General features: G+C 29.3%; 60 protein-coding genes (1 of these 60 running past the window's edge). 27 read left to right on the forward strand and 33 right to left on the reverse strand.

What is annotated here, in order from left to right; genetic code table 11:
- Positions 1-141 precede the first annotated feature (141 nt).
- Both ACY2RX_RS03225 and ACY2RX_RS03230 read left to right on the forward strand, forming a co-directional pair.
- On the forward strand, positions 142-393 hold the full coding sequence (locus ACY2RX_RS03225) for a type II toxin-antitoxin system ParD family antitoxin (RefSeq protein WP_490102527.1): 252 nt from the start codon (positions 142-144) through the stop codon (positions 391-393).
- Positions 386-685, forward strand: a complete 300-nt coding sequence (locus tag ACY2RX_RS03230) for a type II toxin-antitoxin system RelE/ParE family toxin (RefSeq protein WP_490102528.1) — start codon at positions 386-388, stop codon at positions 683-685. The genes ACY2RX_RS03225 and ACY2RX_RS03230 overlap by 8 nt, the downstream gene beginning before the upstream one ends.
- 19 nt (positions 686-704) lie before the next feature.
- Here the strand turns inward: ACY2RX_RS03230 and ACY2RX_RS03235 are convergent, their stop codons facing one another.
- The 3 genes from ACY2RX_RS03235 to ACY2RX_RS03245 all read right to left on the reverse strand — a co-directional run bounded on the left by ACY2RX_RS03235 (position 705) and on the right by ACY2RX_RS03245 (position 2,549).
- Positions 705-1,733, reverse strand: coding sequence for a recombinase family protein (locus ACY2RX_RS03235; RefSeq protein WP_490102529.1), 1,029 nt, complete (start codon positions 1,731-1,733; stop codon positions 705-707).
- Between the two features lies 1 nt (position 1,734).
- Positions 1,735-2,151 carry a recombinase family protein gene (locus tag ACY2RX_RS03240; protein WP_490102530.1) on the reverse strand — a complete coding sequence of 139 codons (417 nt, stop codon included), beginning with the start codon at positions 2,149-2,151 and terminating at the stop codon, positions 1,735-1,737.
- Between the two features lie 149 nt (positions 2,152-2,300).
- Positions 2,301-2,549, reverse strand: a complete 249-nt coding sequence (locus ACY2RX_RS03245; protein ID WP_490102531.1) for a helix-turn-helix domain-containing protein — start codon at positions 2,547-2,549, stop codon at positions 2,301-2,303.
- A gap of 116 nt (positions 2,550-2,665) precedes the next feature.
- Between ACY2RX_RS03245 and ACY2RX_RS03250 the strand changes: the two genes are divergently transcribed.
- The gene (locus ACY2RX_RS03250; RefSeq protein ID WP_490102532.1) at positions 2,666-3,412 is read left to right on the forward strand and encodes a hypothetical protein; all 747 of its coding nucleotides are present in this window, start codon (positions 2,666-2,668) and stop codon (positions 3,410-3,412) included.
- A 1-nt stretch (position 3,413) separates the two neighbouring features.
- Positions 3,414-3,647 carry a DUF8108 domain-containing protein gene (locus tag ACY2RX_RS03255; protein ID WP_490102533.1) on the forward strand — a complete coding sequence of 78 codons (234 nt, stop codon included), beginning with the start codon at positions 3,414-3,416 and terminating at the stop codon, positions 3,645-3,647.
- Positions 3,648-3,883: 236 nt separating this feature from the next.
- On the opposite strand, the gene ACY2RX_RS03260 is transcribed toward ACY2RX_RS03255, so the two are convergent.
- From ACY2RX_RS03260 to ACY2RX_RS03290, 7 genes are all read right to left on the reverse strand, one after another.
- On the reverse strand, positions 3,884-4,705 hold the full coding sequence (locus ACY2RX_RS03260; RefSeq protein WP_490102534.1) for a hypothetical protein: 822 nt from the start codon (positions 4,703-4,705) through the stop codon (positions 3,884-3,886).
- Between the two features lie 8 nt (positions 4,706-4,713).
- Positions 4,714-5,883 (reverse strand): hypothetical protein, encoded by a 1,170-nt coding sequence (locus ACY2RX_RS03265; protein ID WP_490102535.1) that lies wholly within the window; start codon positions 5,881-5,883, stop codon positions 4,714-4,716.
- 35 nt (positions 5,884-5,918) lie between these two features.
- Positions 5,919-6,527 carry a hypothetical protein gene (locus ACY2RX_RS03270; RefSeq protein ID WP_490102536.1) on the reverse strand — a complete coding sequence of 203 codons (609 nt, stop codon included), beginning with the start codon at positions 6,525-6,527 and terminating at the stop codon, positions 5,919-5,921.
- Positions 6,528-6,897: 370 nt separating this feature from the next.
- Positions 6,898-7,389, reverse strand: a complete 492-nt coding sequence (locus ACY2RX_RS03275; protein WP_490102537.1) for a hypothetical protein — start codon at positions 7,387-7,389, stop codon at positions 6,898-6,900.
- The gene (locus ACY2RX_RS03280) at positions 7,379-7,732 is read right to left on the reverse strand and encodes a helix-turn-helix domain-containing protein (RefSeq protein WP_490102538.1); all 354 of its coding nucleotides are present in this window, start codon (positions 7,730-7,732) and stop codon (positions 7,379-7,381) included. The genes ACY2RX_RS03275 and ACY2RX_RS03280 overlap by 11 nt, the downstream gene beginning before the upstream one ends.
- 157 nt (positions 7,733-7,889) lie before the next feature.
- On the reverse strand, positions 7,890-8,357 hold the full coding sequence (locus ACY2RX_RS03285; RefSeq protein ID WP_490102539.1) for a replication protein: 468 nt from the start codon (positions 8,355-8,357) through the stop codon (positions 7,890-7,892).
- A gap of 60 nt (positions 8,358-8,417) precedes the next feature.
- A complete protein-coding gene (locus tag ACY2RX_RS03290; protein ID WP_490102540.1) occupies positions 8,418-8,825 on the reverse strand; it encodes a hypothetical protein in 408 nt (135 codons plus the stop codon).
- Positions 8,826-9,203: 378 nt separating this feature from the next.
- Here ACY2RX_RS03290 and ACY2RX_RS03295 point away from each other — a divergent pair, with 378 nt between their 5' ends.
- A complete protein-coding gene (locus tag ACY2RX_RS03295) occupies positions 9,204-10,808 on the forward strand; it encodes a recombinase family protein (protein ID WP_490102541.1) in 1,605 nt (534 codons plus the stop codon).
- 97 nt (positions 10,809-10,905) lie between these two features.
- Positions 10,906-12,087: a type IV secretory system conjugative DNA transfer family protein gene (locus ACY2RX_RS03300; protein ID WP_490102542.1), complete on the forward strand. Its 1,182-nt coding sequence runs from the start codon at positions 10,906-10,908 to the stop codon at positions 12,085-12,087.
- A 53-nt stretch (positions 12,088-12,140) separates the two neighbouring features.
- Here the strand turns inward: ACY2RX_RS03300 and ACY2RX_RS03305 are convergent, their stop codons facing one another.
- Positions 12,141-13,241, reverse strand: coding sequence for a hypothetical protein (locus ACY2RX_RS03305; protein ID WP_490102543.1), 1,101 nt, complete (start codon positions 13,239-13,241; stop codon positions 12,141-12,143).
- Between the two features lie 289 nt (positions 13,242-13,530).
- Between ACY2RX_RS03305 and ACY2RX_RS03310 the strand changes: the two genes are divergently transcribed.
- The 9 genes from ACY2RX_RS03310 (at position 13,531) to ACY2RX_RS03350 (ending at position 19,476) form a co-directional block, all read left to right on the forward strand.
- Positions 13,531-13,917, forward strand: coding sequence for a JAB domain-containing protein (locus ACY2RX_RS03310; RefSeq protein WP_490102544.1), 387 nt, complete (start codon positions 13,531-13,533; stop codon positions 13,915-13,917).
- Between the two features lie 93 nt (positions 13,918-14,010).
- Positions 14,011-14,808, forward strand: coding sequence for a DNA adenine methylase (locus tag ACY2RX_RS03315; RefSeq protein ID WP_490102545.1), 798 nt, complete (start codon positions 14,011-14,013; stop codon positions 14,806-14,808).
- Between the two features lies 1 nt (position 14,809).
- Positions 14,810-15,472 carry a DNA cytosine methyltransferase gene (locus ACY2RX_RS03320; protein ID WP_490102546.1) on the forward strand — a complete coding sequence of 221 codons (663 nt, stop codon included), beginning with the start codon at positions 14,810-14,812 and terminating at the stop codon, positions 15,470-15,472.
- A gap of 188 nt (positions 15,473-15,660) precedes the next feature.
- Positions 15,661-16,116 carry a DNA cytosine methyltransferase gene (locus ACY2RX_RS03325; protein ID WP_490102547.1) on the forward strand — a complete coding sequence of 152 codons (456 nt, stop codon included), beginning with the start codon at positions 15,661-15,663 and terminating at the stop codon, positions 16,114-16,116.
- A gap of 20 nt (positions 16,117-16,136) precedes the next feature.
- Positions 16,137-16,358 (forward strand): hypothetical protein, encoded by a 222-nt coding sequence (locus ACY2RX_RS03330; protein WP_490102548.1) that lies wholly within the window; start codon positions 16,137-16,139, stop codon positions 16,356-16,358.
- Complete coding sequence (locus ACY2RX_RS03335) at positions 16,348-16,944, forward strand: hypothetical protein (protein ID WP_490102549.1); 597 nt, start codon at positions 16,348-16,350, stop codon at positions 16,942-16,944. Before ACY2RX_RS03330 ends, ACY2RX_RS03335 begins: the two co-directional genes overlap by 11 nt.
- A 68-nt stretch (positions 16,945-17,012) precedes the next feature.
- Positions 17,013-17,606, forward strand: a complete 594-nt coding sequence (locus ACY2RX_RS03340; protein ID WP_490102550.1) for a hypothetical protein — start codon at positions 17,013-17,015, stop codon at positions 17,604-17,606.
- Positions 17,593-18,027: a hypothetical protein gene (locus ACY2RX_RS03345; protein WP_490102551.1), complete on the forward strand. Its 435-nt coding sequence runs from the start codon at positions 17,593-17,595 to the stop codon at positions 18,025-18,027. The genes ACY2RX_RS03340 and ACY2RX_RS03345 overlap by 14 nt, the downstream gene beginning before the upstream one ends.
- Before the next feature lie 159 nt (positions 18,028-18,186).
- Positions 18,187-19,476 (forward strand): transposase family protein, encoded by a 1,290-nt coding sequence (locus tag ACY2RX_RS03350; RefSeq protein ID WP_490102552.1) that lies wholly within the window; start codon positions 18,187-18,189, stop codon positions 19,474-19,476.
- A 421-nt stretch (positions 19,477-19,897) separates the two neighbouring features.
- Here ACY2RX_RS03350 and ACY2RX_RS03355 read toward each other — a convergent pair whose 3' ends face one another.
- The 16 genes from ACY2RX_RS03355 to ACY2RX_RS03430 form a co-directional block, all read right to left on the reverse strand.
- The gene (locus tag ACY2RX_RS03355) at positions 19,898-20,530 is read right to left on the reverse strand and encodes a DUF4412 domain-containing protein (RefSeq protein ID WP_490102553.1); all 633 of its coding nucleotides are present in this window, start codon (positions 20,528-20,530) and stop codon (positions 19,898-19,900) included.
- Positions 20,531-20,554: 24 nt separating this feature from the next.
- Positions 20,555-21,511 carry a hypothetical protein gene (locus ACY2RX_RS03360; RefSeq protein WP_490102554.1) on the reverse strand — a complete coding sequence of 319 codons (957 nt, stop codon included), beginning with the start codon at positions 21,509-21,511 and terminating at the stop codon, positions 20,555-20,557.
- A 4-nt stretch (positions 21,512-21,515) separates the two neighbouring features.
- Positions 21,516-25,337, reverse strand: a complete 3,822-nt coding sequence (locus ACY2RX_RS03365; RefSeq protein ID WP_490102555.1) for a DUF6443 domain-containing protein — start codon at positions 25,335-25,337, stop codon at positions 21,516-21,518.
- A 5-nt stretch (positions 25,338-25,342) separates the two neighbouring features.
- Positions 25,343-28,768, reverse strand: a complete 3,426-nt coding sequence (locus ACY2RX_RS03370; RefSeq protein ID WP_490102556.1) for a hypothetical protein — start codon at positions 28,766-28,768, stop codon at positions 25,343-25,345.
- Positions 28,769-29,158: 390 nt separating this feature from the next.
- Positions 29,159-30,286 (reverse strand): type II secretion system F family protein, encoded by a 1,128-nt coding sequence (locus ACY2RX_RS03375; protein WP_490102557.1) that lies wholly within the window; start codon positions 30,284-30,286, stop codon positions 29,159-29,161.
- Between the two features lie 68 nt (positions 30,287-30,354).
- Positions 30,355-30,816 carry a PulJ/GspJ family protein gene (locus ACY2RX_RS03380; protein ID WP_490102558.1) on the reverse strand — a complete coding sequence of 154 codons (462 nt, stop codon included), beginning with the start codon at positions 30,814-30,816 and terminating at the stop codon, positions 30,355-30,357.
- The gene (locus ACY2RX_RS03385; RefSeq protein ID WP_490102559.1) at positions 30,803-31,159 is read right to left on the reverse strand and encodes a hypothetical protein; all 357 of its coding nucleotides are present in this window, start codon (positions 31,157-31,159) and stop codon (positions 30,803-30,805) included. Before ACY2RX_RS03385 ends, ACY2RX_RS03380 begins: the two co-directional genes overlap by 14 nt.
- Positions 31,147-32,430: a hypothetical protein gene (locus ACY2RX_RS03390; RefSeq protein WP_490102560.1), complete on the reverse strand. Its 1,284-nt coding sequence runs from the start codon at positions 32,428-32,430 to the stop codon at positions 31,147-31,149. Before ACY2RX_RS03390 ends, ACY2RX_RS03385 begins: the two co-directional genes overlap by 13 nt.
- Positions 32,427-32,888, reverse strand: coding sequence for a hypothetical protein (locus tag ACY2RX_RS03395; protein WP_490102561.1), 462 nt, complete (start codon positions 32,886-32,888; stop codon positions 32,427-32,429). Before ACY2RX_RS03395 ends, ACY2RX_RS03390 begins: the two co-directional genes overlap by 4 nt.
- The gene (locus ACY2RX_RS03400) at positions 32,881-33,795 is read right to left on the reverse strand and encodes a hypothetical protein (RefSeq protein WP_490102562.1); all 915 of its coding nucleotides are present in this window, start codon (positions 33,793-33,795) and stop codon (positions 32,881-32,883) included. Before ACY2RX_RS03400 ends, ACY2RX_RS03395 begins: the two co-directional genes overlap by 8 nt.
- A 12-nt stretch (positions 33,796-33,807) precedes the next feature.
- Positions 33,808-35,217 carry a GspE/PulE family protein gene (locus ACY2RX_RS03405; RefSeq protein ID WP_490102563.1) on the reverse strand — a complete coding sequence of 470 codons (1,410 nt, stop codon included), beginning with the start codon at positions 35,215-35,217 and terminating at the stop codon, positions 33,808-33,810.
- Complete coding sequence (locus tag ACY2RX_RS03410) at positions 35,217-35,699, reverse strand: prepilin peptidase (RefSeq protein ID WP_490102564.1); 483 nt, start codon at positions 35,697-35,699, stop codon at positions 35,217-35,219. Before ACY2RX_RS03410 ends, ACY2RX_RS03405 begins: the two co-directional genes overlap by 1 nt.
- 28 nt (positions 35,700-35,727) lie before the next feature.
- Positions 35,728-36,273: a hypothetical protein gene (locus tag ACY2RX_RS03415; protein WP_490102565.1), complete on the reverse strand. Its 546-nt coding sequence runs from the start codon at positions 36,271-36,273 to the stop codon at positions 35,728-35,730.
- The gene (locus tag ACY2RX_RS03420) at positions 36,266-37,438 is read right to left on the reverse strand and encodes a PilN domain-containing protein (protein WP_490102566.1); all 1,173 of its coding nucleotides are present in this window, start codon (positions 37,436-37,438) and stop codon (positions 36,266-36,268) included. The genes ACY2RX_RS03415 and ACY2RX_RS03420 overlap by 8 nt, the downstream gene beginning before the upstream one ends.
- Positions 37,438-39,555 carry a type II secretion system protein GspD gene (locus ACY2RX_RS03425; RefSeq protein WP_490102567.1) on the reverse strand — a complete coding sequence of 706 codons (2,118 nt, stop codon included), beginning with the start codon at positions 39,553-39,555 and terminating at the stop codon, positions 37,438-37,440. The genes ACY2RX_RS03420 and ACY2RX_RS03425 overlap by 1 nt, the downstream gene beginning before the upstream one ends.
- Positions 39,556-39,564: 9 nt before the next feature.
- On the reverse strand, positions 39,565-39,918 hold the full coding sequence (locus ACY2RX_RS03430) for a hypothetical protein (protein ID WP_490102568.1): 354 nt from the start codon (positions 39,916-39,918) through the stop codon (positions 39,565-39,567).
- 87 nt (positions 39,919-40,005) lie between these two features.
- Between ACY2RX_RS03430 and ACY2RX_RS03435 the strand changes: the two genes are divergently transcribed.
- Positions 40,006-40,425 (forward strand): prepilin-type N-terminal cleavage/methylation domain-containing protein, encoded by a 420-nt coding sequence (locus tag ACY2RX_RS03435; RefSeq protein WP_490102569.1) that lies wholly within the window; start codon positions 40,006-40,008, stop codon positions 40,423-40,425.
- Positions 40,426-40,437: 12 nt separating this feature from the next.
- Here ACY2RX_RS03435 and ACY2RX_RS03440 read toward each other — a convergent pair whose 3' ends face one another.
- A complete protein-coding gene (locus ACY2RX_RS03440; protein WP_490102570.1) occupies positions 40,438-44,190 on the reverse strand; it encodes an NACHT domain-containing protein in 3,753 nt (1,250 codons plus the stop codon).
- A gap of 257 nt (positions 44,191-44,447) precedes the next feature.
- On the opposite strand from ACY2RX_RS03440, the gene ACY2RX_RS03445 reads away from it, so the two are divergent.
- A complete protein-coding gene (locus ACY2RX_RS03445; RefSeq protein WP_490102571.1) occupies positions 44,448-44,573 on the forward strand; it encodes a hypothetical protein in 126 nt (41 codons plus the stop codon).
- Positions 44,574-44,614: 41 nt separating this feature from the next.
- Here the strand turns inward: ACY2RX_RS03445 and ACY2RX_RS03450 are convergent, their stop codons facing one another.
- Both ACY2RX_RS03450 and ACY2RX_RS03455 read right to left on the reverse strand, forming a co-directional pair.
- Positions 44,615-45,286: a response regulator transcription factor gene (locus ACY2RX_RS03450; protein ID WP_490102572.1), complete on the reverse strand. Its 672-nt coding sequence runs from the start codon at positions 45,284-45,286 to the stop codon at positions 44,615-44,617.
- Positions 45,283-47,301 (reverse strand): tetratricopeptide repeat-containing sensor histidine kinase, encoded by a 2,019-nt coding sequence (locus tag ACY2RX_RS03455; protein WP_490102573.1) that lies wholly within the window; start codon positions 47,299-47,301, stop codon positions 45,283-45,285. Before ACY2RX_RS03455 ends, ACY2RX_RS03450 begins: the two co-directional genes overlap by 4 nt.
- Positions 47,302-47,423: 122 nt before the next feature.
- Between ACY2RX_RS03455 and ACY2RX_RS03460 the strand changes: the two genes are divergently transcribed.
- From ACY2RX_RS03460 to ACY2RX_RS03475, 4 genes are read left to right on the forward strand one after another with little or no spacing between them, the layout of a single operon-like run.
- Positions 47,424-48,398 (forward strand): TauD/TfdA family dioxygenase, encoded by a 975-nt coding sequence (locus ACY2RX_RS03460; protein ID WP_490102574.1) that lies wholly within the window; start codon positions 47,424-47,426, stop codon positions 48,396-48,398.
- Positions 48,395-49,303 (forward strand): alanyl-tRNA editing protein, encoded by a 909-nt coding sequence (locus ACY2RX_RS03465; protein WP_490102575.1) that lies wholly within the window; start codon positions 48,395-48,397, stop codon positions 49,301-49,303. Before ACY2RX_RS03460 ends, ACY2RX_RS03465 begins: the two co-directional genes overlap by 4 nt.
- A 21-nt stretch (positions 49,304-49,324) precedes the next feature.
- Positions 49,325-49,909 carry a hypothetical protein gene (locus ACY2RX_RS03470; protein ID WP_490102576.1) on the forward strand — a complete coding sequence of 195 codons (585 nt, stop codon included), beginning with the start codon at positions 49,325-49,327 and terminating at the stop codon, positions 49,907-49,909.
- Positions 49,910-49,913: 4 nt separating this feature from the next.
- Positions 49,914-52,973, forward strand: a complete 3,060-nt coding sequence (locus ACY2RX_RS03475; RefSeq protein ID WP_490102577.1) for a type IV secretory system conjugative DNA transfer family protein — start codon at positions 49,914-49,916, stop codon at positions 52,971-52,973.
- Here the strand turns inward: ACY2RX_RS03475 and ACY2RX_RS03480 are convergent.
- Positions 52,948-53,409, reverse strand: coding sequence for a helix-turn-helix domain-containing protein (locus ACY2RX_RS03480; RefSeq protein WP_490102578.1), 462 nt, complete (start codon positions 53,407-53,409; stop codon positions 52,948-52,950). The genes ACY2RX_RS03475 and ACY2RX_RS03480 overlap by 26 nt on opposite strands.
- A 135-nt stretch (positions 53,410-53,544) precedes the next feature.
- On the opposite strand from ACY2RX_RS03480, the gene ACY2RX_RS03485 reads away from it, so the two are divergent.
- From ACY2RX_RS03485 to ACY2RX_RS03510, 6 genes are all read left to right on the forward strand, one after another.
- Complete coding sequence (locus ACY2RX_RS03485) at positions 53,545-54,054, forward strand: hypothetical protein (protein ID WP_490102579.1); 510 nt, start codon at positions 53,545-53,547, stop codon at positions 54,052-54,054.
- Positions 54,055-54,268: 214 nt separating this feature from the next.
- Positions 54,269-54,517, forward strand: coding sequence for a hypothetical protein (locus ACY2RX_RS03490; protein WP_490102580.1), 249 nt, complete (start codon positions 54,269-54,271; stop codon positions 54,515-54,517).
- 186 nt (positions 54,518-54,703) lie between these two features.
- Positions 54,704-55,060 (forward strand): transposase, encoded by a 357-nt coding sequence (locus ACY2RX_RS03495; protein ID WP_490102581.1) that lies wholly within the window; start codon positions 54,704-54,706, stop codon positions 55,058-55,060.
- Positions 55,035-55,562 carry a DDE-type integrase/transposase/recombinase gene (locus tag ACY2RX_RS03500; RefSeq protein ID WP_490102582.1) on the forward strand — a complete coding sequence of 176 codons (528 nt, stop codon included), beginning with the start codon at positions 55,035-55,037 and terminating at the stop codon, positions 55,560-55,562. Before ACY2RX_RS03495 ends, ACY2RX_RS03500 begins: the two co-directional genes overlap by 26 nt.
- Positions 55,563-55,710: 148 nt before the next feature.
- Positions 55,711-55,926: an integrase core domain-containing protein gene (locus ACY2RX_RS03505; protein ID WP_490102912.1), complete on the forward strand. Its 216-nt coding sequence runs from the start codon at positions 55,711-55,713 to the stop codon at positions 55,924-55,926.
- Between the two features lie 172 nt (positions 55,927-56,098).
- Positions 56,099-56,752, forward strand: coding sequence for a hypothetical protein (locus tag ACY2RX_RS03510; protein WP_490102583.1), 654 nt, complete (start codon positions 56,099-56,101; stop codon positions 56,750-56,752).
- Between the two features lie 4 nt (positions 56,753-56,756).
- On the opposite strand, the gene ACY2RX_RS03515 is transcribed toward ACY2RX_RS03510, so the two are convergent.
- Positions 56,757-57,143 carry a pyrophosphohydrolase domain-containing protein gene (locus ACY2RX_RS03515; protein ID WP_490102584.1) on the reverse strand — a complete coding sequence of 129 codons (387 nt, stop codon included), beginning with the start codon at positions 57,141-57,143 and terminating at the stop codon, positions 56,757-56,759.
- A 2-nt stretch (positions 57,144-57,145) separates the two neighbouring features.
- Positions 57,146-57,671: the 3' portion of an HAD family hydrolase gene (locus tag ACY2RX_RS03520; RefSeq protein WP_490102585.1), read on the reverse strand. 155 nt of this gene lie beyond the right edge of the window; only the last 526 of its 681 coding nucleotides appear in the window; its start codon lies off the right edge, out of view — the gene reads right to left on this strand; it ends in the stop codon at positions 57,146-57,148.

Genomic DNA, 57,671 nt, shown 5'->3' on the forward strand with positions numbered 1-57,671 from the left:
GGAATTGCTAACGCCTGTGCTAAACCGAAAATTAACGCATATTAACCCGTAACTGACGGTTATACGAGACCGTTGTGTGCAATTTGAGAAAAATTTTGCTATAATATCAATTTTTGGTATATTTGAGTAAATTTATGTCAAATGAACAAAAACACATCAATATCGCTCGGGAATTATTTTGACCAATTCGTCCAAAGTCGAATAAATGAAGGCAGGTTTAAAAACGTTAGTGAAGTCATTCGTGCTGGATTAAGACTTTTAGAAGAAGAAGAAAGTAAAGTAATTGCACTAAAAAATGCAATACAGGAAGGAATCGACAGCGGAATTGCTCACGATTTTGACCAAAAAAAACATCTTGAATCTTTGAAAGCGAAAAAGCACTCGAATGGCTAAATATAAACTGACCAACAAAGCTGTCGAGGATTTATCCAAAATTTGGGATTATACATTTGAGGTTTGGTCTGAAAAACAAGCTGACAAATATTACGATGGACTGATTTCCCACTGTGAGGAAATTGCAGAAAATCCAAAGTTGGGAAAAAACTACGAAGGAATATCAAAGCAACTTCTCGGAGTTAAATTAAACAGACACATAATATTCTACAGAACTTTGGATAAAAACTATGTGGAAATCACGAGAATATTGCACGAAAGAATGGATTTAAAGAAAAGAATAACCGAATAAAAACTGCACACAACAATGGCTATAGTTTATGTAACCCATTTGCAGTCGTTTTAAAAGAAGTGGTTTTGGGCAGGATATAGTTAAGGTTTATAGCTATTTCCTGTTCTTCAACAATTATTTTTTCTGTGATGATTTCTATAATTTTTCGTTTTTGTAGTTTGGTAAGTTTACTCCAGTTTTCATATAATGATCTTGCTTCTTCTATAATATATCCACTAGACTTAAATTGATCATTCAATGCAAATATCTCTCCCTCCAGTTCTGGAATTTTCATTTTAAGTCGTTTTATTTCTCTATTTGGTTTGTCATAAAATTCATTAAAACGATCAGTTTCAATTTGTCCTTTTTCATGTAACTCAAATATTTTTTCAATTTTATTTTCTAACTTTTCAACCTTTGATTCAATAATTTTTATTTCCTCTTTTTTCTCATTTATTACGGTATGAGTTCCATCAAAATATCTATTTACATCTTCTTTAGATAAGATAAATTCCGTAAGTTGTTCTTTGAAAATTTCTTCAATATCCTCGATTCCAATTTTACGTTTGCATTTTTTACAAGTATATTTTGGATTCCCTGATGGGATATACATTTTACCACCACATTCACAAAACAAATAGCCTGTAAACAAATGTACTTTTCTATTAAGAGGTTGAATTCTTCCTTTTTCTTGTTTGGTAATTAATAAATTTACTTCGTCCCATAATTCATCAGAAACAATTCTTGGTGCTTCATATATGTACCATTCTTTTTTATCACGTATTACAGTTTTTCCTTCTTTATTAATTTTAGTATGATGAGACCGTCTAATTCCTTTGGTTGTTGGATCTTTGAGTAAACGCTTAATTGTTATTCCCGAAAACAGACTATTTCGTTTTGTTCTGTATCCTTTATCATTTAAAATTTTTGCAACAGTTCCAAAACGTTGATGTTCTAAATACAGCGTATACATCATTTTTCGGATTGGGGCTTCTTTTTCATCAAGTTCCATTTCTTCTTTTCCGACCCGCTTATATCCAAAGGGAATAGCCCCCATTACTTTTCCCATTTTAGCTCTTACTTCTACTGAAGAATTGATTCGTTCCACAATATTTTTCTCTTTCCCATTGGCTCATTGCAGAAATGATTGTGTAGAAAAACCTACCAGATGGAGAACTTGTATCAATAGATTCATGTAATGAAATTAAATCAGCATTGTATTCTTGGAAATCATCAGAAAACTCCAACAGTTCTTTTACGTTTCTTGCTAGTCGTGCAATTTTAGAAAAGATAAGACCTTGGATATGGCCACTTTGGATATCTCTTAACATTCGCTGAGCTTTATGATGTGCCATAACACTTTTTCCACTAACCGCTTCTAGATGATATTCTTCTACAATTTCCCATTCTTTCAAATCTGCATACATTTTTTCTTTTTGTAAATGATGCTCAGGACTGTCTGAATTTTGCTGTAACTTGGTGGACACACGAATCCACACTCCAACTCTTTTTTTCATTGTTTACTTATTGACATTCAATGTCTAAAGTAACACAAATGTTTCAAACACTAAAAATATAAGTAAGCAAAAAGTGTGTTTTTATAATATTAAAATCCATAATTGACAACGTAATTTAGTTAATTTTCTGAATCAATACTTTTTGTAAAATCAAATAAATCTTTAAATTGAATTCCTAGTGCATTAACAATTTTAAGAAGGGTTTTCAAAGTAGCATTTGTACGACCCGTTTCTATACGTTGTAATGCGTTTTCTTCCATATCAGATTTAACTGCTAAATCAAATTGAGTCATATTCTGTTCTTTCCGAAATTTTTTGACTTGTTTTCCTGTAAGTCTTATGAACTCTTCGCCTTCAAATACTTTCATTTCTCTAAAATTTATAGAAAAATAGATGTATTTGAAAACAAACAACCCAACATATATGTTGGATTTTAAAATTTATTTGTTATGTTTGCTTTTTAACTTAATAAAAACAAAACATTATGAAAAAAATTTTATTTATTTTAAGTCTTGTAATTCTTACAAGTTGTGGTTCAAGTTCTAAAGTAGTACAAAAAGAAGTACCTAGATATAACCCGAATTTTGATTACACACCACAAGACCGAGCCAATCCAAGAAGTGCTAACATTACCATTGCACTTTTGAACCCAGTTTTTGCAGACAAAAACCCAAATTTAAGAGTTCAACCTTATTCTACATTTATAGAAAATATGGCAGATGACTTTGAAGAAATGCTGATTGCTAAAGGCTTTTCATTACGTGGACCTTTTAAAAATCGTGACGAAATGGTATATGGAGACAAAAAGAATTCTGATATTGCATTAGAGATTAGAATTAGTTTAAAAGACGAGGGGAACTTAAAACTCAAACAAGAAACGAATTGGGCACAAGTAATTAGTAAAAATGCACCAAACCATTACAAGGTATCGGGAACATTCTATCACTTTGGTAATATTATTATAGAAGCAACAGATCCTTTTACTGGAGAGAAGTTTTGGAAAAAAACAATAGCACTTCCTCGTAAAGAGATTATTACTCAAGGAAGCAAAACGTGGACAGGAAAACCAACCCCAAGGCAGATGATGTCAGAAGATACAGGAGTGTATAACCCAACAGCAAAAGCATTAGAAGAATATTATCAAGAAGCTATTAAAACTGCCTATAGACATATTGATGTAAACGAAATGAAAATGATTAAAACAGAAATTCAAAAATCAAGACAAAATTAATATGGAAAACCAAGAACAAACTCAGAAAAGAGAAGAAGCTATTAAAGATATGAAAATGTATCTAGCAAATGATTGGAATTTAAAGGAAGAAACACCAGAGTATTTTTTATTGACAAGAAATACCGCATCAACAACGGTACATGTTTTATTAGCCTTTTTCTTTTTTTGGATGGCATTTATACCTAATATTCTGTATCATTTTTCTAAAAAAGAGAAAAAGAAAATATTGAAATAAGACAATTTTATAAATGAAAACTCCAGCTTTTTTGTTGGAGTTTTTTAGTTATTTAAATTTCTTCGATTAGGCCTCATATAAAAAAAGTAAGTCAGAATCAAACTAGGAACAAAATAGAGATAGGTATGAAAGAGATGATTTTAGTTCGATTACTTTTTTATTTGAAATTTTTGACCTTTACATATAGTTATTAAAAGATAGCTAATTTTATAAACAAGCCTGTTTATTTTAGTATTTCATACTTCTTTTGGCTTGGTCATTTTACAAAAAACATCAAGCGAAAACACTAAAACTAGAGCGATTACTGAATAAATAATATTATCAGCAAACATTCCAATCTTATTTAATGCTTCGGTTACTCTTTTTATAATTATTTCTTTTGATAAGATTTCTTTCCCTACACGGTCATCTGAATCACAAATAACATCATAAATTTTTCTTTTTATTGAACGAAATAAATGTTTACCAAATCTATAATTTGTTTTTTTTATTTCTGATAGTCCTTTTTTTGGTTCAGGAAGATTAATAACTTGAGGAGTTTTATTTTCTATTCGTTTTGTACTAATATCTAAACTAAAAAGTTTTCTGCTTTTTAAGTCTATAGCTTTACCAAGATTAATATATAACTCATCAGATGTCTTGTCTAAATAAAGATTTAATTTTTCAATGGTAATTTTTGATGAAGAATTTTGCGTTTGATTTTTAATCACATTACAACGCAATTTATGATGAGCTATATCCTCTACAAAATTTTTCAAATACAAATTAAGTTGTCGAATATCTTTTCTTTCGCTTAAATACTTCTTAACATAAGTCACTTCATCAAGTAAGTTATTAAAAGATAAATCTCCTTTTTTAATATCTCCTTTTTCATAGAAGTTCTCTTCAATAGAATCAAGATGTTGTTTAAACAATCTGGAATTTAAAGAGTATGTGAATTTTCCTGTTTCTTCATACATACTTTCAAGAGGAACACCTAAAAAATTTAAATATTTATCTTTTAATTTTGTAACTGGATTAATAAATACATATGATATATTACGAATATCTTTATTCATGAAAAAAATTATTTATTATCATTCCTTCTCAAGAAGTTATAGCCAATACTGAATGAATACCAGAGCTGGTCATTGTATATCCAGTCTTTTGCTATTTCACCTCCACCTTTATCCCATCCTACAACAAAACCCATTTGAAAAGAATTAAATTCAACAAAACTTCCAATACTAAAAGTTCTTGCAAATACTAAACCATCTTCTACATTACTTAAAGTAGTGGTAGATTCATCAATAACATTATTATTGTTAATACCAATGGTTGTAACTCCAGCAGTTATAACTGGAATATATAAATAAATTGGTTTAAATCTATTTAATCTTTTTCTCAATCCAAAATACCCCCCTAAAGAAATTTCTGGAGTAATTTTCATATTTTGCTCTTTTATATTAGGTCTTATTTTAAAAGGAATTGAAAGCGAGGCCCCATAAGCAAATTGTATTGGAGTTTGATATCTTTTTTGAATATACCCCTTTTCTATATGTTTATTAAACTTATCTTTTTTTAGCCAAAAAATTTTATCTTGATTACTAACATCTACATAGTTTTTTATAAACCTAGTTGAGTATCTTATTGTATCACTACTTGTAAAAAATCGTTTAAACCATCCCTTTTTATTCCAAGATTTTATAAATGTAATTTCATTGGCTTTTTTGTAAATAGAATCTTTAGTAAAAGGGATTTTAGTTTTAATTTTATTAATCTTGATTTCTTTAAGTTTAACAATTGAATCCCTTTTGTTTTTTAAAAAGGATTTTTCAGTATCACTTAAATTAGGTAGAATTTTATATAAATCGAGAACTGAATCAGTTTTTTTATTTATTTCTGTTATTTGAGTTAATGAAACCAAATCAACATTATTAATTAGAGATTTTAGTTTAGTGCTATCAATTCTTCTAATAAAATTATATCCACCACCAAACTTAACTAGCTTAAGTAATACATATTCAAATTCATTATTTTCAATTTTAGCGGTTTCTTCTCCAATTACATTAAATCTATATTTATCAGCTGTCCATATATTGTCAGACATATTTATAGTTCCATTAAATTCTCTTAATTGAATATACCCTTTAAATTGATAATCAAACTTTTCTTCAGAGTTATTCTGATTATTTTGTGCTATAACTATTTTTACTAAAAGTAAAGAGATTATTATAGTTAAGTATTTTGTTTTCATTTTTTTTGCAATTTATTTTATTTATCGTTTTTAATTTAAAATCTAGAATTAAAAGTTTCACAATCCCATTTATGACCTTTTTCACTTCTAACAGCAATGAGTATCTTCTTACCATCTGTTCGAACATTTACAAGACCATAAATAATTCCATCAATTACGTTCAAATAACTTAAATTCTTCACTTCATCACTTGGGTTTAAATCGCCTGCATTCGTTGTTTTATAATTAACCCAAACTTCACTTATATCATCAATAAATAAGTTATTTTCTATTGAACTATCTTTTGGATGATTAATATTAGCAGCATAAGGTTGACCTATTTTTAAACTCCTTGCCAATTCAGTAGAATAGATGAGAGGAGTTTTTAACGAATCTCCATTTGTAGTTTTAAAACCAGTAATAGCAGACATCGATAAAACATTTGGTCTTGGGTGAGAGTGGGACTCATTATCACCACTTGAAATTATAGTAGCCGCTGCATTAATACTTTCTAGGAATTTATATGAAACATCATCGCTACCATGGTGACATGCTTTAGAAACATCTGAAGAAAATTCTTTTTTATCATGGTATTTACTAAGTAAATCTTGACTTTTCTTATTTAGATCTCCTGTTAGTAATATTTTAAAATTCTTATATTTCAAATTTAGTGCAGCACTATTCCCATTTGAATTTTTACTAGTGCTTCCAAGATTAAAAAGCTCAAAATCTCCACTACTATTTTTATCTAAAATTGGACCTAAAACTTTAATCTCAACATTGGATTCATTTGGAGCATAATTTTTAAGATATTGATTTCCTCCTTTGGCGATATCATAACCTAGAATATTGATATTATTAGTAGCGTTACTCTGTATAACATCATTAATAAAACCTCCCCATTCACCCTGAAGTTTTGGATATAAGTAGATATGGATGACTCTTTAGCAGAAGTGGGATTATTGTATATGGCAGAACATAGGTAAGCTCATGAAGATCTTGCAAAGAAAATACGTGTTAAAACGATAAAATTATTTAATTCTCAACATAATAATGGGTTAACATTAACGCAAAAGCATCAAAAACTCCCATTTGATAATGCTCTGCTTTCGTATTTTTGCGAATATCAGGCATCCGTGATTGCAACTCTGGATACCAAGAACTAATTGTTTTTGAAATAGCATATTTAGAGTTTCCACCAAACTGTTTAAAAACTTGCTTGATATCCTCTCTTGAATATTTGAAAATGGGTAAATTTTGTTTTTCCGCTTCAAGCTCAAAGGTTTGTATAATATTGATGACTCGTTTACTGATTCGATTGTCAGTATCTCGATATCCTCGAAGTATAATGATTGTTGGGCGGTATTGCTTAATGTAATAAAGCAGTCTTTTTACATAGCAACTTTTAGAAAGTGGTCTCACTCGTGCTACACCATAGTTAATCAATTCTTTGGGTGTTTCACTAATGACATACCCCATACCAAATGCGTTTGGGTACAGCGCAATAACCATAGGACTAACGTCCATGATTTTTATCCAATTCAAGAAGTCTATCAATAATTGTATCCACAAGAATAAGGCGTTTATCAATATGCGGTGCTTTCATCTCGTCCATTAATTTATCTTTCAAAACAAGCCCATTCCTCAAGCAGTTTTTTATAATTTCGGGATAGTGATTTTTAAACAGTTTTTCAATAGGGATTTTAAGAATGAGATGGTACGAAAAGAGAATTAAAATACTGGCATCGAGTTTACCGTGTTCTACCTTGGAAAGATTACCAGTATCTATACCAATAAAGGTTGCCATGTCTTGAAGTGATACGCCTGTTCGTTCTCGATAACTTTTAAGGAGGTGTAATGCGTTTGTCATAAAAATAAAAAGCATTGGGGGTTAATGAATTGTCCAACGCTGTTACTATTTTAAGGCTTTCTCCCACCACAATATAGATACTCCATTTTGTAAATACTACAAAAAAAATTCGCTGTCTCTCAATATTTAGTGGAAGAAATGGGTATAAGTTGGTTTATTAAGGTTTTGTATGTTTTTTAAATTGTAATCGTTTCAATCCCTGTGAACTTCCTTCACTGTACCTATTTGTATGTTTAATTATTGTAGTGTGAACTTGCTTCACTGGTTTACTGCTCCTAACTTCACAGCTTGTTTGAAAAGTTGTTGAGAAATAGAGTTTTGAAGCAAATTGACGTTCTTTGCTATTGCATATCAGTCTTCCTTGTTCATTCTTAACTTTTATTAAATTTTTAATTATAAGTTTGGAAATTGCAGTCGAAACAGCCCTTCCAGAGAGTCCTGTTTTTCTAACGAAAAACTGTTGCGATATCCAATCCCAACATTTGTGTTTGCCTGTACGTGTATCTTTCCAACCATAGGTTTGACGAATAATAACCAGTAGTACCTTTAACTCTGCATAGCCTAATTGTTGTAAATGAATATCAAAAATTGTATTGGGAACATTGGTAAAATAGATATAACTCATCCTTACAGCATACTAATAATTTGTATGGAATTATAGATAATCACATTTGTATTTCAGGTATTAGTTTTTGTGTTTTGATATTCTTACCATTTCAATTATTTTTTCATTAATATGTGGTTCATCCCAGTTGTCTGGATAAAATACATTGGCATACTTCATAAATTCCTCTTTGATTTGTTTATCAAAATGTGGATTTAATAAGCTTTGTAAATATGTGTAAATTAAATTTGATACTTCTTTATTAAATGCCATCATTTCATTATCACTAATTCGTGAGAGTTTATTCCAAGGAATTTCGCCAAAAGGAATAACGACTTTTACATCTGAATAATCCCCTGTTTTTGATTGAGGAAATACTCCTGAGAGGTAGTTTTCAATTACGGTATTTCTTACGCAAGCAACCGCCATTTTGAGGGCTTCTTTTTTTAGTGATTTGGTCAGTTGTTCTTGGCTTGGGGTGGTTTTCATATTTTAATTATAGCATCAATGTATTTCTTTTTTATTGGCGTTTTTACAAAAAAGGATATCTATATTCTTGTTTTTTTTAGTTATAAAATTGTAACGAGCAATTACATCGTTGTTTATTATGATTTATGGATACCAATAAAAAGTTAAAAAATGAAACTAATGTTAAGGAAGAACCAATTAATAATTTAATAGGGTTTTTCAATATTCTGTTAATAATAGATAAAAAAACATTAACTCAAAATAAAAACAATGCTATAATCAAAAAGCCAAACTAGAAATTATAAGCTATTTAAGAACAAAAGGGAGTAACGGAAATTTTTAGTTTGGCGACTTAAATTGCTAATCCGTTACTCCCTTTTGTTTTTTTTATGAAAAACAATGAAAATATATGATAAAGACTTAAAAGCCGAAGATGCTTATTTACTTGCTCGTGTCTCTTCAAAAGAACAAAAAGCACAGGGAAACTCTATTCCTGCACAAATAGAACGATTACGAGATTATATCAATAAAAATGAACAACTATCACTTATAGAAGAATATGCCTTTGATGAAAGTGCTAGTATATTAGAACGAAAAGAATTTGAACGTTTTTTAAACCGCATTGTAAAATCAAGAAAAACGATTGCTATTTGCTCAGATAAAGTAGATCGTCTTCTTCGAGATTTTCCAACATGGCTACCGAAATTAGACAAATTGAGAAAAAAAGGGTTGATTGAATTACACTTCGTTTCTGATCACCTTATTGTTCATCAGCAATCTACTGCAATCGATTTGTTTCAGTTTAATATGGCTGTAGCTCTAGCACAGTATTTTGCTGATAGTATTAGTGATAACACCAAGCGAGGCTTAGAAGGAAAAATTCTTAAAGGAGAGTGGGCTACTGGAACTATTCCAAGAGGATATCATGCAATAAAAGAAGTGGTGAGAGGAAAATTAAGGACTACCGATATTATTCCATTAAAAGAAGAATTTAAAATCATCCAAAAATTATTCAAAATGTATGCAACAGGCTTGTATTCCTTAAACCAATTAATAGATTGGTCTTTTAAACATAATTTTAAAAGTAGAAATGATAAAAAAGCTTCACGAAGACTTATTGCTGATATTTTGCATAACCCTTTCTACTATGGATTAATGAAATTTAAAGGAAAGCTATTTCCTCATAAATATAAACCTATAATAACCAAAGAACTTTTTGATACTGTTCAACAACAATTTGAATTAAAAAACAGAAATAATACCAAGAATAAACAAAAGGTACTCAAACTTTTTCAATCACTTATTACTTGTAAAAATTGCGGTTGCACCATTACTGCTGAAAGTAAAAAGGAGGGGCGATTTATTCTTTATAGCTGTACAAATTATTATAACAACTGTAAAAAAATCTATGTAAATGAGACACATTTAATTGAGCAAATTGAAAGTTTTTTTCACTCAATAAAACTAACGGATAAACAAATCAAACAAGTTGTAAATCAATTAAGGATTCTGCACGAGTCTCATAAAAAATTTCAAAACCAAACCATAAAAAGTTTACAAAAAGAACATTGCTTAATTCAACAGCACATAGATTCTTTATTTGATAAATATACCAAGCCCAATAGCCCTATAAGCGATGAAATGTATAATTCTAAACTAATCACTCTAAAAGAACGTCAACAAGCTGTCAGTGTCCATTTAGAGTCTCAAACGGGCAAGGACGAACAATATCATATTAATGTTCGAAAAATATTATCCCTATCTCAAAAAGCACACGAATTATTTATGAGTTCGGAAACTGAATTAAAACGTGGGCTTATCAATTTTTCACTATCGAACTTAATGTTAGATGGTAAAAAGCTATATTTTACAATACGTTCTCCCTTTAAAGAGTTAGTAAATGCAAAGACTTGTAACGAATTGGGTCAATTATGTAACACGTTCCGAACTATAAATTTACAATCAATCTCAAAAGATTTAGATTTTTTGAAACAGAACGAATAATTATAACTCCATCAATAAACACAATTTTACAATACTAATATTTATTTACAATAAAGCTAATCTATATTCCCTTCTTCAGACACGTTAATCTGAGTCTATGAAAACCTTTCTTAACCCATACATCAGTTACTTTGCACGCGTTGATTTTAGAGACCAAAACGAGCTTTTTGGTATCTATCAACATAATAGATTATTCGGAATGTATTTACTTGGAAAAACAGGGAGTGGTAAAACAAACCTCATGAAAACTCTTATCTATCAAGATATGATTCAAGAGAGAGGTTTTTGTTTGTTTGATATTAATGGAGATTTGTTAAAAGAGGTTTTATTATTAATACCAGAGTATAGAAAAAAAGATATTGTTCTCCTTGATGCCACTAACCCAAATATTGATATTGGATATAACCCTCTTAAAAAAGTGAGTTACAACAAACGAGCATTAATAGCTTCAAGTATATTAGAAACTTTTCAAAAGCTATGGGGTCAGCAGTCGTGGGGGTTAAAATTAGAATATATTTTGCGGAATGTAATCTTAACTCTTCTTGACCAACCCAAAGCTAATTTTAGTGATATTCCAAAACTATTATTGGAACAAAACTATAAGAATGAGTGTGTGAGAAATGTAGTAAATAAAAATGTTGTTCGTTTTTGGCAATTGGAATTTCCAAAGTATTCAAAAAATGACCTTTTGCCTGTACTGAATAAAGTAGGGAGTTTTTTATCTATTCCAATGGTTAATAAGATACTGGTTGAAAACACGAATCAGATTTCATTACGTAATATAATGGATTCCAAGAAGATATTTTTAGTTAATCTATCAAAAGGAAGTTTGGGAACAGATGGAGCACATTTACTTGGGTCATTACTGCTCACTTCTCTTTCATCAGCTGGATTTAGTCGTATAGACAGCGAAGAAGATAAACGAATCCCTTTCTATATCTACCTTGATGAATTTCAAAATTACACTACAGCATCACTTACCAATATGTTTTCTGAATTACGGAAGTTTAAAATTGGTTTTATACTAGCTCATCAATATCTTCATCAACTCCAAACTGATATTAAAAATGCTGTTTTGGGAAATATTGGAACGATTATTTGTTTTAAGTTAGGTCAAGCTGATGCAAAATATATGGCTCAAGAGTTTTATCCTATTTTTCAAACATCTGATTTTACCAATTTAGAGCATTTTCATATTTATATAAAATTACTTATAAATGGTAAATCACCAGCTCCTTTTTCTGCAAAGACAATTACTACAAATGAATTAATTAGATAAGTAAGATATACAGGTTTTGAAACCTGTATATCTTACTTATTCTTGTTTATATTTTAATTCTGAATCACCCAAGTTCCTAAATCAGTACACCCACTTGGGTTCATAGTAACAGTAGATAAATCTATTGTTTTTTTATAGACAGCTCCACTACCTGGAGGACAAGAAGTACAAACTGTATAACAAGCACCTAATTCAAAAACACTATCAGGACATACCATAAATTGAACATATCCATTTGCATCTGGAAAATATCTCCCATCGTATCCTTGATAAGAAACACCATTTACATCTACTCCACATCCTGGGTTTCCATTAGTAAATACCACTTTAATCTTTACACAAACAAGAACATCTGAACAAGGTTCATCTGCATTCCATACACTATTTACAGTTGTTACAACACCTTGCAAAGTTGAGCCTGTATTTTGAAGGAAACCTCTTTCTGACCAATATCCAGTTTCTACATTTAATTCATATAAATTTACTCTATCAGGAGTGTTTTTTGTTGTTAACGGATAAGATATTTTTAAACCAGTACCTTTTTTTAAATCTAAAGAGATGTCATTTTTCGAATCACTAACATTAATTTCAACAATTCCAAAAGAAGTTAAGGAATATAAATTACCATCTTTATTTTCAGCAATATAGGCTCCTGGTGCACTCATTACTTCTTTAGAATCAGTAACATCTATATATGTTGCTTGAATGTTAATATTTCCTCTATATGGTTTTCCTTTTATCATAAATCCATTTTTAGGAATATTTAAAGAACCTCCATCTCCAAATTTAATAATTCCTCCTTTTTCAGAATTTATTTCAACAATATCATTTCTCTTTTTCATTAAGACATCTAGTGTTGAATTTTCTTTTATTACCTTATAAATACTTACAAAATTTTTCTTTTCGAAAACTAATACATCTCCATCTTTAAAACTTCTTCTATTAATTTTGATGTTTCCTTTTTTGTCACTTATACCAATAACTTTCTCTCCTTTTTTTATAGTAACACTAGAAAGTGGGGTCATATCTGTCTTCAAAATTTTCCCAGTTACTGATGATTTGTTATCTACTACTAATGTTTTACAACAAATAGTAATTACCATTAATGTAAAAACAATCATTGTTTTTGTCATAAAATTACTTGATTTCTTCATAGCTTTTTTGTTTTATGTTTATGCAAATATCGCAGTTAACTAACATTCAACAACAAGAGAAAACACCTTATTAAAAACCATATTACCCTTATTTAAAATGAGTTACTTAACCTTTACTTAATTATTTCACTTACAAAAAAGGTTATCTATATCAATAAATGAATTTCGTTCATACTGGTTACAAATAAACCTTTAAATAAATAAAAAAATGAAATCAAAAAATCTATCAACCCACCTTATGGGTCGTAGTGAAGTAGAAATTCACTACAAGCGACCATTATTTTCAAAAATGAAACATATTACTAATGCAGAGGATGTATATGATTTTTTAAAGACATACATCAATCCAAAACTAATTGATGTTAAAGAATTCTTTTGGGTAGTCTTCTTATCAAGAGCAAATTGTGTACTAGGAATTTCTACCATAAATTGTGGAGATGTTCACGGAGTCACAGTTAATATTCGAGAGATTCTTCAATTAACATTACTTACATATGCTTCACAAATTATTGTTGCGCATAATCATCCGTCGGGAAAACTAAAACCTTCTAAAAAAGATGAAGACATCACTAAGAAAATAGCTAAAGGAGTCGCTTTATTTGATGTCAAACTTTTAGATCATCTCATCGTAACTTCTGAATCTTTTTTGTCTTTTGCAAACGAAGGAATTCTCTAATTATCAATTACGAATTGTAATCATAATTCATAATTGAAAATTCGTAATTCTTCCCCTTCAACTTTATTACTTCCTAACTCCCTAACTATTCTTATGAAAACACCCATTGCCTACTATGGAGGAAAACAAAATATGGTATCTACCATTCTTCCTCTTATTCCAAAACATTCCATATACACAGAAGCTTTTTTTGGAGGTGGTGCAATTTTCTTTGCAAAAGAACCTGTGGAATCTGAAATTATTAATGATACCAACAATATGGTGGTTAATTTTTATGAAATAGTAAAAACAGATTTTGAATGGTTGAAAACAAGAATTCAAGCAACAGCCTTTTCAAGAGCGACGTACAATGTGGCTTTGACCATCTATAGAATGCCCCATTTATTCAATAAAAAACAACAAGCCTGGGCATTTTATGTAGGAACAAATTTTGGATTTGGTTGTGCCATTGGTTCTTGGGGATATGATAAATACGGAAAACAAGCCAAAAAATTATTGAACAAAAAAATGAACTTTAATACTGATGTTTTCAGTCGATTAGAAAACACACAGATCGAATGCAACGATGCTTGTAAAGTAATTAAAGCAAGAGATTCTGTGGATACATTTCACTATATCGATCCACCGTATTTTAATTCCTGCCAATCTTTTTATAGTGGTTATTCCGAAGTACATTTTGAAGAATTACTTAAAACTCTTGGAAATATTGAAGGGAAATTTCTACTCAGTTCGTATCCCTCTGAAATTTTAACCAAACACATCAAAAAAAATGGATGGTATACTAAAGAGTTTAATAAGCCTTTAACTGCTAAAAAAACTTTAGCTGGAGAAAAGCGAAAACGTAAAATAGAAGTATTAACTGCCAATTACTCGCTTAGCGAACCTAAGTAATATGAGTGGAGCAGAAATTACGAATGAAAATCATAGTAGTTCCATCAACCGAAAACCATCAACTAAAAACAAACTCAAGGTAGTAGAACTCTTTGCAGGTGTTGGTGGGTTTCGGATTGCCTTGGAAGGATATCCAAAGAAAAAAGAAGCTGATTTTGAAGTGGTTTGGAGCAATCAATTCGAACCACGAACCAAAAAACAACACGCCAATATGGTGTATAAGAATCGCTTTGGAAGTGAACATCACTCTGAAGAAGATATTGAACATATTGTACAACATCAGATGCATTGTATCCCAAAGCACGATTTGTTGGTTGGTGGTTTTCCTTGTCAGGATTTCTCTATTGCCAATCGTTCCCATAATAACGGAATTGAAGGTAAAAAAGGAAAACTATGGTGGAGTATTTATGCCAGTTTAAAAGCAAAACTACCTCCCTACATCTTATTGGAAAACGTGGACAGATTGCTTACCTCTCCAGCAGGACAAAACGGACGCGATTTTGCGGTAATACTCCATTGTTTAAATGCGCTTGGATATGCTGTTGAATGGCGTGTGATTAATGCCGCTGATTATGGTTTTCCGCAACGAAGACGAAGAGTCTTTATTTTGGGGTATTATAAAAACATCACTTTACAGGGCTTTAAAAACTTCCAAGATAAGTGATTGGATTACAAAAACTGGCATTACTGCCAAAGCCTTCCCTGTTGATTCAAATGAGCAGATTAAAGTAGGTATTTTACCGACATCTATTGAAGACCTTTTGCAAAAGAAGGATACCAATATTGTTCGCTTTGAAAAAGCAGGAGTGATGCTACACGGTGCTTATTGTTCGTTAAAAGTTACCACAAAAAATGCTTAACAAAAAAAGAACACTCAAAGATATTTTACTTGAAGAACATCAGATTCCTGAATCTTTTTATATCCAAGAAAAAGATCTTGCTCGGTGGAAGATAAAAAAGGGAGCAAAACAGATTCCAAGAATTCATAAAAAAACAAGAGAACCCTATCTCTATCGTGAAGGTAAGGTGGTATTCCCTGATGCATTAAACAAGCCTTCAAGAACGATTCTTACTCGTGAGGGTGGAACTTACATCGCCAGAGAAAAACACGTGGTTAAGGTAAAAGGACGTTATCGAAGATTACATCCCATTGAATTGGAACGTTTAAACGGGTTTCCAGATGATTTTACAAAATGTGATGGAATTACGGATAATCAACGTGCCATTTTTATGGGGAATGCTTTGGTGATTGGAATAATTGAAAAGCTAGGAAAAGAACTTTCGAAAGCAGTTGACAAAATTAAATAGTAACCTTTAAATTTTAAAAAATGAAAAAAGTAGTAAACAAAACCGTCAACCTTAATTTGGTTGGGGTAAACGGAAACGCCTTTATGATTATGGGTGTATTTCAAAAACAAGCCAAAAAAGAAGGCTGGAGCCAAAAAGAAATTGACTTGGTATTAGAAGAAGCTAAAAGTAGTGATTACAATTATTTATTAGCAACAATTGAAAACCATTGTGAACCTAAAGATGAAAACGATGACAATTAAACAACGAAAATTGATACTTCACTTTTTAGAAATGTTGGAGTATCAACTTGAAAGTAGAAAAGTAACAGCAATCAATCCTGTTTTCCTACAGCTATTTTCAAGAAAAGAATTAATTGAAATAGTCTTATGGCTCTTTACCAATTATGACAAAAGTATGTTGTCTGAAAAAACGGACGTAGAATTGTTAGAACTCATTGGAGATGATGCAAATGTACTTTCTTTTGTATTAAAACGATGGAAAAACAACATTAATGCTGTTCCGAAATTAACACAAGAAGAAGTAGATACTTTTTTTGATGAGATAAAACTCCATATTCATTATTTGAGACATAAACCTGTTTTAGAATGGGATGATTACGATGTCAGTAATTATTATTCAATCTTGTTTAAACGAGGAAAGACAAAACGTGTCTTTGCCATTTTTACATCAGATGTAAAAGATGAAGATAAGTATGCAGTAACAACTCAACCTTCCTTCTTTTTTGATACTAAAGAAGAAGCTGAACAAGAAGTAGAACGTATCTGTAAAGAAACCAAACAAGGTGCAACTGATTTTGTGATTCACACACTTTGGAGAATAAACTAAAAATTAAATATAAATCCGTGCAATTTGCACTTAATCTATGGCAATTCGCCACTTAAAATTAAATAATTATGAATACAAGTATCGTAGATGTATTAATTGAAAACATCCAAACAGACCAACAGTTACTGCAAGAAGTAGAAACGAAGATGGAAGCTTTAAAAAGCGAAAAAGCTATCATTTTTGAACGATTGAAAAGTTCTCGAAAAGATATGGGCGTAATGTTAAAATATGCAAATGAAACACAGCAAAAAAAGATTGAAACATTAGGTTTTGATATTTCTGAACCTCAAAAAAGTGTAAATACTATTGCTACTGTTGCTTTTGATATCATTATGAAAGTAAAAGACAATCAAATGACCAATGGCGATTTGTATGATGCTTATGTAAAGTCTTGTAAAGACAAAAAAGAAGAAGCTGAAAAGTATTCAGCATTTAACATTAAATGTCGTTCGTTGTTTAATACCCAGAAATTACTGCGTAAGAAAGGAACTGATCCAAAATCTTCTAGAGAAGATATCATTTCTTTAAACGGGAGGGTAATACCTTCAGTTAGGCAAAAGTCAAATAATAAATCTAAAATACCAAAAGATATCCCCTTACCTAATGTTGATTCTAAAAAGAAAAATGCAAACGATAAAAAACAAAATCATGGAAAAAGATAATTATCTAGATATTTTTGAAAAACAAGAAAAAGCGGTTCATCATTGCCTTTGGTTGAATTTTAAATATCGAATTTCAAAAATTACTTTTGGAATTATATATGGACCAGATAACAATTGGGCTGTGGTAGAAGAAGCTACTGCTAAAGAAATGGAAATGGACTTTCTAGATATTTTACCAAAAGATTACTCGAATATGAATTATGATGATATTCGTCATATACGAATGGATAAAGAGCCTTTACCTCATTGGGAAGAAATTAACGGAATGTTATCTACTATGGATGGAGAAATTTTACGGTTTTTAATCCACAGTAAAATTCCTATTGAAAATTTGATTCGTTTTGAATTAGCAGGACGTGGTTTTGATAAAAACCATAGATGGTGTGGATTTAGCAAATCTTTTGAGATTTGGCTTAAATAACAAATTAATATCGAAACACTCATTTATTTGAGTGTTTTTTTACTTCTATGATAGACTAAAAATTGCTTATTTTAACTCTTACTTTTTCTTTTAACCTCTATTCAATTCATAAAATCAATTGTTTTTTTCTATTTTAGCTTTTGAAAAAGCTATGAAAAAATGTACAAAAGAAATTATCACCCTTTGATAATTCTGCTATATGTTAGTGGAATGTTGGGTACAAAACAAATTTGTGAATTACCCAAAACAACAAGGTATAACTGGAATCAGTTTTCTCACGAAAACTATTATGGAAGTGACTGGGTATCTTCTTATATCAATCAGTTTGAGGATATAAAAACCGTTTTTGCTTCTACTTTTCTCTTTAAATCTTTACGCTTTTTAATAGAAACTCGAAAAGGTTATCTAAATATGTTGCAAGAATTTTCTCACAACAAACAATTATTGAAATTACATGCTGATAAAATTATTAGCTCCATCGAAAAGATGAAATCTTTGGCAAATGTAAATGTGAAAACTGCTTGTAAATATTATGGAATTTCTAAAGATTGGTATTATCGTGAGAAAGCTAAAGTTGTTTGTAGTATAAGTCCATTTAAAAAATGCTATCGTCAGCATCCTAATCAATTAACATTTAAAGAAATTTCTATAATAGAAAATCTAGTTACAGATTCCAACAACTTTGGTAAAACAAAAGTAACCTTGTATTATCACGCCATGCGAAATAATTTATTGTTTTGTGGCAAATCTACGTTTAATAAATATGCATCTGCTTTAGGATATATAAAAGTAAAACGATTTAAATATCCAAGTAAAAAAGGATTTAGGGCTTCAAGAGTTTTTGAATGGTTACACGTTGATATTACCAATGTGAATACACTAGAAGACGGAATGCAAAAAGTTGCCTTTGTAAAAGATAATTTTTCTAGAGCGATTTTACATTATAGTTCAACTAGTGGAAAAGCTGGTAGCGAATTTATTAGAAATTTATTTGCAGAAACTTTCTCTAAATACAATTTGTTAAATACTACTAAACCCATCAATATCCTATCTGATGGTGGAAGCGAAAACAAAGGTGAATTACTCACTTGGATAGAAAATATTAATGCTCCTCCAATAGTTACTAAGATAACAGCACAATCTAAAGACTTCCCTTTTTCAAACTCTATGTCTGAAAGTACCCATAGTATTTATAAAACAGAATTTTTAAATGGAAAATATTCTCTTAATGAGAAATCACATTTAAAAGATTTAGAAAGTTTTGTAGCGAATTATAATCATCATAGATACCCAACTGATTTATTTGGATTAACTCCTTTTGAAGTTGTATATGGAAAAATTCCTGATAAAAATTATTTTAAAGAGCAGATACAAAAAGCGCGTAAAGAAAGAGTCATCATAAACCAACAATTTAATGATTGTAAAATTGCTCTTGGTTGTAATTCTTGAAACTAGAGAAATTTAGGTCAAAACCAAAAATCTTTTTAACGAAGTAAACAAATTTCAGTTCATTTTAGGGAATAAAAAAAGGATATCCGTTTTTACGAATATCCTTTTCTATGACTATGATGAATTTATCAGTTATATAATATTACAAACTTCTCAAACCCTTATGTTTGCTAATAATTCCAATGTTGGAACCTTTTTGTCGCAGTTTAAAGTAGCGAGTCCAATGTAGGTTATTTATTGGGTGAAGCTGATAATAATAACGCTTTTCAAGACCCACTAATGCTTAAAAGGTTTCAAGACATTAATAATCTTGATACTAAAGATAAAATGTGTCTGTTAACTAATATTGATTACTTTATTAAAGCTTCTAAAATAAATTCTTTATAGCATAAAAAAACCGCCTCTTGGACGGTTTTCTTATTTATTCTGGACTTTTTACTATCGGTAAATCTTTGGGGATTTCAAAAATAGAAACTTCTAATTTTTTCTTTTCTACTGTTTTTGCAGTTATAGATAATTTTACATCTTGTGCATCTACATACATCTTTAAAGGTAATGCACCTCCTGTTTTATTTAGGCAGTAATACCATAACCCGTATTGATGCTTCTTATAATTTTCTGTATTTACTTTTACATCCTTATTATAATAATACAATACTGTACCCTCGTTTGTTTTAATTTCTAATAAGTTACAATTATAACCTGCTATTTCTAATTGATTTTCTTTAATGTTAGCAGAGATTACTTTTTCTGTTGCTTTCTTGGTATCTATATACATTAACGCATTAACGCCATTCATTTTAGTATAGATAGTATCTTTACCTGTGTAGTATTGTGTTACTTGCAACATACCATTCATTACAGATTTATACTTATTTCCTTTTATGTAATAAATTTGCTGATTTCCCATAAATTCTGATGCTTCTTCATCATCCATTTCGCCTGTCTTATCGTGGAACTCTAAACCATAAGTTATAACTCCTTCAAAGTTGTCTTGCGCTACTAAAAATGTTGTTACAAACACCAGTATTACTGTTATGTATTTAATTTTCATTTATAATTTCTTTTAATAATTTAATTATACTACATTATTGTTATTTAGTTTTTCTCTAATAAAATCTAAATCATAGTTGTAGCCTCTTTTGGTATTAAAAAAACAATATTCTAAATTCTTTAACTTTAATAAAGGTAATGTGTCTTTGTCTTCTATAGTCGTATTCCCAATATAAAACCGTTCTAATTTTTCAAGTTTTATTATATCTTTTATACTAAAAAGATTGCCAGAATTTATAAGTCCAATAGTTTTTAAATTAGATAAAGAAAAAATAACTTCAATAGGTTTTATTTTTTTACAATTCTCAAAACCTAAAACTTCAAGAAGTCTAATCTTATTAAGATTTGTTATATCTATAAGACTACTTAAATTAATAAAGTTTACGTTTCTCAAAGATTTACAATTTTCTATCCCATTTAATGAAGTTAGTTTTCTATTGTAAGATAATTCTAACCTTGATAAATCAATACTTTCTATAAAATTAAAACTAGATATTGTAGAGTTATTTATAGTTAATTCGTTTAGACTTTTTAAGCTTTTAAAAAAGCTAAAATCTTCTTTTTTAAAGTTATGTATTACTAAAGTTTTAACTTGTAAATTTTTACTAACATCACATCCTTTATAGTATTTAAACTCTAAATTTTTTAGACTAGAATAAATTGAAAAATCAACCCTATACTCATATTGATTTAAGTTTAACTCCTCTAAACTATCAAGATAATTTAGACCTTCTAGGTTTAAATCGGATTTTAAAATATGTACACAGCTAATATGAGGTACTTCTCTTAAAAAAAATATATTATCTAATCTATAACCAAGTGTTTGATTTATTTCAACTCCTTTTATATTATAATCTATTAAATAGTTATATAACTTTTTTTCATTTTTAAAATCTTCTTCTCTTAAGATAATTGATTTACCAAAATTGTGTAATCTAAAAATAAAACCATCTTCTTTTATTATTTCTGATTCTATGATCATAAGTTTAATCTTTCCATTTTCCTGTTTTTCTTAATTCTTTCTCTCTTTTTTCACTTACAGGTCTTCTTTTATTTCCATTTGTTCCACCAGGACCTCCTTTTGCGTCAAGTTTTTTAGTTTCTACAATTTCTCTGTCTGTTTTATCTCCATCAACCTTTGTTTTCTTTGTAGTTCCTGGTATTATATCTTTATCTTTTGAGTGCTGTTTAATCCTTTTGTCCATATCTTTTGATTGTCCTGTGTAATCTTTTGTTTTACCATCCTTGTCTTTATATTTAAATTCATAAACACCAGATTCACCTTTCTTCTTTACTTTTTTTGATTTTTTTGTAAGTCCTAGAGCATTACTAACAGCTTTTTTCCCTTTACTGTTAAAATCTGTACCTACAACTAAATCTGCTACAGCTCCTAGTTTATCCCAACCGCTTGAATCTCCATCGAAAACAGTATATAAATCTCCTGCCATATCTGCAATCTCATCTAAACCTACATCTTTAAGGTGTTTTGCTGTAAACTTTTTACCTGCTTTTTTAAGTTTCTTGTAAACTTTATAAGCACGTTTAGCAATTTTGTATGCTGTGATTACTGCCCTTATAGGGTTTTCTCCATTTTTTTCTTGGAAATAAACAGGACTATTAGCCGCATATACATAAGGGCTTTGGAATTCATATTCAGCTGCTTTAGGGTCAATAGAGGTAAATCTTCCAGAAGCTGGGTCATATAACCTTGCTCCGTATTCGTACATATCAAAACCTAACGCTTCTGTAAATTCTTTCTTGTTAAATTTAAAACGTTCTGCAACACTATTTGCATTAGAACTAACTACAGTATTGTAGCCTTTTTGCTTTAGCCCAAGTGGATAAAAGTGGTTTTCAGAAAGTATTTCAGAAGTAGTTACTGTTCCGTCATTATTAATATCAGAATACGATAATCTAACATTATTAAGGTGGTCTAAATATTGGTAAACGTATTTGAAATTTCCTGAACCATCAGGAGATACATACCCTTCAGAGTGTGTAAAGAACTGTAATACATTATTCTCATACGTGTAGCCTTCTGCATACTGTGTTGTTGTTATATTGCTACCATTGGTTACTTTCTTCTCTAGTTTGTCGCCATCTGCATCATAAACATAGTTTATTTTTTGAGTATTAGAGTTGTTAAATTTAACTTCTAAAGGTAAATTTAGATGATTGTAAGTAATGCTTGTAATACTTTTATTGGTATCAGTAAGCATATTTCCATTGGCATCATACGTGTAATCGTTGGAAGTATCAACTGCTGTATTCACTGCATCATCTTTAAACCCAAACCCATCTATTGGTGCTGCATCTGCTACTTTTAGGAGTTTATTTCCAACATCGTAAGTGTATGTTAAATCATCCATCAACCCGAAGCTCGTAGCTCCGATATTTAAATGCCCATTTCTTGAGAGTGCTGTAATATTTCCGTTTTTGTCATAACTCACATTATTTAAGTGATAATGACTTACATCGCTTACTGCGCCTGTGATTCTGTTTAGGGCATCGTACCCGTATCCATAACCTCGTAAATAATTGTCATTTGCTGTTTTCCAATAACTTTCAGAAATATTGCCATTATATAATGGTTTTACTTGACCATAAATATTGTCTTCCACTTTATTATAACTTAAACTTAAACTAAACAAATCAGTTCCTAAGTTTTCAGTATCATTAATTTGTTTTAACCAGCCCCTTACATTGTAGGTATAATCTATTTCTTGTAATGAGTTTCCTTCTTCGTTTCCTATATTTTTCTTTTTTAATTGCCCTAACTCATCATAAGTGTTTTTTACAATCAACTCTTCTGTTTGATTGCCTATTTTTTGCTTTTGAGTTTTTAATCTATCTGCGTGATCATATTTAAATCTATCTATAGTTACAATATCATCTTTTCCTGTTTTTTTATGAGTAGTTTTGGTTTCTAATATTTTTCCAGTAAAATCTAATTTACTCTCAACAATATCTATAGTGCCTAAATATTCATTATTTGTATTTACTCGAATTACTCTTGCTTTGTCGTCATAATAGTTTACAGTGTTTACCCAATTACCAGTATCCAATACTTTTACTTTACTTACCGTAGGCAATCCTTTGGTATTGGTGGTAGAAGTCACTCCATAACTCGTAGTTACTGTACTAGATAAACCTGATGGTAAGTGAACATAACTATCATAGTAATTAATAGTGTACACATTGATTATATTAGAAGTAGGAAAGCTCGCATTGTTATAGTGCAGATAAATTCCTCCGATGTTGTGTGCTGAGGAAGATCTAGATACATACAGAGTACTTGCTCTATTGGCATTTGCTTGCAAATTACTGCGAAAGATGTTCAAATTCATCATCCCTGTATAAGCAACTCTTCCAAATACATCATATTTAGTAAATAACCAATTATTATTTTTTCTTAAATAAGCATCTTGGGTAAGTATGGGTCTGTCTAATTTATCATAAACAATATATTCCCATCCTTTGCCTGGTATTTTCTTTTCTACCAAACGGTTTCTATGATCGTATTTGTATTGGTAACATAATTTATCTAAATTAGAATTACCACTTTTACTTAAATCAATTTCTACATTTAAACTTAATCCACTCAATGAACTCCCATCACCTTGAATATATAGATTACCACTTTTAATATAAGCTGTGTAATGATTGTTTCCGAAACTTCCAATAGTTAAATCTGGGATATCTGTCCAGCCAAGAGCTTTAACTATACCATTTGCTTTTAAAGGCTGAGTAGTGAAACCTGCACTAAAAACTACTTTTAATTTTGAATCTACAACTTCTATATAGTTGCTTGATCCTCCTCCTCCAATGGGAGTTCCCATAAAATCTCTCCATTCAAAACTTACTTTTGAATGATTGTTAATAATGCCTGAACCAGTAGATGATATTTCAGCTTTTGGTGGAAGCACATAAGTTAAATTTCCATAATCATCATACACATAGTAAGTATCGTGTGCTACTTGAGACTCTCCATTATCACTAGTGTCTCCATCATTGTTTAAATCAACATTGGCAAAGGTTCTTTTTAAAACTACCTGTCCTTGTTTGTTCTTAAACTCTTCTGTAGTATGATTTTTCCCATCTGAGGATTTCCAATTCTCATCTTTGGTAATTGTTTTATATAATTCTCCAGCTTTGTAATTTCCTTGGTTGACACTTGTCTTTAATTGTAGGCTTGGCGTATAAGTGTTATTGGCAAAGGTAGTGGTTACAGAATATTGCTTAACCTCTGTAGCTGTATTGGTACCATATTCAAATTTTATAGTGTGACCATTACCTTTTTTCCAATCTTTTCCTGGAGCTGCTTGTTCTAAAACTCTATTTAAAGGAGAATTATCAAAAACTTTTTCTGAATAGGCATTGACATTTGGTAAAGCCACTCCTGCAAAATCTTCTGAGTATTTTGTTTTATAAAATTGATTTGTAAATGTTGCAATATCTCCTATTCTATAAGCGCCTCCATTACTTGTCACAGCATAAGGAAGGTACTCTTTTACTTGTCTACCAAATTGATCATAGCCAATATGGGTAACAATATCTTCTTTAGCTCCTCCTACTCTTATTGCTACACTTTGTTTTGGACGACCCAAACCATCAAAATAAGTGATACTTGTAGACACACTATCTTGATGAACTGAACTTAAGGTATTTGGGTCTGTTCTTTTTACTTTATATGTTGTACTCTTAACATAATTTTCACTTTGTGTTTGGGCACACAGTGTGATAGGTAATAGCAGTAATAAATGAATAATAAAGCCTTTTCTTAAAAAACTAGTCAGATTCTTTTTCATAGTATTTAATTCTTATAATTGTATCCGCTCTTACTTAAAATATTACCTTCATTGTCTTTTACATACTCTAACCGATTAAAACTATCGTAATGATAATATACTGTCTGTCCTCTTGGGTTTGTTATACTTGTAACGCCTATTAATGAGTCGTATGTAAACGTGGTGACTTGGGCATTAGATAACTTCATTCTTATTTTATTTAGTGCTTTTCTTAATAATCCTTCTCCAATATCAGATTCGCCAATAGTCCTGTTATTATCTGAGTTAGAAATTGCCTGAATTTTTAGTAAAGTGTTAAACCTTACATCTTTTATACTTGATATAGCTGTGGTAACATCTGATAAAGTAGCATTTTCTATTTTTGCTATAGGTTGGGTTTGATGATAGCCCCACAAATAAACAATTGGTGTTCCGTCTTTTTTACTGACTTCTAATGGATTGCCTTTATCATCGTAATTGTGATAAATAATTCTGTCTTCTAATGATTGATTACCTTTAGAGGTTTGGATTTTATTCAGTAAATATAAACCATTAAGATCTTTGTAAAAAGTATGTTGTTCACTTAATTTCTGCTTTGGACTTACACTGTTTTTTAAATACTTTTTTATATTTATTGGTAAAGCTATTTTATTTAAGGCTACCAAATTTTGCATATATGGCTCACTTAAAGTATCTTGTGGATATTTAATTTCTGTGGTTAAAATCTTAGCTTTACTATTCTCAGTTTCAATCCTAGTAGGTTGTAAATGGTTTATATTATCGTAAAAATAATTTGTCGTTGTTGTTAACGAATCTTTTTTAATCCCGTTTTCGGTATAAAAATAATTTGCTGTTTTAGAATTGTTTAAATAATAAAAATATGCACTTAAACTATAATCTAAACCTGTGTAAAAAGAGGATGTACTTAGATTGAGCCCAGTATTTTCATTTGAACAGAATTCATTAGATAATATAGACGCATGTTCAACAATTTTAAAACCATTAATTAAAGATTTTCTACCAGGTAGGTGTTTATAAGAATTGGCTTCTTTTTTTATCTCTCTAACCTTTCCATTATTATTTTCATACACCTGTTTTTTTAACAATCTACCTCTTTTCCAGGAAGGTCCAAAAATAGGGATATCTTTATGTTCTTGAGTGTTAGGAAAAAAAGAAAAAGTATAATCGGTAAATCCATTATTTTTACTCTCAGAACTAGAGAATTCACGAACATTAGTATAGCTAACAGTATTAGACAAAACTCCTGATTTAGCATTAGAGGAAATGTTTGTTATTTTATATCGCATAAAATCACACCTTAAACTTAAGTCCGCATTAATATTAACGTCTCCTTTTTCATTATAGTTTTCATATAAAATACTTTGATTCTTATATATTGGTATTATACTAGATACTAACTTTCCACTTTCTTTTGTTTTATCGCTAAACATATTGTATTCGTAGTTTTTTCTACTTAATTCCTTTCCATCAATATCCTTATTGATTATGGTTTTTATTCTCAACCCCCCTGTATAATTATTTTCTTCTAATGAGCCTGAATCTAGATAAGAAATATTTCCCGATGCACTTACATTGTCTCCCCAAACTTTTAACGATAAACTGTATTGACCGGGAGAAAGAATTAGTGGTATTTTACTATGACCAAACTTGTTAATTGCAAATTTTGATAATAAGTTTCCTCCTTCTGGACCTCTTAAAGAAAATTTTGCATACGAATATTTATCTAGATGTGTTAATTCATTTGAGTTAGTAGAAGTGATGTTTATGGTAGCTTTAGTAAGGCCTATAATATTAATAGGAACAACTTTAATTTGTTCACAACAATCGTCACAAGGTGGTTTAGTTCTATCTCCATTAGGGTAACACTTTTCATCAAAAGAGTATTGACCTGGTGGTTTTATATCTCCATTACCTTTTCCTTTTATAGAAATGGTTTTAGTAATTTCTTCATAGTTAGAAAATAATTTTTTACCATAAAATCTATTTGGCTCAAAAACAAATTCCGTTTTTCCTCCTGTTTTATATTTTATTGATTTTAAAGATGCAGCTTCAACTGTTTCTGGGTTTATTTTTCTATTTGCATCTCCTACCTCTCGAACACCTCCGTTTGGAGTAATATAGAAATGTCTTGGGATAAAACTATAATTACGGGCTCCGTTAAAATACCCAAAATAATCTGTACTAAAAGAATCTTTTGGAGGCAATAAAACATCTGAATACTCAAAAGAAGCTACAAGTTCATATGGTTTAGCTGACTGGTTTTGGTCATAATTTAATTTTAATATAGACATTAATTTTAATCTATAATTGTTTGAACTAATTTTAGATGTTGGTACTCCATCGACAACATTAAAATATGAATAATTAAAAATAAAAGATTCTTTAAGCTTGTATTCTCCATTAGGAAGCAGTTTTTGAATTTCAATTTCTAAAAGGTGGTGAGCTGTCCCCGATTTCATTAAAAGATCTTTTCTAGCTAGTGGGTTCTTTTTGAACACAACCCTACCTGTAGGAAAAACAATGCTAGAAAGTTTAGATGTTTCTACATAACCCATTAAAGAATGATTTTTGTAGTCACCCAGAGTAACACTGTTCTGGCAATCTTCAAAAATATATTTCTGAGGGCACTTGGTTTCAGTTATAGTTACACTTTGTGACAAAACATTTCTTTGACTAAGCTTGCCATCATCCCTATAATTAAATAGTATTTCGTCATTATTTAATAATTTAATTTTTGACAACTTAAAAGTAGAATTGTATTCTAGGAAACCACCTCTTGGTTCTCTCAAAAATGTTGCTTCTCTGGAATTTAAATCCCCAAAATAATAAATAATTCCATCACTATTTACCATTTCAAATGAGTTTTTAATTTTTTTAAAATTAATTGGCTGGGGAGGAAATAATTCAAAGCTTTGATCTTTATTAATAGAGAATTTACCTGAAACACTACCATTAACATTAAAATGATATACATCTGGAAGGTGTGACTCCCCAAGCTTATATACCGAGTATGTATGTGCCACACGATTAAAATCATAAGGATTATTTCTCATTAGGTCATAAAATTCCTTTGAGCTTTTTATTGGTGCATGTGGCAAAGGAACAATTTCATCTGGTAAACCATTTACGACTCTAGTTATTTGCCCTCCTGTGATTAGAGACCACCCCAAACCAACGCTACTAGCTTCTTCAGACACCCTAACACCAGCGCCATGATAAGACAGCTTTATTGGTAGAGAAAACCCTTTTAATTTAATCTCATATAAAGGAATTTCTATTTGAGGTAAACCTGTTGAATGATTCACAGGATAAGAACCGTACTTCATTAAACTGGAAGCTTCAGAAGAAGGAGGTATAATTTTTGGGAACTCTTGAGCTTGTAGAAAAACAACTAGACTCATCAAAAAAACACTTAAAAATAATTTTTTCATAGTTTATTTATTAAAATTTTTAATCGAAAGAATTACTCAAAAGCAATAACAAAAGTCACTAAGTAGTTTTAGCGGAAATTAGTTTATTAGAATGTTGTTGATATTTAGCAATTCTTCTTTTTTTATTTACAAAAGTAAACCTAATAGTTTTTTTATTTAATGATAAATATCAAGTTTTTAATTTATTGCAATAAAAGTAAAAATTATTTTCAATAATTCTTCTCACGGAAAATGGGGTATTTTCATCTCACGGTTTTCCGTGATGTGTATAACATAGTACCCTTGTATTTTATTGAGAAAAGTAGATATTTTGAAAATGTGATTTTTTCATCAAAAAAATAAAACCTCTTTTTAAAACGTCAGATTATGGAAAATTTTATCTAAAACTTTTTAAGAAATAACCGTACTCAATTTAAACATTGGTAAATACATAGCAATTAAAATAGTAGCCACAATAGCTCCTAAAATAAGAATAATAAAAGGCTCAATAGTAGCTGAAATCATTTTCGATTGGTGTTCAATTTCTTGGTTATATTGGTCAGTCAAACGTTTAAAAATAGTTTCATTTTGATTGGTTTCATCAGCAACTTTAATAAGGGAGACCATTTTTTTATCAAAGATTTTGTAATTACTCATACTTTGGTGCAAACTTTTTCCTTGTAAAATATCATTTTCAATTTTTTCTAAAGCCATTTCTAAAGGATAATAGCCAATCATTTTTTTTGTGAGTTGTATACCATTTAACAAAGGAACTTTAGCCCCTGTTAACAATGTAATGGCTTGGGTAAATTGTGCAATTTTTACTTTTCTTATAAACTCTCCAATGAGTGGAATCTTTAATAAAAACAACGCACTGTATTTTAAATACCAAGCCTTTTTTTTAATTACTTGTTTGAAAATAAACAAACCCATAATCAATATAAAAACAAGCCACCAATAGTTTTGAAAAACAATAGAAGCTGCCATTATTTTTTGGGTAATCCAAGGGAGCTCTACCTTGTTTTGCTTAAAAATATCATCAAACATAGGCACTACAAATTGCAACATAAACAAAATGGCTAAAAAGGCTGTAAATAACACTACAATTGGGTATGACAAGGCACCGACAATAATTCTGCGTTGTTCATTTTTTCGTTTATAAAAAACACCTAGTTCTTTGGTAACTCTCTCTAGCGTTCCTGTTTGTTCGCCTATTCTTAAAGAATGGTATTCGTATTCAGAAAATACTTTTTGAACTTTAATTGCTTCAGAAAAATTTTTTCCTCTAACCAAATCTTGAATGATTGCTTTAAAAAGTTGCTTGTGGCTGTCTTTTTTTTGTTCTTCAGCGATTAACGACAAAGCATCTTTGAGAGTCAATCCTGCATTTAACAACACATTTAATTCTGTATAAAAAGTTTCCTTTTTTTTGTTCGAAAAAGAACTGCCAAAAGAGATTTCCTTTTTTAAAAGCACATCAATATCAAAAGAAGTTTTCTTTTTTTGAAGGGTTGGTATGTTCTTTAATTGAAAAGCCATTTTTTAATTACGAATTACGAATTACGAATTTTAACATTTACACGATTACACAATTAAACGATTACCCATTATTCATTCATATAATAAGTAGCGTCTTTAGTTTGATAAAAAAACAATTGTTTGTTTGTAAAATTAGTTGATAAATTAAGTTCTAAGGCATCTATTGTTTTTTCTTTTACTTGTGTTCCATCCAAAAATAGTTTTTTCTGGGCAACTTCAATTTGAAAAGTATCTTTTTCTCGGATGATAGTGTTTTCTGAAAATGAATATTGTATGTTATCATTTTTGTTTTTTAGTATGAGTACTTTCAATTGTGTATTATAAAATGCATTATGTGTATTAAAGTCTCTTAAAAATCTTGTTTCAAAAAACTGTACTTCTTGTTTTTTGTGATATTTTTTTTGAATGATTTGCACTTGTTTTCGTACCATATTCAGCACCAAAAACCCCATAGAAATGACAATACTTGCCACCACCAAAACCACTAGCATTTCAGCTAATGTAAAAGCATTGATTTTATTTTGCTTCATAAAACAGTTGTTTTTTAGTGAGGGTCTTTTTATTGTTCGTATTTGTCATTGAAAACTCAACAAAATCAATATTGTTTTCATTGATTTTTTGTACTGCAATCACAAAATTTTCTTCTTTGTAACTGACAGGAATTTTTAATTGCTTGTTTTGATATTGATAAATAAGTTTCTCCAATCGAACGTCCATTGATTGGGTATTCTTCTGAACCGTACTCGCCATTAGATTATTTAAGGTAATTAAGGCAATGGCAAAAACGGTCAATAAAATACTGGTTGCTACAATGACCTCTGTAAGAGAGGAAGCGTTTAGTTTTCTAAAAAATAGTTTTTTTAGTTGATCCATTTTGCTACTGCATTTGATTCCTGATTAATTTGTAATCCTACATATTGCTTAGGGATTTCTTTTGAATTGATCACGCCATTATAAATATGGTTGATATAAATTCCTCCTGATTTTTTCACAATAAAATTGTTAGTATATACACTACCCAATACACTTCCTAACAATTCTAAGTTTTTAGAGCAATAGACTTCCCCTGTAACAATTCCTTTTTCTTCAATTTTAATTTGTGAGTTGTGGTTGGTTGATTTGTTTTCTGATTGAAAAAGTACAATCCCTCTTACCTGACTATTTTTCTGAATACTAATATGGTGCTCTTCTTTTGAAATTTGGGTTTGTTGATTTTGTTGTTGATTATTTTGAATAGTTTTTCCCTCAAACAGCATTAATGCTGTTGGGTATTGTAAAGAACAATTGGACTTTACCTCAATGTTTTTAGTAGCAATCGCTTGAAAATTCCCTGTTACATTATTTTCAATGGTTATTTTTGGGGCCATTAAAATCACATCTTCTAATTTTGATGGAGCTTCAACTTTGATAGCCGTTTTTGATACAATAAGGATATTTCCACTTAGGGATAGGTTTGTTAATTGAATTGAATTTATAGCCTCATAGACCAAAGTATTTTTAGTAAAAGATTGATGTAGTTTTAGACCTTCCTCTAATTCAAAATTTTCAGTAGTAGTATTGTGATAATTTTGATAAAAATCTTTTACATAGTTGCTGTTTTTAATTTCAGGCAGCTTTTTGGTACTCGTTTTTTGTTTTCCATAAATCAATTGATTTCCATAGTAAGAAGTTCCTGCAATGTTTCCACTTTTCACACCTTGTTTAGGAATGGAAGCATTTCCAGTAATTTTTGTCTTACCTACTAAAACCAAAGATTGATTGTTCTCTTTTAAATACAGAGCTTCTTTTTTTGTGTTTTGCGTTCCTAATAATCCTATTTTTTGAAAAAACTCATTTTTTACTTTAGAATTTACAATGCCTACATCAAAAATACCCCAATGTTTTTTTGCAATAGTTGTGTTAGCTAGTTTGTTATCAGAAAATTTTACGATAGTTTCTTGATGGTAAGGAATTGAATTCCCTTTTATAAAATCAAATCCCATTTTGACATTGGCAATTGTTTCTTTGGTAAAACGATGTTTGATAGAAACTCGATGCTGAAGGTATATCAAAGAAATAAAGGCAAAAATAATCACAGCAATAATCACTGAAACGACTAAGACATATTGCAATGCTCCCGCTTTTATTTTCTTTAAAAGAATCATTGTTGTAAAGGAATTGTTTTCTTGAATCCTTCGAAACTAACTATGGCTTCTTTTGCATTGGCTTTTATCAGTTTTATTTTTTGAGTACTCTCCCCAAGTTTTAGAATTTCTTGTCGATTGTTTATCGTAAGAATAAAAGATTTTGAATTATTTCCTTCAATAACTCCATTATACACAACATTAGGAAAAGGAATTGTAGATTTAGGTTTTACAACTTTCTTTTTTCTTACTACTTTTTTCTTCTTTGGAAACTTTCCTAAAAACGGATCTCTATAATTAGAATCAATTTGATAAAAAGAAGTTGTTACGTTCTTTTCTGGAGTAAAATGAGTATTTGTTTTAATCACCTCAAACTTTGGCGTAGGTGGATTTAATCGCTTATAGATTTGATACCCGATAATACCCCAAATAACTAAAACAGCTGCTAATAAAAGATATGTTTTTTGTTGTTTATTCAAGTTTCTCTTTTATTAATGTTTCTAATCTAATCAATCGCTTTTCTAAATTAGCATTCTTCTTCTTTTCTTTTTCAATTTGTTTCTCTTGTTGTATTGTATACAAAGTTAACTCTTCTATTTTCTGCAATAACTGTATTGAAAACTTACTTAAGCTCAAGCCATTTTTTTGCATTTCTTTTTCAGAAGCAATTTCTGGTAAATGTTTATTTTTTTTTATAAAATTATCTACATCTCTTAATTTTGGAAGTTTGTATTTTTTTTCAAAAACAAAATCAGCACCCGCATTCGCAGTTACTTTTATTTCTCTAGCCCCAATTCTTCCTGCAACTGTTAATTTATCTCCAGAATCTAACTTATATGTTCCAACTGTTAAATTATCCCCAACAGTAAATTCATTTTTTATATATGTTTTATCTTTTGTTTGAGTATTAGCTAGAGTAATCGGATTTGTTATAGAAAACAAAGAAGGATCAACTCCTACAGTAGTTGTACCTTTTATAGTAACTGTAATATAATTTCCTGTACTTGTTAAATGATAGATTGGTATTAAAACATGGTTGTTACTTCCTATTTCAATCTCTCCAATTTTCCATTGGTTAATAACTGGACCAAAAGCAGTAGGTACTTCTGATTGTCCTGAATAAGCTGGATTTCCTCTATTTATTCCAACATCAAATCTTTTTGTGTATTTTCCTGTAGTATTCTGGTAGTAATAACCATCTGTTAAAGTTACTTCTAACCACCCCCAAAATCGAATATCTCCTAAATCTATATAAGCTACTTGGTTGTTAAGACCATTTGTAAAATACGGAGATCTTTTTGTCCATTCAAAGTTGTTTTGTCCGGAAATGTTTAGAACAGAAATAAAACAGCCGAAAACAATGATTTTTTTAATTATTTTTCTCATAATACTTATTTTTTAAATTAAAAATGGATATACTTCATCCATAGAAGTAACACCTTGTTTTACCAGTTGCAACATATTTGTTTTTAAAGTTGCAATCTGATTTTCTTTTAAATATTGATTAATTTCGAGTTTTTTATCTTTAATATTATTAACCAATTCTTCAGTAATAGGAATAATTTCATAGACAGCTTTTCTACCTTGATATCCCGTTTGATAACAAGTTGGACAACCTACCGCTTCATAATGCGTTTTTATCACTTTTATTTCCTCTATTCCAACAACATTCATACTAAAAGAGGTCTGCGACCTCTTGCAGTTGTTGCAGAGTTTTCTTACCAAACGTTGTGCGACACTTACATTTAAAGTACTGGCAATTAAAAAAGAGGGGATATTCATATCTATCAATCTAGAAACAGTTGCCCAAGCAGAATTGGTATGAATGGTAGATAATACCAAATGTCCTGTTAACGAAGCTCTAATAGCCATATTTGCCGTATCTACATCCCGAATTTCACCCACCATAATAATATCAGGGTCTTGTCTTAAAAAAGTACGCAAGGTACTGGCGAAATCCAATCCAATATTTTGTTTTAATTGCACTTGGTTGACCCCTTCTAAGGTATATTCAATAGGGTCTTCAATGGTTAAAATATTGGTATATTTTTTATTTAATAATTTTAAAGTTGCATATAAAGTGGTTGTTTTTCCTGAACCTGTAGGTCCCGAAATGAGGACAATGCCATTGGGTTTTTGAACAGCGGTTTTGTAGGTTTTTAATTCGGTATCTGTAAATCCTAAATTGTCTAGGGAAACGTGTGCATTATTTTTAGAGAGAATACGCAATACCAATTTCTCTCCGTGCAAGGTTGGGAGTGAAGACACACGAATGTCAAAATCTTCCTGTTCCGTGGTTAAATTAATTCTTCCATCTTGAGGCAAACGTTTTTCAGAAATATCCAAACTTGCCATAATCTTGATTCGATTAATAATTTTGGGATATTCTTCTAAGGAAATCACATAACGCTCCATCAACTTCCCATCAATACGCAACCTTACCCTAGCTTGTTTTTCAAAAACTTCAAAATGAATATCACTACTGCCAATCTCTTTCGCTTCATAGATGATGTTCAATAAAAAATCTTCAGAATAAGTGAGTGCTTTTTGTTCTTGGTTTTGAGTTCTTTTTCTATAATTGGTCTCTAAATATTTTTGAACATTTTTTGTAGTTTCTTTTTCTAAAACAATGTTTTTACCCAATACAATGGTCAATTCTTGTGTTAACTCTTGGGTATTTTCAGCATCGGTTTTAAAAAACCATTGCTTTTTTTCTTTTAGAAAAGGGATAATTCTATATTGATAGGCCTGTTCACTAGAAATCAGTTGTGTTAACTCAGTCGCTATGTGAAATTGTTGTTTTTCCATTAGAGTGCATATAAATTAACGGATGTCAATAGTTTGTTTGCTATCAAAGTAAGCCCTAAAAATAAACTCTGTAGTCCGGCTAAAGGCACTGTTTGATTTTTAAAACGATTTTTAAGTAATATAAAAATAACTAATGAAAAAATAAGCGAAAACACAAAGACCATTAAAAAAGACAGTATTGGTAGACTTACTGCTAGGAGGATAAAAAACAAAGCATCTCCTTGTCCAAAAACTTCAAATATTCCCTTTTTCATCTTAAGTTTTGCATAGCTCCATAAAATTCCAAAAATAATGGCAACAAAAGAAATGTTGATTAAAATACTTGATAGAAACACAAAATTATCTTGCTGTAAAAAATGAAGTGTTCCTCCTAAGAAGATACCAGCAATTAATAGCCATACAGATACCTTTCGCTCTTTAAGGTCTTGATAAAAGAGGGTGCCTAAAATAAGAATGAATAAAAGTTCTAGTATGATTTTCATTGGATAATCTTGTTTTTCTGTTTTTTAATTATTTAAAAACAGGCTGTGAGCGTTCATTTTGTTGCGTGAGTTTTTGGATATAAAATCGTCCTGTTAATTCTTGTTTGTTTCTTCTGTAATTCTTTTTCTTTTCAAAGTTTAGTGATCTAATTTTTCCTAACTGTTCTCTTTCTAATGCATTGACCAATTTTAAAAGCGCACTAAAATTTCCTTTGATTTCAAAAGAGTAGGTATTTAAATTCGTATTGTTCTGAGCAAAAGAATGGGGTTCTTTAAAAGAAATAATTTCTATTTTTTCTTTTTTTGAAAATCGGTTAAGGCTTTTTAAAATCGTTTGCTGAAAAGAATTCTCAATAGACAAATTCTTCTTTTTTAAAATAGCATCTAAAGAGCTATTCTCTTGTTGCAGGTTAAAAATACGTTCGTTGGCATTGGATAATAATTCTTTGTCTTTTTCTAGCTTAGATAATTGTGATTTTAAATCAAACGTTTTTTGAATGGAAAACACATAAGAAATGATGAGTAATAGAAAAAACCCAAAAATTAAAGCGATATTTTTTTGTTTGTCACTCATCAAGGGTGATTATAAATTCAAAATTTGAAGTTGAACGAGCTTTTTTTCCTTTGCCATATTCCAAAATAGCAACATTTTTAATCCACTGTTTTTTCTCTAAAATTGAAATCCATTTCGAAAAGTTTTCATTCTCTTTAGAGGTTCCTTTAATCCTAATTTTTTGTGAATCAAAAATAAGAGGCTTGTCAGCTCTAACAACACCTTTTAGAGGTTGGTAATTGATTTGAGTTAATAAAATCGTGTTAGGTACGGAAACTCCTAATTCATCAATATATTTTGATAGTTTGGAGTTTGAAGCTGCATTGACGCTTTTTACCAAACGCTTTTTTTGAGAAACCACTTTTTGCAAAGTATTTAATTGGTTTTTATAGGTCTTGCTTAATTGCAATTCCCCTGTGAGATTGCCTACTTTTTCTCTGTAAGAACTAAAAAATAAAAAATTGATAAGTAAAATAGTCAACAAAAAACTTAATCCTGCTTTTACCCCCACATCAAAAAAACGTTTCTGTAGAAAGTTTTCTTTTAATTCTTTTTCAATAGCACTGGATGCATTTTTAGTATAATAACCAATAATTACTGATAGCGGCAATAGGTCGTTATTAGAAATCGTTAAATCATTTATGGTATATCTTTCGTTTAAAATAGCTTCTTTTTTGATGTTGGAAATTTCTTTCGCATCAAAGTCAATAACAGCATTTGAAGAATGTACAGTCGTATTATTTACAATACTTTGTAAATTTTTAATCGCTAAATTTCCTAAAGAAAAATCGAGTACAGCGATTCCTTCTTTTTTATATTTAGCAATGATGGTGTCTACAACTTCTTTTCTTGTAATGGAAACATAAGTATGATTTTTAGTGGTAAGAAATTCAACATAAAAATCACGATGCGTAATATTAGGAAAAGCTGTTCTTAAAATTGATGTTGGATCGGTATTTTCAATCGCTATTTTTTTTGAGAGTACTTGTTCATTATTTACAATAAGGAAAATATGTTTTTGCCCATTTAATACTTCAATGCTGTCCTCAAAACGATGTGTTTGTTTCTTTTTTGAAATGACAAACTCATTTTTCTTTTTGGTTAGTTGTAAGCAATTGAATATGGAGTTCTCAGCATATTCAATCGCTGCATATTTTTTTCCATATATGAGCTCTTGGACAATCATTAGTAAATAATTGTAGGTTTGATTAAAATAGAAAGTTTGCTTTTAGAAGCTTTTCTTGTACGCTTACTAAACAGCCATTTGATAATTGGTATTCTAGCTAAAAAAGGAACACCTGAACCTGAATTATTTTTAGAAGTTTCTTCAATACCACCTAAAATAATAACGTCTTTATCTTTTACACGAATGGTCGAAGTAAACTCTCTTGAGTTGATTCCAGGAGGAGCTTGTGGATCAATACGTTCTTTATTAAAACTAGATTGTAGTACATTAATATTTAAAGTAATATTCCCATCTCCTGAAACCAATGGACGAATGCCTATAGATAAATCAGCATCTATTGGGTAATAGTTTTTAATTTCACTAGTTATTGGGTTTTGGCTTCCTACAATATCTTTTCTTGTAACGGCATAATAAGAACGTTCTCCTTTAGATAAAGTTGCTTGATGTCCATTAAGCGTTGATAACTTTGGGGTAGATCTGACCTTTAAAGTTCCATTGGATTCTAATGCTTTGATTTTAGCATAAAAATTAGGAACTACCTTCCCAACATTTAAAGAACCAAAACCATTAAAACCACCAATAATTTTATTGATGCTTGTAGCTCCAAGAGTTACATCTGCACTAGGATATAATGTCCCTTTGTCTTTTGTTGGGGCTTCTCCCAGACCTAGGTCCAAGCCTGTAGAAACAGAATTAGAATTGGATACTTCAATAATCATTACTTCAATTAAGATTACAGGTACAGGTTTGTCAATGGTTTTTAAGAACTTTTTAAAAGCTTCTATTTTTTGAGCATTTCCATTGACTAAAAAAGCATTTTGTTCTACATCTGTGGTAATTTCTAATCCTTCTGTAATTTTTTTGGGGACCAATTCTAAAATAGCATCCGATTGATTGGAATAATCTTGAAAAGTACTTCTGTTACTTATGTTTGAATTTCTATTGGTTCTATTGTTATACCCTTGATTATTCTGATTAAAACTATTATTGTTTTGATTGTTAAAACCTTGATTTCCATAAGAGGAGTAGTTGTATCCTTGATTACTACTAAACCCTGAATTTCGATTGCTTTGAATGGGTGAATTCATAATCTCTATAGAGCGATGTTGCAAAGGAATGGTTACAGCACTGATTAAAGAAGGTTGCTTGCTATCTCCAAAATAATAAATACCCTTTCTTTTTTTATAACTAAACTTGGTGTTTTCTAAAATTCTAGTGAGCAACACATCATAAGTAATTCCATTCGCTTTTACGGTGGCATTCCCAGCTCCTGTTAGTGGTGAACTGGTAAACATATTGATACTCAAATCAAAACCAATATCTTTTACAATAGAAGCGATGGCAACGTTCTCAAAATCAACATCTACAATTTGTTTAATCGTATCTTGTACTTTAAAGTAAAAATTGGAGTTTCTATATCTGGCTGGCTTTTGTCTTCTGGTATCTGTTATCCCTTTTTGATTGGGAGCACTGGCACTTTCAAAGAGGTAATAATTGTCTTTGGTTTTGGTCACAGATAAATTATTGGCAAAAGCTATTTTATCAATAGCACTTTCAAAAGATTTATCTTTGATATATGAGGATATTTTTTGATTTCCAATGCCAGGAGCAAAAACTAAATTCTTTCCAGTAACATCTGTGATTTTTTTGAAAGCAACAAAAAGGGTGTCATTTTGTAAATTGACTGAAAACAAATCTTTTTCTTTGTTATAATTGGCTTCAATATCTCTAGGAATATAAGGTGTTTTATATCTTTTGATACTGAGAATAGAACCTAAAACATCAATGGTTAACTTGTGTTCTTTACACAAATACAAAAACACATTTTTAACGGTGGCATTTGAAAAATTATGAGATACTTTTATTTGCTGTAAACCAGCTTGAATACTAACATTTACTTTATGATTTTTAGCAACGGCTCTAATAAAGGTTGAAAGCTCAATATCACTGACACTGAAATCAACTTTTTTTGAAAGACCTAGTACTGAAATTGATAAACTATCAAGCTTTTTTGCTATTTTTTGAATCCTATCAGTAGGATTTATTTGACCATAAGAAAATTGAGCTAATAATAACAAACCCAGTAAGAACGAGAAATGTCTTTTTTTTACAATCATTTTAGAGGTTTAGTTTACTTTAAAACTATGAGTTGTATAGTTAGTTGAATATTCTGAATTGATGGCTTTTACTCTCCACTCATAACCGCCTTTTTCTAAACTTTTTGTAACAATAGTTTTGGTGGTAACCGAATCTAAAACAATCTGACTGGCAGAACTAAAGCTAGGTGTAGCAATTTGAATTATATACTTGGTAGCATCTGGAATTTCTTGCCAATTGAATTGAATAGCACCTTTAGTCATTTCAGAATTATTTGAAGGAGCTAATAGAACTAAGCTTTGGTCAGAGATATTTTCTGTAAAAATGGCTTCACAACAAAATAACAGAGGTAATAAAGCGAATATTAGGAATTTCTTTTTCATTTTCTCTAAAGGATTTTTTTCAAGGTTAAATGTACTAATTTATTATTATTTTAATACTTTTGAAAGAAAGAAATTTTTGATTGCTTTATGAAAACAAAAAACACATTTCTTAATAAAAAAACACCTGCTTTTAATATGCAGGAATTATTGGTGGTATTGGTAATTATTGGAATTTTAATTTTGATTGCTTTGCCAAACCTAATGCCAATAATCTCTAGAACAAAATCCTTGGAGGCTCAAAATCATTTGGTGCATTTATACGGATTACAGCGAAATCATTTTTTTATGTACTCTAAATATTCGAATGATTTTAATGAAATTGATTTTTTATCGGAAAAAACAGTAAAAAATGGAGGAAGTGCCAATTATGAATATGAAATTACACAAGCCACCAACAATTCTTTTAAAGCAAAAGCCATTGCTGTAACCGATTTTGATGGTGATGGGGTTTTTAATGTTTGGGAAATTGACCAAAATAAAAATTTGAAGGAAGTTGTTAAGGATTGATGATTATTAGCATTAGTTTATTAGCACTTGAAAATACTGAACATCAAAAATATTTTTATTAATTAACCTTTGATTTATTAAATTCATCAATTCTTGATAAAAAGGATTTCCTAAAACTGGCTTAAACTTTTCTATTTCTTGAATTTCAATACCATAATTTTTGTTTTCAGCAAACTCAATTAAGCTGTCCATTAACTTTATTTTTGCCCCTGTTTCTTTGCTTAATTTAGTGTTTATATCTAATTTTATTAAGAAATTCTTATATTTAGGATTGTAAAAATCAAAGAGGATATAAGCTAATAAATAATCAACAGGGGTTAAATCAATAACTTTATAATCACAAAAATTTAAAATATTTTTATTTCCTAAAAGCTTTTCAACTAATTTTAATGCTTTATGTTTTACTTCAATATCCTCAAAATGCTTTAAACATTTTAAAATGTTGCTAATAAAAACTAAGACATTTCCTCCTTCATCTGAAAGTACCTTTTTAGAAAAATTAGCTTTATTTTCAAATAAATTAATAAAAATAGTCACTATTTGAATATGATTCGATTTAAATAAAAACAATTCTTCGTTAGCCACAAATGGTAGAACTGTATGAATGTTCCAACCTTTATCTTCATAAAATAATTTGAATAATTCCCAATATTTATCTTCATAAAAAATAAAATTAGTTGCTACCGATTGTAGTATAATTCCATCTTCAAATTGATATAGAGAAGAAAGATTATTCAATTCTATTTGTTCGAGAAAATATTTTTTATCATAATTCTTTTCAAATATTTCTGTAATCTCTATTAAAATAGAGATTACTTCATTATAATTTTCAACTTTTAAATTTTTGTTTTCTAATAAAATTTTATTCTTTTCTACTAATAAATTGAATACTTGGAATAGCGATTTTCTATAATTAAAAAAATAAAGTCTTGCATTTGGAGAAGATTTTAATACAACTATCAATTCGTTTATTAAAGCTAAATCTAAAGTTTTATTTACTTCATTAAAAATAGCAAAAAGATACTTATTGAAAATAGTTTGATTAGGTATTCTATTAAAAATTATGGCATCAAACCTCTTAACTAAACTAAAAAGTAAATCGTAAAGCTTTGAACTATTTATTATGGTAAGGTTTTCAATTAATATATCTATTAAATGACCTAAATAGAAATCATTAATACATTCATAATGTTCAGTACTTATGACATCATTAACAAGAAATTTTAGGTATAGATTAATTTGCTCTAAATCTCTATTTGAAAAAATTAATGCATCATTTATTAGAATAAAAAGATTTTCAGCTAATTCTAGTGTTAAACTAAAATATAAATCTTGTATTTCCTCATTTCCGACTATATTATTGTTCTCTTTAAATCTAACTATTTCATTATATTGTTCTTCAATTTGATTTAAACTAGGTACAGGAGTTATTTTTACAAGTAGATTTTTTAATATAGACACAGAAATCACTTCTTCTTTATATATAGTAGTAATCTCATCTTTATAATGGAGTAAGCCTTTTGAAGAGAAAAACTCTAAATCATTAAAAAATGATAATAAATTGCTTCTAGCCCAAGCTTCATCATCATTTAAAGTCTCAAAATCATTAATTAATCCTTGATCATTAGTGCTTTCAATATTTTCATATTTTAAAGATAGCGCCTCATCACTCAATAAATTTATTTTGTCATTAAAACTAATTAAAACAGGAATGAGTGATTTTAAAATAGAGTCTTCATCATAAGCTCTTCCAAGTTTTATAAGATCTGATAAATAATAGAAATTCTGTTCAAGATCAATTCTTTCTTTATGGATCGATAAAATTTTTGTTATCTCAATATTTAATTGACTAATGTATTTAGCTTGAATTTGATATGATGATTTATAAATAATTTTATTAATAGATTCGTAGATTATGGTATTCCAAAAATTATCAAAGTAGACCCTTTTATAAAAGTCTATCATTAATTTTAAGTCTTTTTCTTGAATAATTTTTGCTATGGAATCTTTATTACATTCTGCCAAAAGCATATAATACGCATATCCGTAATATTGATGTTGCTGTTTAGAATAAAATTGATATAAGAACTTTAAGATCTTTATTAATAAATTTGAATGTTTGTTTTGCTTTTGAAAATTTGAATTATTATTAGACAGCATTCCAACTAACATAATACATAAATTCCAGAAAAATGAATCGGTAACTAGATAAACGATTGCTTCGACATTTAATTTTTGATCTTTTAAATAACGAGCAGACAAAAATTCTTGAAACGTAATGGTATGAAAACTAAACTGCCATAAAAATGAATCTTTAAAACTTCTTTTTTGATTTCCTAAACCTATTGACGATAAAATTTCAACTGTGCAAGAATGTTTATCATCTAACCTGCCAGAATAAACAAATTGTTTATTTATTTGCATTTGGTAAGCAAATTCCTCAATTAATTTACTTGATTTTTGAAATAGTTCAGGCTTGATATTCCCTTTTTTAAAAGAATAATCCAAAATCCAACCGTATACTTTTTCTTGTAAATCATATATCGATTTAATCGAAGACAAATCTTTTTCAATCGACTTACTAGTTAGATATATTAATGTAATATAAGACAACATTAAAGGGTTGCTAGAGTGATCCTTTAAAACTCTGTTCTTATCAATTAATCCAAGTAGTTTTTTCTTTTTTTGTTGATTGTTAAGAACAGCATCTAAATATTGTTCAGTACAGACATCATTAAAACCGTCTATTTGCAAAGAAACATCGTAGTTTAATTCGTGATTAATTAATCCATAAGGTCTTGACAAAACGATATAATTATAGTTTTTTATTTGTGATGAGAGTTTTATTCTGTTTTCAAATGATAATTCATCAAAACCATCTAGTATTAGTTGAAAATCATTTAAATTTTGCAACGAGGTCAATTCACTTTCTAAAGCAGAAAAATATTGATGATTGATGTAACTTAAAATAAAATCTTCTTTATTATAATTGACATCTCTTAATTGAATATAAATTAGAAGTTTTACATTTTTAATACTAATAGTATCTTTTGCCCACTTGTAGCATAACCATTTAGCGTAGGTAGATTTTCCTACTCCAGGGTTTCCACTAACGATTATTTTATTATTGGTAAGAATACTCTCAGAAATATAATCTTTTGATAAATTTCTACTATTTATTTTACTTTTGTAAACTTTAGAATGCGCATACTCTTTTTCAAGTTTTAATAAACTATCTCGTCTATAAATGTCTTCATAAGAGGTGTAAGAAAGTTGGATGTAATATTCGTCCATTGATAAAACACCTAATTTATTATCAATATCGCCATTTACTTTGATGCTGTTGAAATTAGAATCATTTAAATAGAATTCTCTCAAATGCTTAATTAAATCTATACTTGAAGTTGTGGTTCCAAATTTTTGTAGAATAAATTCAATTGAATTTTTAGCCTTAGAAATATCAAACTCTAATAATAATTTTGTTAAAGGAAATATCCCATGTCTATTTGGACTTGTTCCTTCTTTTAAAAAATTGACTATTGGTCTAAAATCAGCTGGCTTGCAATTCGTTTTAATTTCATTTATAGTTTTTAGGCTAGGGAAATAATTAATGATAAGAGATTGTTCCTTTTCCTTAAGTTCTTGATTGTTTAAAAAATCTAAAAGGCAATTCATAATCTGCGCCCTTTGTAAATCTTTAAAATAAACTAAAGCTCCTTCTTCCTTAGCTTTTTTATATGTAACTATAATAGGATTTTCTTTCATATAACTTATTTTTTATGGTTCAAACCTAAAAAAGACAGAATAGGAATCTTTAGGTCTTTTTAGGTTGTAATATTTAAAAAACTACAATCCCCCCTGATATTTGACTTGTGTTACAAAAAGTAACATCCTCTGTACAAGGAAATCGTCCATATAAACCCTTAGTCTTCTGGCGATTGTAAGACTAAGCTCGATCGAGGCAAGAACGTTTAAACATGATACAGTTCTTTCCTTTCATTTTGCTAGCTTTGGCTATTGGAATGAAAACATCTGACTCAATCAGTAATGATAAAGTAAAAGATGTTGAGCAAATTCATTATTTTGCAGCTGACCCTCCTCCATCTGAAGGGGCAGGTGAAGAAGATGAATTAGAACCAAACAACTAGTTTGTTCTTTCAAGCAGCGATATAATTATATCGCTGCTTTTTTATTCCAAAGATTTAAAAGGTGATGTACTTTCATCTATATTTTCTCTATTTGCATTTTTGTATCTAATGTATTTACTTACCAATTCGGTTGTGTTCTTAACGTTAAACTTATGAAATAAATTTCTTATATGAACTTCAACCGTTTTAGGAGATATAAAAAGTTTGTCTGCAATTTCTTTTTGAGTAAGTCCTTTCATTAAATGCATAATAACTTCTTGTTCTCTCATAGAAGCCTGCATCCAGTGTTCAATGTCTAACATTTCAGAAATATTTTTATCTATATAATGTTGTCCCTTCATAACCGTTTCAATGGCGGCATACGTTTCTTCTATCCCCAACTGTTTATCAAGATAAGCATCTATATTACATTCGTTTAAAAGCCGATTGTAATGGTGTTTTCTAGTGTGCTGGGTTAAAATCATAATTTTAATAGCGGGATATTGCTGTTTTACTTTTTTTGCAATCATAAAACCATCAAATTGTTTGGTTTCAAAATTTAAATCTAAAATTATAATATCTACACTATTTATTTTTAATACATCCAATGTGGCTTCATAATTTATTGTATGCAATACCTTTTCTATTTTAGGATGTTGTAAAAGAAGTAACTTCATTCCTTGTGCAAAAGAAACAGAATCTTCAACTAATAGAATATTGAGTTTATTTTTCATCTTAAGTTTTGTTTGATTGGAAAATTGATGCTAATAGATGTTCCGTTTTCTGTATCTCTTATAAAAAAATCTCCACCAAGTAATTTGGTACGTTGTTTAATATTCATCAGTCCTATTCCTTTATCTTGTCCATTTTTAAATCCAATACCATTGTCACAAAATTCAAATAATAACGTTTTATTATCTTTAATGCGGTGTTCAATTTGAACTTCTGTTGCCTTAGAATGTTTTTCAATATTATTTAATATTTCTAGTAAGATCCCATAAAAATTAGTTTGTGCTTCCAATGTCATTTGGTTTAATGTTTCAGGTAGTGGTAATTGTATAGCAACAAAAATTTGTCCGTAATGTTGGAATTCTGATAATTGAGAAATGATAATATCATTTAGAGACGCCTCCTTTATTTTATTTCCAAGTGGTGATAAACGATGTGAAATTAACCTAATTTCATGATTGATGTTTTTAATATCATTAATGATTATTTTTCGAATTTCTTTAGGGTTTTCATCTTTTTCTAAAGCTAAAATTTTTAGTCTAATACCATCGTAGGAAGTGGTAATAATATCATGTAGATCTTTACTAATATGATTTTTAACTAACTCTTGACTTTCAAGGATTTCTTCTAATTTTTTATTTTCCAATTTTTGCAATTTTTCTTTTTGATTTTGCTTTATAAAAAAGTAAATACCTATAAAAATTAGAATTAGTAAACCAAAAAGTGAGAGTAATAAGTTTTTATTCTTTAAGATTTGTTTTTGAATTATTATAATGGACTTTTTTTGTTCATTTTTAGTTTGTAGATCTGAAATTTCTTGCAATTTTAATAGGCTCTCAAATTTTTCTTGAAGTGTTTGTACGGTTTTAGATTGCTTTTCGTTAAACAATTCTTTATATAATTGATATTGTTTTTCCTTAAAATCATAAGCCATATTATAGTTATGTGTGCTTTTATAATATATAGATTGAACCTCATAATAACGTAACCAAACCTCTTTTTTGGAGATAGTTAATAAGTATAATTTTGTAGAATCTAAATATGATTTCGCTTTTTTATATGTATTGTTTTTTATTGCCAACAATGCCAATTCATTATAAGTATAGGCTATCGATAAAGTATCTCGCTCCATTTTTTTCTCTATAAGAGCTTTTTTATATGTTTTTAAGGCTAATTCGTATTTATCAGTTAAAAAATAAACTGTAGCCAAATTATTAAGCATTTTGCCAATCTCTTTTTTCTTTTTTAAACCATTTTGGATTTTTATTGCGTCACTATAATTTTTTATTGCTGAATCATAGTTCTTTTCACTCTTATATAAGTTCGCAAGATTATTATAAGCGAATGATGTCTTTAATGTATCAGAGAGTTGTTTTCTAATATCAAGGCTTTCAGTCAAATATTTTCTAGCGATTTCTAGATTCCCAAGTAGCCTTTGTGTCTCACCAATTGTATAACAAACACTTGCTTTTTTTGATTGATTTTTATGTTTTGAAAACCCATCATAAGCTAATAATAAATAATTTATTGCTGAATTAAACTGCCCCGCTTGTTTAAATAGAATTCCTGCTTTTAAATAAGTAGAAAATTTATCTGCACTATCATCTAAATTCTTATAAATATTTAATGAATTACTTAAAGCCCAAAATAGACTGTCTTTCTCTTTTTCTTTTCTATAAATTAACCCAAGATTAAAATAAGAGTCTGCTGCATTTTTAGATGTTGAATCTCTTAAAATACTTTTTTTAAAGTGGATTTTTGAATCCTCATACTTTTTCTGCTTGTAATAAATTAATCCTATTTTTCTATAAATATAGCTGGCATCATAAATCAAATTCTGGTTTGAAGCAATTTTCAAGGATTCGTTGTATACTTCTAAGGCGTTTTCAAAATTTTTATTTTTCTCTAACTGTTTTGCTTTATTTATTAAAATATATAGTTTTTCATTATTGTAAACAGTTTCAAAGCTGTAACAATTTAATGTAAAACTCAATATTGAAAATAAAAACCAGTTTTTCATAAAATAAAAGTAATTGAAATTATTTTGAAATAATTTGCTTCTAATAAAATTAAGGGAAAATCCTTATTGACCCCACGAAGCTTTAAATATAATTTTACTGACAACTATATATCATTAAAATAATGAGGGATCTAAGAGAGTATCATGATAAAATTAAGTTGCAACAATTTGAGTCTTTTTATAGATTGTCTTTAGATGAAAAGAAATTAATTAAAAATAAAATTTCTAGTAAAGCTAAAAAAAAATTCAATCAACAAGAATATTTTAACATCGCAAGGAAAAGTGATTTACTTAAAGATATTCTTCCTAACGAGTTAACAAAATCTGTTGTGAATTTTGGTAGCAAATCTAATACTATAGGCGCCTTTTTAATTGAAAATTTATTACTAGATCAACATCTTGGACCTACAGGTGATCTAGATTTAAAAATAACTTCTTATAGTGAACTTATTCTAATGTCTATGGCTAATTTGATAGGCTATCCTTATGGCTATTTTTCTCAAAGAGAAGGGAAAATAATACAAAATCTCTTTCCAAGAATAGAAGATAAAAATAAACAATTGGGCACAGGTAGGGTTTATTTGGATTGGCATACTGAAGACGCATTTCATAATCTTAGATGTAACCACATATTATTGTTTTGCTTGAGAGGTACTCCAGAAGCTTATACACTAATTTCTAAAATAGATATCTATAAATTAAGCCCTGATACACTAAAGCAACTACTAAAGCCTAATTATATAATTTCTTCAGATGAAGCATATGGTGTTAAAAAAGAAGTTAAAGTGCCAATCTTGGAGTTTAGTGATACTCTCACTTTTAGATATGATCCATTATATACTTCTAGATTTTTAACCAAAAAAGCAGAAGATGCATTTAAAGAGTTAAAATTATTGATTACTGAAAATGCTGTAAAAATAGCCCTTAAGCCTGGTGATTTATTAATTATTGATAATAATAAATCTGTACATGGCAGGTCATTATTTACTCCAAAATTTGATGGATATGATCGTTGGCTTCAAAGAGTTGTCACTCTAAAATCTAAAGTAAAATGGGAATTTGTAAATAATAATAATCCTTATATAATTAATTTATGAAAATATCACAAAACATAGAATCTAGCTTTGCATTGCATTATGAGAGTTCAACGTATTCAAAAGCCAAAATAAAAGCAACTTTTTCATTCCCTGAAGGTTTTTATATATGTACTGACAAAAGTCCTTTCCATCCCGAAGACTATTTAGGTGGAGATCAACCTGGAGATAAAGGAACCCTAGTTATTGAGGGTATTAATTATAGCGTAGAAGATTCTCACATTATAATTATAGATTCAAATACAAAAAAAAGGATATTCCCAAAGAGTAAAGGTGCTTTTTATAATGGTCTTGAAATGGGTGAATATATTGCTCTAATTGGGCACTTTATTACTGAAGGTTTAACTTCATTAAATGAGAATTCAGTAATAGACCTTGAGTGTGAGTTATATGTAAATGTGAAATTTAGAGATAATCTTTCTAAAACTCATACAGCAGTTCATTTAATGTCATTAATTCTCAATAAGAAATTATCAGAATTTTGGAAAAAAAACATTGATAATAGAGATGATTTAGGTCAGCCAAATTTTGATTATTTAGCCATACAAAAGTCAAAAATTTATTCTCAATATTCTACAGATGAATATAGGCTTGGGAAAAGCTTATCAAAAAAAGGATTCGATTTAGAAAAATTTAAAAAAGTTGATTTTAAACAATTTTCTGATGAAATAACAAGCAGTTTAAATGAAGTTATAAAAAATAATAAAGACTCAAAAGTAATTATGTATGGAAACGATATTCAATTAGGGTCAAAACGAAATTTTAAAGTTATAATAAATCATAAACCTGTGATTATACCTTGTGGAGGTACACATGTTAACTCTTTATCTCAATTACCTGAAATTAAAATAGACTGCTTATATAATCAAAGAGAAAAAAGGTTGCTAATCAAAACTAAATTAATATAAATCGTCTAAAAATTTAACAATATGAACGAATTTTTATTTTATCTAACACGCTACGGAATATACTTTCTCCAAGGATTAGTAGCATTCCTAATTTTAAAATCTTTTTTTAGTGCTACACTAAAAAGCCATCATTCAAAATGGAATACACTTATTGATAATTTCAATTTTTCAACACAGGAGTTTTACAAACTACTTAAAGAAGAATTGCAAAACCAAGGTGTTAAACGTATTGAAATTGAACAAGTTTCTTTAAAAGAAGGCAATGCATTTTCATCAAGAAGAAGTTATTTAAGAGCTACTTGGAAAGAATATCAATACGATATTTGTGCAGCACCATTTGGGAAAGGTTTTTTTATCTCTTGGTGGTTGTTGTATAAAAACTCAATAAGTCAACTTATTATTTCAAAGATTCCGTTTGTTGGAGAATGGTTAGCAAGAAAATTATATCCAGTAACCTATTATAAAATAGATACAGCCTCTATGTTTATGAGTTATGCACAAGCTGCTGTATTAAAAGTAGTTGATGATATTTCAAAATCACAAGGAATAAGAATCTTGTCAAAACAAAAACGAAAGCCTACACTACAAGATATCTTCAAACGATAATGGGATGAAGCTATCATTAGCAGAACAAGCAACAATTAATTTTTATGAATTTGATTATAAGGGACGTGGTTATTACCACTTCCCTTTTTGTGTGGATATAGAACCACCCTATACCCATTTTTCTCATCATCAACATTTAAAATCCTATCCACAAGAGTATGATGACGGGAGAGCACCTTCCTATTTTAAAAATTTAACAGCACTTTTTACACCCAAGGTTCAAGAAGAAAAAAAAGAAATAGAGAAACCTTTTTTACCAAAAGAAGTACTCTCAAAACCTATATTGGTTGGTTTGGAAATTTCTTTTCCAAAACATCCATATATTGATAAAACATTGTTTGTCGAATTGTTGAATATGCTTGGCTATTCTGAAAATTCTATTTCTTTTGAAATTATTGGTACTTTTGAAAAGATTACCATTCAGATTGTTTGCAGTGAAAAGGATAAAATGCGAATAACCTCACATTGTAAAGCCTATTTTTCATCCATTTTATTTAAAGAAGTAAATGCATTAGATCTCCCTTTTAATGGTTATGATGATATCGCAGTTTGTGATTTCGGTTTGGAAGAAGAATCTATGCGTTCCATTCATACTCCCCAAAACTTTAGTATTGATACTTTTACAAGTATTTTTGCAACACTTGAAAACTTACAACAAGGAGATGTTATTGTCTATCAGATATTATTCAAGGGAGTTATAAACCCTTGGTCGAAAAGTATGATTAATGCTGTTTCTGATTCTAGTGGAAATTCATTCTTTCTGGATGCACCAGAAATGCTTCAGTTGGCTAAAAATAAGGTTTCTAAGCCTTTGTTTGCAGTTGTGGTACGTTTGGCTGCGCAATCATTGTTCAAGGAACGTACCCAATATTTGGCTTCAGAAATAATCCGAACTATTTCTACTTTTTCAAAATCTGAGTTTAATCGATTAATTCCATTATCTAATGAAGGATATAAATATCAACACCATATAGAAAATCTGTTTTATCGGCAAACCAACAGATTAGGAATGCTATTAAATACGGATGAATTAGTATCATTGGTTCATTATCCTAACGAAAGTGTTGTATCTTCTAAATTAGGTTTTAATGATAAAAAGACGAAAAAAGCACCTCAAATGGTTTTACAAGATACTCGTGGTTGTTTTATAGGCATTAATTCGTATCAACAAGAAGAATATTCGGTTCATTTAACTAAAGAACAACGTCTCAAACATATTCATATTGTCGGTGCCACTGGGGTTGGAAAATCGACATTAATTGCCAATATGGTATTGGATGATATTGAAAAAGGAAATGGAATTGCATTGTTTGATCCTCATGGCGATATCTGTGAAGATGTTTTACTTCGAATTCCAAATCATCGAAAAAAAGATGTGGTTGTTATTGATCCTTCAGACAATGAATTTCCTATCGGATTTAATCTACTACAAGCTAGTAATGATGCAGAAAAAATAGTTCTCAGTTCCGATTTAGTTTCCGCATTCAAACGTCACGCTACAGCTTGGGGAGATAATATGACTGCTGTATTATCCAATGCCATCAATGCTTTTTTAGAAAGTAATTGTGGTGGAACATTGATAGAACTCAAACGTTTTTTAATAGAAGAGAAATTTAGGAATGCTTATTTAGAAAAAATTCATGATAATTCCATTCATTATTACTGGAAAAATGAATATCCGCTTGTTAAAAAAGGTATTGCTCCTTTATTAACAAGAATTGATACTTTTTTACGCCCCAAGATTATTAGATATATGCTGGCTCAAAAAAAAGGTATTGATTTTAAAGAGTGTATTGATGATAAGAAAATCGTTTTATTGAAACTCTCACAAGGACTTATCGGAGAAGACAACTCGTATTTATTAGGTTCTTTATTTATTTCTAAATTCAATCAAGTAGCACTATCAAGACAACAAATTTCTAAAGAAAAAAGACATCCGTTTTATATTTATATGGATGAATTTCAGAATTTTATAACACCTTCGATAACAGCAATGCTGTCTGGAGTTCGTAAGTATGGAGTTGGGCTTGTTTTAGCACACCAAGAACTCGCCCAAATTGAAGAACAAAAAGTATTGAATTCTGTGATTTCAAACCCATTTACACGAATCTGTTTTAGATTGGGAGATAATGATGCACGTAAATTAGAAATTGGTTTTTCTTTCTTTGAAAATAATGATTTACAAAGTTTAGGAACAGGAGAAGTGATTATGCGTGTTGGAAGTAGTTTAAATGATTTTAGCCTCTCTACATCAAAATTATCAAATCAAATAAATTCTGAAGTTAAAGATTTTATCATTCAAAATACACGAAACAAATACACCAAGAATCGTTCTGAAATAAAAACCTTGTTAGATAGTTTACTACCTAAACCAAAAGCCTCCAAAGTAAAAGAAGAACCTATTTCTAATAAAATCTTAGAAGAATCATCTGATGATAAAATAGATAATACGATAAAAACTCTTCCTAAAATTGTAAAAGAAGAGAAGAAGCTAATTCCAAAGAAAGAGAAAAAGGTATTCACTAATTTTGAAAAACAAAAGGAAGTTTATCTCCAGCAAGCTGATGAACAGGAAATACTTCGTAAACATCGCTCATTGCAATATTTTGTTCGTACTATGGCAGTACAACGTGGTTTTAAAGCAACCCTTGAAGAAAAGTCTAAAAATGGTGGTCGTGTTGATGTTGGGTTATTAAAAGACGAGATTCGCATTGCTATTGAAATTTCAGTAACCAATACTGTTGAGTATGAAGTTCAGAATATTCAGAAATGTATAGATAGTAATTATTCTCTGGTTTATATGATTTCTGATGATGAAAAACATCTCCAAAATATTAAAGAACAGACCTTAAAAGTTATTCCAAAAAAGTTGCATTCCAAAATCCATTTTTTCCCTTCCAAAGAATTATCTTTATACTTGGATGCACTAACTCCAACTTCTATTGTTAAAGAGAAACGTGTCCGTGGCTATCGTGTGAAAGTAAATTATAAAACAGATCATAGTGATATGAATAAGCAAAAATCTATTACCAATATTATTATGGATGCGTTACGGAAAAAGTAGTGTTACTTTTCAAAAATGAATTGATTTTTAAAGTCACTTTTTTATCAATTTTACAATACCTTGCTTGTTCTATTTTTAGGATTTCTTCTTTTGGAATATTTATCATTGATAAAAAATCATCCATTGAAACCGAATGTTGTTTTCTCCATAACTTTGTTCGAGTTCCGAGTTTATCAAAGTTGGATGTTAGCTTTGGTGTGAAACCTAAAAACTCAATTATAGGTTCTAAATATTTTGGATGAATTGTTTTTTTGTTTATCTCCCAACTGGATAAGCACATACCATTTACTCCAAAGAATTTTGCTGCTGTGGCTTGTGAAAGATTTCTTTGTTGTCTTTCCCTCTTTATATACTCTCCTAAAGTTTTAGGTTTTATTTTTGGTGTGGTTTTTTCAGGTATTTTAGCTTTAAGGGTAAAACTGCATTTGGGTATCATTGAGTATAAGTAATTGCTTCTACTCGCCTACTTTGGAAATTCCGTAGGAATTTCCAACTTGGTATGTACTTGCAAAGTTTGGTGCTAAACCACGCAACTACTCATAGCCGAGACCGTTGTAGGTAATTTGAGAAAATGTCAGTCGATTTAATAGATAGAGTTCAATATTTAAAAAAAAGAGGAAACGAAAAACCTCAAGAAGAAGTATTTCGTTGGATTTCTGAAAATGAAATCGAACCTCTAACTGAATTCATAACTGATGGAAAAAAATATTATTGGAAAATAATCTCATCGGGCAAGTTTAAAAATATTATCGATGAGGATTTGACAGAATGGTTTTTGATTTTCTCAAAAGATTCTGAATTTAAAGCTCTTGCAAAAAAAAGAGACGGAATGGAGAACTTAATTGGACAAAAAAACGAACCGAAAATCTCAACAATCTGGATTTTGAAATCGGATTTTGAATCGTTAAAAATAAATGACAAACCAATATTAATTTGGACACCACATAGATTTGAACGACCAATTGAGAATATTAATTATGATTTTAATCAGCTGATTTCTAAACTTAAAAATCCAAATATAAAATTGACTGAATTTATACTTGACCCTAAATCAAAAACATATCAAAACCGAATTAGATAAAAAACATTAAGACTAAATATCAATAAATGAAAAAAATATATTTTGCTCTTTTCTGTCTACCAGTTTTTTGCTTTTCACAAAATATTGATTCGTTAAATATGCTAAAAAAAACGATTGGTTTACTTTACATTGGTTTGACAAAGACACAGTTTATCTACTTCCAAAACGGAAAATTGGGGATTATTCAAAGCTCGATACTCTTCAAATCCTTAGAATGAAAAAAATCGAATTTTATGGAGAGAGAATTAGTTTTAATAAAAATGGTGAGTTAAAGTATTCTAATAATATGTCCTGTCCAGTTGGAGAGCCCTTAAGAAAAGTACACTCTATCGAGTTAAAAAATAATAAACTGATTGTGGATTTTGAATACACGAGATGGCCTTGGGGAAAGAACGTTGCAATTCGACAAAAAAGAATACTTGACATAATTAAATGGAGTTCTGAGCGAATTATTTTAAAGTAAAAACTACCTACAACAACGTGTATAATTAATTGCTTGGTTCAAGTCTACTCGGAATTTCCTTCGGAAATTCCTCTGGCTCGTGAATGTTTGCTAAATTAGTTGCTGAAACACGCAACTAACCATACACAAAACCGTTGTAGGTAATTATGACCCGTCCTGAATAAAGGCTACATAATTTTAAACATTATGTATAAAAACGACAGAGTAACCAGACGTTACAGCGAACCTTTCAAATTAAAAATTTTAGCCGAACTTACAACTGGAAAGTATAACAAGTATCAACTAGGTAAACTTTATAGTATTGCTCCTACAACCATTAACGAATGGATTAGAAAATATGATCGTAAAGACCTTATGAACACTAGAGTTATGGTAGAAACAAATGATGAAATATCGCGTATCAAAGCATTACAAAAAGAGATACAACAACTGAAGAAACTGCTTCTTAAAAAAGATATGGATGGGCTTATTGATGATGCTTACCTAGAAGTAGCTGCTCAAAAACTAGGGTATAAAAGTGTCTTGGAACTTAAAAAAAACTAAGTATCAAGCCTTAATTATTGCAGTTGTAAAAGCTAAAGGGTTTACTTCAATTTCTAAGGTATGTAAAGGTTTTAACTTAAATCGTGATGCTTATTACAAATACAAACGTAGAGCTGATCAAAGAAATAAAGTAGAACAACAAATCATACATATCGTAAAAAAAAGACGTAAATCCTTACCTAGAGAAGGCGTGCGTAAATTAATGAAATCTATAAATGATGACTTTGATAAACAACACCTAAAAGTAGGCAGAGACACTTTGTTTAAGGTACTTAGAGAACATAATATGTTAACACTTAGAAAAAAATATAGTTGTAGAACCACAAACTCTTATCATCGTTTTTATAAGTATAACAACCTTATAAAAGATATGAAAGTTAATAAACCTAATCAAGTTTGGGTATCTGACATCATATACATTAGAACCGTTAAAGGCTTTTGCTATCTGGCGCTTATTACAGATATGCATTCTCGTAAGATTATTGGTTATGCCTTGAAGTAATAGCCTGGAACTAAAAGGATGTGTTAGAGCGCTTAACAAAGCTATTTATCAAGCAAAAAACACTAAAAATCTAATACATCATTCTGACAGAGGAATACAATATTGTAGCAATCTATACACACAAATACTTAAAAGAAATAATATAAATATTAGTATGACAGAAGAAAATCATTGCTATGGAAACGCGCTCGCAGAACGTGCAAACGGTATCTTAAAAGATGAGTTTTATCTCAACCAGGTCTTTGATAGCTTTGAACACGCTAAAAAAGCCACAAAAAATGCAATTAATCTATACAACGAAATAAGATTACATCTATCTTTAGACTTTAAAGCGCCTAATATGGTATACAAATTAACAGCGTAAATCAATTTTTAATCTGTAGCCATATTTCAGGACAAGACATAGTAAATCGCGAAAAGAAATTAAAAATTTAGGTTTTAGATTTACTAGTAAAAAAATGAAAATTGAAATTTAGTAAATTATTTTGTTGCCAAACTTTTTTCTTCTAATAAAATTTGCTTAATTTTAAATCGCTATGAATATAATTGAGTTTAAAAAACTAAGTAAAGAACTTCAAGATTTAAGTAAAAACATTCCTTTAAATTGGGGCAAAATTCAAAATAATAAAACAGATTCTTTGTTGAATTTATTTGATATTAAAAATAAAAATCAACTTGAATCTGAAATAGAAAATTTTGATAAAAATTCTCAAAATTATTTTAGAAGAAGATGGTTTTTATGGCAATGTTCTAAAGTTGATGAATATTTGTTTTATCAAGAAAATAATGTTACTAAGAACCCTAATTCTAGAGACCAAAATTGGGATGTTGAGTTTCATCAAAAAAAACAATTTAGATTTGATATAAAAGGTACTGTTGTTCCTAAATCTTTAAGAGCAAATTTTACTGTTTCTGACGAACAAAAAATCATCAATTTTTATTATCAAAACCAGAGTAAGGGCATCAGAAATAACACGCAAAATAGGTTATTTATTGTGCATCATTCTTTTTACAAACCCGAAAGAAGTTTGTTTTTAAGGTGTCATTGGCAACTTAAACAAAAAGCTTATCTGCATTTTACGAATCTACTTTTATCAAAAGTAAATTTTTGCACTTACAAAAATGCGATTGCAAAATGTATTTTTATCATCGAAAGCAAAAATAATGCGTTTAGTTTTGTTATCAACTAAAAAATTATTCTTCTAAAATTTTAGCAATATTTGGTTTAAAATAGTTTGGTCCTTTTAAAACTTTACCATCTTCTCTGTAAATTGGCTTACCATCTTTGTCTAATTTACTCATATTAGAACGCTGAATTTCATTAAAAACTTCTTCGATTTTGTCTTGCATTCCATGTTCTATAATGGTGCCGCATAAAATATAGAGCATATCTCCTAAAGCATCTGCAACCTCTACCAAATCGTTATTATTGGCGGCTTCTAAATATTCTTCGTTTTCTTCTCTCATTAATTTATAACGAAGTAAATTTCTATCTTCACCAATATTAGCAATTGGTTTTTGATTCATATTTAATTTATAAACTGTATGAAATTTTGTTACTGCTGCTATTTTGTTTTTCATTATTAAGTTATTTCTAGTTCTGTTTTTATCTTTTGAAAATTAAAATTAGACCAATCTGTAATATGACTTTTAATATTTTCTTTTTTAAAATCTATTAAATTTTTATCTCTTATTCCTAAAAAATGGATTCCTAAGTTTTTGGCGGTTTTTAAATCCCAAATCCCATCTCCTACAGAAATAATATTCTCAAATTGGTTGACATTAAAATAATTTTTAGCTTTTTCTATGGCAGATTTTACAATATTTTCTCTTGTAAAAATCGTGTTAGAAGCTTCTACCAAATTGGGCACAAAATTAATTTTTGCCTGCTCTAGTTTAATAAATGCTGGTTGTAATAAAGAACCTGTTGCAAAACAAATAGCATAATCTGTTTCTTTTAAAAAGAAATCTACAATTAAATTTGCTCCTTTTATTTCTTCTGTTTTTGGTAAATCTAGCAATCTTTTCGTCATTTTTTTTTCAAAGGATGCAACAAAGGAAAGATCGAATCCTTTATTAAAATTGGCTTCGAAATTTAGTTTTAAAATA

Source organism: Polaribacter sp. 2405UD43-2 (genome assembly GCF_058147125.1).

Excerpts from the sequence above, each read along its gene's own strand:
- ACY2RX_RS03225 (WP_490102527.1), top strand. The coding sequence starts at position 142 with ATGAACAAAAACACATCAATATCGCTCGGGAATTATTTTGACCAATTC.
- ACY2RX_RS03230 (WP_490102528.1), top strand. The coding sequence starts at position 386 with ATGGCTAAATATAAACTGACCAACAAAGCTGTCGAGGATTTATCCAAA.
- ACY2RX_RS03235 (WP_490102529.1), bottom strand. The coding sequence starts at position 1,733 with ATGGGAAAAGTAATGGGGGCTATTCCCTTTGGATATAAGCGGGTCGGA.
- ACY2RX_RS03245 (WP_490102531.1), bottom strand. The coding sequence starts at position 2,549 with ATGAAAGTATTTGAAGGCGAAGAGTTCATAAGACTTACAGGAAAACAA.
- ACY2RX_RS03250 (WP_490102532.1), top strand. The coding sequence starts at position 2,666 with ATGAAAAAAATTTTATTTATTTTAAGTCTTGTAATTCTTACAAGTTGT.
- ACY2RX_RS03255 (WP_490102533.1), top strand. The coding sequence starts at position 3,414 with ATGGAAAACCAAGAACAAACTCAGAAAAGAGAAGAAGCTATTAAAGAT.
- ACY2RX_RS03260 (WP_490102534.1), bottom strand. The coding sequence starts at position 4,705 with ATGAATAAAGATATTCGTAATATATCATATGTATTTATTAATCCAGTT.
- ACY2RX_RS03265 (WP_490102535.1), bottom strand. The coding sequence starts at position 5,883 with ATGAAAACAAAATACTTAACTATAATAATCTCTTTACTTTTAGTAAAA.
- ACY2RX_RS03275 (WP_490102537.1), bottom strand. The coding sequence starts at position 7,389 with ATGGACGTTAGTCCTATGGTTATTGCGCTGTACCCAAACGCATTTGGT.
- ACY2RX_RS03280 (WP_490102538.1), bottom strand. The coding sequence starts at position 7,732 with ATGACAAACGCATTACACCTCCTTAAAAGTTATCGAGAACGAACAGGC.
- ACY2RX_RS03285 (WP_490102539.1), bottom strand. The coding sequence starts at position 8,357 with ATGAGTTATATCTATTTTACCAATGTTCCCAATACAATTTTTGATATT.
- ACY2RX_RS03290 (WP_490102540.1), bottom strand. The coding sequence starts at position 8,825 with ATGAAAACCACCCCAAGCCAAGAACAACTGACCAAATCACTAAAAAAA.
- ACY2RX_RS03295 (WP_490102541.1), top strand. The coding sequence starts at position 9,204 with ATGAAAATATATGATAAAGACTTAAAAGCCGAAGATGCTTATTTACTT.
- ACY2RX_RS03300 (WP_490102542.1), top strand. The coding sequence starts at position 10,906 with ATGAAAACCTTTCTTAACCCATACATCAGTTACTTTGCACGCGTTGAT.
- ACY2RX_RS03305 (WP_490102543.1), bottom strand. The coding sequence starts at position 13,241 with ATGAAGAAATCAAGTAATTTTATGACAAAAACAATGATTGTTTTTACA.
- ACY2RX_RS03310 (WP_490102544.1), top strand. The coding sequence starts at position 13,531 with ATGAAACATATTACTAATGCAGAGGATGTATATGATTTTTTAAAGACA.
- ACY2RX_RS03315 (WP_490102545.1), top strand. The coding sequence starts at position 14,011 with ATGAAAACACCCATTGCCTACTATGGAGGAAAACAAAATATGGTATCT.
- ACY2RX_RS03320 (WP_490102546.1), top strand. The coding sequence starts at position 14,810 with ATGAGTGGAGCAGAAATTACGAATGAAAATCATAGTAGTTCCATCAAC.
- ACY2RX_RS03325 (WP_490102547.1), top strand. The coding sequence starts at position 15,661 with ATGCTTAACAAAAAAAGAACACTCAAAGATATTTTACTTGAAGAACAT.
- ACY2RX_RS03330 (WP_490102548.1), top strand. The coding sequence starts at position 16,137 with ATGAAAAAAGTAGTAAACAAAACCGTCAACCTTAATTTGGTTGGGGTA.
- ACY2RX_RS03335 (WP_490102549.1), top strand. The coding sequence starts at position 16,348 with ATGACAATTAAACAACGAAAATTGATACTTCACTTTTTAGAAATGTTG.
- ACY2RX_RS03340 (WP_490102550.1), top strand. The coding sequence starts at position 17,013 with ATGAATACAAGTATCGTAGATGTATTAATTGAAAACATCCAAACAGAC.
- ACY2RX_RS03345 (WP_490102551.1), top strand. The coding sequence starts at position 17,593 with ATGGAAAAAGATAATTATCTAGATATTTTTGAAAAACAAGAAAAAGCG.
- ACY2RX_RS03350 (WP_490102552.1), top strand. The coding sequence starts at position 18,187 with ATGTACAAAAGAAATTATCACCCTTTGATAATTCTGCTATATGTTAGT.
- ACY2RX_RS03355 (WP_490102553.1), bottom strand. The coding sequence starts at position 20,530 with ATGAAAATTAAATACATAACAGTAATACTGGTGTTTGTAACAACATTT.
- ACY2RX_RS03360 (WP_490102554.1), bottom strand. The coding sequence starts at position 21,511 with ATGATCATAGAATCAGAAATAATAAAAGAAGATGGTTTTATTTTTAGA.
- ACY2RX_RS03365 (WP_490102555.1), bottom strand. The coding sequence starts at position 25,337 with ATGAAAAAGAATCTGACTAGTTTTTTAAGAAAAGGCTTTATTATTCAT.
- ACY2RX_RS03370 (WP_490102556.1), bottom strand. The coding sequence starts at position 28,768 with ATGAAAAAATTATTTTTAAGTGTTTTTTTGATGAGTCTAGTTGTTTTT.
- ACY2RX_RS03375 (WP_490102557.1), bottom strand. The coding sequence starts at position 30,286 with ATGGCTTTTCAATTAAAGAACATACCAACCCTTCAAAAAAAGAAAACT.
- ACY2RX_RS03380 (WP_490102558.1), bottom strand. The coding sequence starts at position 30,816 with ATGAAGCAAAATAAAATCAATGCTTTTACATTAGCTGAAATGCTAGTG.
- ACY2RX_RS03385 (WP_490102559.1), bottom strand. The coding sequence starts at position 31,159 with ATGGATCAACTAAAAAAACTATTTTTTAGAAAACTAAACGCTTCCTCT.
- ACY2RX_RS03390 (WP_490102560.1), bottom strand. The coding sequence starts at position 32,430 with ATGATTCTTTTAAAGAAAATAAAAGCGGGAGCATTGCAATATGTCTTA.
- ACY2RX_RS03400 (WP_490102562.1), bottom strand. The coding sequence starts at position 33,795 with ATGAGAAAAATAATTAAAAAAATCATTGTTTTCGGCTGTTTTATTTCT.
- ACY2RX_RS03405 (WP_490102563.1), bottom strand. The coding sequence starts at position 35,217 with ATGGAAAAACAACAATTTCACATAGCGACTGAGTTAACACAACTGATT.
- ACY2RX_RS03410 (WP_490102564.1), bottom strand. The coding sequence starts at position 35,699 with ATGAAAATCATACTAGAACTTTTATTCATTCTTATTTTAGGCACCCTC.
- ACY2RX_RS03415 (WP_490102565.1), bottom strand. The coding sequence starts at position 36,273 with ATGAGTGACAAACAAAAAAATATCGCTTTAATTTTTGGGTTTTTTCTA.
- ACY2RX_RS03420 (WP_490102566.1), bottom strand. The coding sequence starts at position 37,438 with ATGATTGTCCAAGAGCTCATATATGGAAAAAAATATGCAGCGATTGAA.
- ACY2RX_RS03425 (WP_490102567.1), bottom strand. The coding sequence starts at position 39,555 with ATGATTGTAAAAAAAAGACATTTCTCGTTCTTACTGGGTTTGTTATTA.
- ACY2RX_RS03430 (WP_490102568.1), bottom strand. The coding sequence starts at position 39,918 with ATGAAAAAGAAATTCCTAATATTCGCTTTATTACCTCTGTTATTTTGT.
- ACY2RX_RS03435 (WP_490102569.1), top strand. The coding sequence starts at position 40,006 with ATGAAAACAAAAAACACATTTCTTAATAAAAAAACACCTGCTTTTAAT.
- ACY2RX_RS03440 (WP_490102570.1), bottom strand. The coding sequence starts at position 44,190 with ATGAAAGAAAATCCTATTATAGTTACATATAAAAAAGCTAAGGAAGAA.
- ACY2RX_RS03445 (WP_490102571.1), top strand. The coding sequence starts at position 44,448 with ATGAAAACATCTGACTCAATCAGTAATGATAAAGTAAAAGATGTTGAG.
- ACY2RX_RS03450 (WP_490102572.1), bottom strand. The coding sequence starts at position 45,286 with ATGAAAAATAAACTCAATATTCTATTAGTTGAAGATTCTGTTTCTTTT.
- ACY2RX_RS03455 (WP_490102573.1), bottom strand. The coding sequence starts at position 47,301 with ATGAAAAACTGGTTTTTATTTTCAATATTGAGTTTTACATTAAATTGT.
- ACY2RX_RS03460 (WP_490102574.1), top strand. The coding sequence starts at position 47,424 with ATGAGGGATCTAAGAGAGTATCATGATAAAATTAAGTTGCAACAATTT.
- ACY2RX_RS03465 (WP_490102575.1), top strand. The coding sequence starts at position 48,395 with ATGAAAATATCACAAAACATAGAATCTAGCTTTGCATTGCATTATGAG.
- ACY2RX_RS03470 (WP_490102576.1), top strand. The coding sequence starts at position 49,325 with ATGAACGAATTTTTATTTTATCTAACACGCTACGGAATATACTTTCTC.
- ACY2RX_RS03475 (WP_490102577.1), top strand. The coding sequence starts at position 49,914 with ATGAAGCTATCATTAGCAGAACAAGCAACAATTAATTTTTATGAATTT.
- ACY2RX_RS03480 (WP_490102578.1), bottom strand. The coding sequence starts at position 53,409 with ATGATACCCAAATGCAGTTTTACCCTTAAAGCTAAAATACCTGAAAAA.
- ACY2RX_RS03485 (WP_490102579.1), top strand. The coding sequence starts at position 53,545 with ATGTCAGTCGATTTAATAGATAGAGTTCAATATTTAAAAAAAAGAGGA.
- ACY2RX_RS03490 (WP_490102580.1), top strand. The coding sequence starts at position 54,269 with ATGAAAAAAATCGAATTTTATGGAGAGAGAATTAGTTTTAATAAAAAT.
- ACY2RX_RS03495 (WP_490102581.1), top strand. The coding sequence starts at position 54,704 with ATGTATAAAAACGACAGAGTAACCAGACGTTACAGCGAACCTTTCAAA.
- ACY2RX_RS03510 (WP_490102583.1), top strand. The coding sequence starts at position 56,099 with ATGAATATAATTGAGTTTAAAAAACTAAGTAAAGAACTTCAAGATTTA.
- ACY2RX_RS03515 (WP_490102584.1), bottom strand. The coding sequence starts at position 57,143 with ATGAAAAACAAAATAGCAGCAGTAACAAAATTTCATACAGTTTATAAA.